Origin of the sequence: Aeromonas sp. 3P, from assembly GCF_051919745.1 — a bacterium.
Lineage (GTDB): Bacteria > Pseudomonadota > Gammaproteobacteria > Enterobacterales > Aeromonadaceae > Aeromonas > Aeromonas veronii.
Map to the genome: position 1 here is coordinate 2,712,501 of NZ_JBQBED010000001.1, position 57,671 is coordinate 2,770,171.

The 57,671-nt window shown below is 59.4% G+C and carries 47 protein-coding genes, 2 pseudogenes and 1 riboswitch (2 of these 50 cut by a window edge); of the genes and pseudogenes, 25 read left to right on the forward strand and 24 right to left on the reverse strand.

Annotated elements, in window-relative coordinates; translation table 11 throughout:
• The 4 genes in view from hemG to pepQ are tightly spaced (at most 36 nt apart) and all read right to left on the reverse strand, a layout consistent with a single transcriptional unit that may run on beyond the window.
• A protein-coding gene (gene hemG / locus ACTG19_RS12455; protein ID WP_005339483.1) for a menaquinone-dependent protoporphyrinogen IX dehydrogenase crosses the window boundary here: on the reverse strand, window positions 1-243 show its 5' end (the start). It extends 282 nt beyond the left edge of the window; 243 of the gene's 525 nt are visible here — the first part of the coding sequence; its start codon is at window positions 241-243; its stop codon lies off the left edge, out of view.
• 7 nt (window positions 244-250) lie between these two features.
• Window positions 251-1,708 (reverse strand): TrkH family potassium uptake protein, encoded by a 1,458-nt coding sequence (locus tag ACTG19_RS12460; protein ID WP_005339482.1) that lies wholly within the window; start codon window positions 1,706-1,708, stop codon window positions 251-253.
• 36 nt (window positions 1,709-1,744) lie between these two features.
• Window positions 1,745-2,362 carry a YigZ family protein gene (locus tag ACTG19_RS12465; protein ID WP_113740782.1) on the reverse strand — a complete coding sequence of 206 codons (618 nt, stop codon included), beginning with the start codon at window positions 2,360-2,362 and terminating at the stop codon, window positions 1,745-1,747.
• The gene (gene pepQ / locus ACTG19_RS12470; RefSeq protein WP_439989121.1) at window positions 2,362-3,684 is read right to left on the reverse strand and encodes a Xaa-Pro dipeptidase; all 1,323 of its coding nucleotides are present in this window, start codon (window positions 3,682-3,684) and stop codon (window positions 2,362-2,364) included. The genes ACTG19_RS12465 and pepQ overlap by 1 nt, the downstream gene beginning before the upstream one ends.
• 191 nt (window positions 3,685-3,875) lie before the next feature.
• Between pepQ and ACTG19_RS12475 the strand changes: the two genes are divergently transcribed.
• The 6 genes from ACTG19_RS12475 (at window position 3,876) to ACTG19_RS12500 (ending at window position 13,036) form a co-directional block, all read left to right on the forward strand.
• Window positions 3,876-5,813, forward strand: coding sequence for an acetoacetate--CoA ligase (locus ACTG19_RS12475; protein ID WP_439989122.1), 1,938 nt, complete (start codon window positions 3,876-3,878; stop codon window positions 5,811-5,813).
• A 204-nt stretch (window positions 5,814-6,017) separates the two neighbouring features.
• Entirely contained in the window at window positions 6,018-8,165 is a 2,148-nt protein-coding gene (gene fadB / locus ACTG19_RS12480) for a fatty acid oxidation complex subunit alpha FadB (RefSeq protein ID WP_113740785.1), read from the forward strand.
• A gap of 21 nt (window positions 8,166-8,186) precedes the next feature.
• Window positions 8,187-9,350 (forward strand): acetyl-CoA C-acyltransferase FadA, encoded by a 1,164-nt coding sequence (gene fadA / locus ACTG19_RS12485; protein WP_005342451.1) that lies wholly within the window; start codon window positions 8,187-8,189, stop codon window positions 9,348-9,350.
• 278 nt (window positions 9,351-9,628) lie between these two features.
• Window positions 9,629-10,351 carry a response regulator gene (locus ACTG19_RS12490; RefSeq protein WP_005339475.1) on the forward strand — a complete coding sequence of 241 codons (723 nt, stop codon included), beginning with the start codon at window positions 9,629-9,631 and terminating at the stop codon, window positions 10,349-10,351.
• Window positions 10,348-11,793 carry an ATP-binding protein gene (locus tag ACTG19_RS12495; protein WP_005339474.1) on the forward strand — a complete coding sequence of 482 codons (1,446 nt, stop codon included), beginning with the start codon at window positions 10,348-10,350 and terminating at the stop codon, window positions 11,791-11,793. The genes ACTG19_RS12490 and ACTG19_RS12495 overlap by 4 nt, the downstream gene beginning before the upstream one ends.
• Before the next feature lie 4 nt (window positions 11,794-11,797).
• A complete protein-coding gene (locus ACTG19_RS12500; RefSeq protein ID WP_113740786.1) occupies window positions 11,798-13,036 on the forward strand; it encodes an ABC transporter substrate-binding protein in 1,239 nt (412 codons plus the stop codon).
• 75 nt (window positions 13,037-13,111) lie between these two features.
• Here ACTG19_RS12500 and ACTG19_RS12505 read toward each other — a convergent pair whose 3' ends face one another.
• Complete coding sequence (locus tag ACTG19_RS12505) at window positions 13,112-13,303, reverse strand: hypothetical protein (protein ID WP_005339471.1); 192 nt, start codon at window positions 13,301-13,303, stop codon at window positions 13,112-13,114.
• A 169-nt stretch (window positions 13,304-13,472) separates the two neighbouring features.
• On the opposite strand from ACTG19_RS12505, the gene tusA reads away from it, so the two are divergent.
• Entirely contained in the window at window positions 13,473-13,718 is a 246-nt protein-coding gene (gene tusA / locus ACTG19_RS12510; protein ID WP_005342448.1) for a sulfurtransferase TusA, read from the forward strand.
• Window positions 13,719-13,739: 21 nt separating this feature from the next.
• Complete coding sequence (locus ACTG19_RS12515) at window positions 13,740-14,087, forward strand: RidA family protein (protein ID WP_113740787.1); 348 nt, start codon at window positions 13,740-13,742, stop codon at window positions 14,085-14,087.
• Window positions 14,088-14,231: 144 nt separating this feature from the next.
• Here ACTG19_RS12515 and ACTG19_RS12520 read toward each other — a convergent pair.
• Both ACTG19_RS12520 and ACTG19_RS12525 read right to left on the reverse strand, forming a co-directional pair.
• Window positions 14,232-14,967: pseudogene (locus ACTG19_RS12520) on the reverse strand (OmpA family lipoprotein).
• A gap of 129 nt (window positions 14,968-15,096) precedes the next feature.
• The gene (locus ACTG19_RS12525; protein ID WP_113740788.1) at window positions 15,097-15,669 is read right to left on the reverse strand and encodes a DNA-3-methyladenine glycosylase I; all 573 of its coding nucleotides are present in this window, start codon (window positions 15,667-15,669) and stop codon (window positions 15,097-15,099) included.
• A 222-nt stretch (window positions 15,670-15,891) separates the two neighbouring features.
• Here ACTG19_RS12525 and glyQ point away from each other — a divergent pair, with 222 nt between their 5' ends.
• Both glyQ and glyS read left to right on the forward strand, forming a co-directional pair.
• Window positions 15,892-16,815 (forward strand): glycine--tRNA ligase subunit alpha, encoded by a 924-nt coding sequence (glyQ, locus tag ACTG19_RS12530; RefSeq protein ID WP_005339464.1) that lies wholly within the window; start codon window positions 15,892-15,894, stop codon window positions 16,813-16,815.
• 9 nt (window positions 16,816-16,824) lie between these two features.
• A complete protein-coding gene (gene glyS / locus ACTG19_RS12535) occupies window positions 16,825-18,894 on the forward strand; it encodes a glycine--tRNA ligase subunit beta (RefSeq protein ID WP_113740789.1) in 2,070 nt (689 codons plus the stop codon).
• A 70-nt stretch (window positions 18,895-18,964) separates the two neighbouring features.
• On the opposite strand, the gene ACTG19_RS12540 is transcribed toward glyS, so the two are convergent.
• Window positions 18,965-20,005: a hypothetical protein gene (locus tag ACTG19_RS12540; protein WP_439989123.1), complete on the reverse strand. Its 1,041-nt coding sequence runs from the start codon at window positions 20,003-20,005 to the stop codon at window positions 18,965-18,967.
• A 971-nt stretch (window positions 20,006-20,976) separates the two neighbouring features.
• Here ACTG19_RS12540 and ACTG19_RS12545 point away from each other — a divergent pair.
• The 3 genes from ACTG19_RS12545 (at window position 20,977) to ACTG19_RS12555 (ending at window position 23,398) form a co-directional block, all read left to right on the forward strand.
• Entirely contained in the window at window positions 20,977-21,828 is an 852-nt protein-coding gene (locus tag ACTG19_RS12545) for an AbaSI family restriction endonuclease (protein WP_113740677.1), read from the forward strand.
• A gap of 197 nt (window positions 21,829-22,025) precedes the next feature.
• Window positions 22,026-22,790, forward strand: a complete 765-nt coding sequence (locus ACTG19_RS12550) for an EAL domain-containing protein (protein ID WP_439989124.1) — start codon at window positions 22,026-22,028, stop codon at window positions 22,788-22,790.
• 113 nt (window positions 22,791-22,903) lie between these two features.
• Window positions 22,904-23,398: a DM13 domain-containing protein gene (locus tag ACTG19_RS12555; protein WP_113740672.1), complete on the forward strand. Its 495-nt coding sequence runs from the start codon at window positions 22,904-22,906 to the stop codon at window positions 23,396-23,398.
• Between the two features lie 74 nt (window positions 23,399-23,472).
• Here the strand turns inward: ACTG19_RS12555 and ACTG19_RS12560 are convergent, their stop codons facing one another.
• The gene (locus ACTG19_RS12560) at window positions 23,473-25,737 is read right to left on the reverse strand and encodes a methyl-accepting chemotaxis protein (protein ID WP_439989126.1); all 2,265 of its coding nucleotides are present in this window, start codon (window positions 25,735-25,737) and stop codon (window positions 23,473-23,475) included.
• A 251-nt stretch (window positions 25,738-25,988) separates the two neighbouring features.
• The gene (locus ACTG19_RS12565) at window positions 25,989-26,993 is read right to left on the reverse strand and encodes a substrate-binding domain-containing protein (RefSeq protein WP_005355925.1); all 1,005 of its coding nucleotides are present in this window, start codon (window positions 26,991-26,993) and stop codon (window positions 25,989-25,991) included.
• A gap of 434 nt (window positions 26,994-27,427) precedes the next feature.
• Between ACTG19_RS12565 and ACTG19_RS12570 the strand changes: the two genes are divergently transcribed.
• The 7 genes from ACTG19_RS12570 (at window position 27,428) to glpG (ending at window position 33,568) form a co-directional block, all read left to right on the forward strand.
• Window positions 27,428-28,549, forward strand: coding sequence for a branched-chain amino acid ABC transporter substrate-binding protein (locus ACTG19_RS12570; RefSeq protein WP_005339442.1), 1,122 nt, complete (start codon window positions 27,428-27,430; stop codon window positions 28,547-28,549).
• Window positions 28,550-28,615: 66 nt separating this feature from the next.
• Complete coding sequence (gene livH, locus ACTG19_RS12575) at window positions 28,616-29,542, forward strand: high-affinity branched-chain amino acid ABC transporter permease LivH (RefSeq protein ID WP_005339439.1); 927 nt, start codon at window positions 28,616-28,618, stop codon at window positions 29,540-29,542.
• Window positions 29,542-30,810: a high-affinity branched-chain amino acid ABC transporter permease LivM gene (locus ACTG19_RS12580; RefSeq protein WP_005355922.1), complete on the forward strand. Its 1,269-nt coding sequence runs from the start codon at window positions 29,542-29,544 to the stop codon at window positions 30,808-30,810. The genes livH and ACTG19_RS12580 overlap by 1 nt, the downstream gene beginning before the upstream one ends.
• Window positions 30,807-31,580 (forward strand): high-affinity branched-chain amino acid ABC transporter ATP-binding protein LivG, encoded by a 774-nt coding sequence (livG, locus tag ACTG19_RS12585; protein WP_201991025.1) that lies wholly within the window; start codon window positions 30,807-30,809, stop codon window positions 31,578-31,580. Before ACTG19_RS12580 ends, livG begins: the two co-directional genes overlap by 4 nt.
• 10 nt (window positions 31,581-31,590) lie before the next feature.
• Window positions 31,591-32,292: an ABC transporter ATP-binding protein gene (locus ACTG19_RS12590; RefSeq protein ID WP_005342433.1), complete on the forward strand. Its 702-nt coding sequence runs from the start codon at window positions 31,591-31,593 to the stop codon at window positions 32,290-32,292.
• A gap of 122 nt (window positions 32,293-32,414) precedes the next feature.
• Window positions 32,415-32,738, forward strand: coding sequence for a thiosulfate sulfurtransferase GlpE (gene glpE / locus ACTG19_RS12595; protein ID WP_439989127.1), 324 nt, complete (start codon window positions 32,415-32,417; stop codon window positions 32,736-32,738).
• Complete coding sequence (gene glpG / locus ACTG19_RS12600) at window positions 32,735-33,568, forward strand: rhomboid family intramembrane serine protease GlpG (protein ID WP_113740670.1); 834 nt, start codon at window positions 32,735-32,737, stop codon at window positions 33,566-33,568. The genes glpE and glpG overlap by 4 nt, the downstream gene beginning before the upstream one ends.
• Before the next feature lie 66 nt (window positions 33,569-33,634).
• Here glpG and ACTG19_RS12605 read toward each other — a convergent pair.
• Window positions 33,635-36,078, reverse strand: a pseudogene (locus ACTG19_RS12605) (VolA/Pla-1 family phospholipase).
• A 300-nt stretch (window positions 36,079-36,378) separates the two neighbouring features.
• Here ACTG19_RS12605 and ubiK point away from each other — a divergent pair.
• Window positions 36,379-36,636, forward strand: coding sequence for a ubiquinone biosynthesis accessory factor UbiK (gene ubiK / locus ACTG19_RS12610; protein ID WP_005339429.1), 258 nt, complete (start codon window positions 36,379-36,381; stop codon window positions 36,634-36,636).
• Between the two features lie 54 nt (window positions 36,637-36,690).
• Here the strand turns inward: ubiK and ACTG19_RS12615 are convergent, their stop codons facing one another.
• The 6 genes from ACTG19_RS12615 to trxA form a co-directional block, all read right to left on the reverse strand.
• Window positions 36,691-37,704 carry a GGDEF domain-containing protein gene (locus ACTG19_RS12615; RefSeq protein ID WP_439989129.1) on the reverse strand — a complete coding sequence of 338 codons (1,014 nt, stop codon included), beginning with the start codon at window positions 37,702-37,704 and terminating at the stop codon, window positions 36,691-36,693.
• Between the two features lie 219 nt (window positions 37,705-37,923).
• Window positions 37,924-38,622 (reverse strand): NAD(P)H-flavin reductase, encoded by a 699-nt coding sequence (gene fre, locus ACTG19_RS12620; RefSeq protein WP_005339423.1) that lies wholly within the window; start codon window positions 38,620-38,622, stop codon window positions 37,924-37,926.
• A 146-nt stretch (window positions 38,623-38,768) separates the two neighbouring features.
• Window positions 38,769-40,238, reverse strand: coding sequence for a 4-hydroxy-3-polyprenylbenzoate decarboxylase (gene ubiD / locus ACTG19_RS12625; RefSeq protein ID WP_113740668.1), 1,470 nt, complete (start codon window positions 40,236-40,238; stop codon window positions 38,769-38,771).
• Window positions 40,239-40,271: 33 nt separating this feature from the next.
• On the reverse strand, window positions 40,272-41,264 hold the full coding sequence (locus ACTG19_RS12630; protein WP_113740667.1) for a hypothetical protein: 993 nt from the start codon (window positions 41,262-41,264) through the stop codon (window positions 40,272-40,274).
• Window positions 41,265-41,372: 108 nt separating this feature from the next.
• Window positions 41,373-42,638 (reverse strand): transcription termination factor Rho, encoded by a 1,266-nt coding sequence (gene rho / locus ACTG19_RS12635; RefSeq protein WP_005339417.1) that lies wholly within the window; start codon window positions 42,636-42,638, stop codon window positions 41,373-41,375.
• 203 nt (window positions 42,639-42,841) lie between these two features.
• Window positions 42,842-43,168, reverse strand: coding sequence for a thioredoxin TrxA (trxA, locus tag ACTG19_RS12640; protein WP_005339416.1), 327 nt, complete (start codon window positions 43,166-43,168; stop codon window positions 42,842-42,844).
• Between the two features lie 113 nt (window positions 43,169-43,281).
• Here trxA and rhlB point away from each other — a divergent pair, with 113 nt between their 5' ends.
• Genes rhlB through ACTG19_RS12655 form a run of 3 tightly spaced genes read left to right on the forward strand, consistent with a single transcriptional unit; the run spans window position 43,282 to window position 46,358 of the window.
• The gene (gene rhlB / locus ACTG19_RS12645) at window positions 43,282-44,571 is read left to right on the forward strand and encodes an ATP-dependent RNA helicase RhlB (protein ID WP_005339414.1); all 1,290 of its coding nucleotides are present in this window, start codon (window positions 43,282-43,284) and stop codon (window positions 44,569-44,571) included.
• Window positions 44,572-44,582: 11 nt separating this feature from the next.
• A complete protein-coding gene (gene gppA, locus ACTG19_RS12650; protein ID WP_113740666.1) occupies window positions 44,583-46,073 on the forward strand; it encodes a guanosine-5'-triphosphate,3'-diphosphate diphosphatase in 1,491 nt (496 codons plus the stop codon).
• Window positions 46,074-46,103: 30 nt separating this feature from the next.
• On the forward strand, window positions 46,104-46,358 hold the full coding sequence (locus tag ACTG19_RS12655; RefSeq protein WP_201991022.1) for a Rho-binding antiterminator: 255 nt from the start codon (window positions 46,104-46,106) through the stop codon (window positions 46,356-46,358).
• A gap of 70 nt (window positions 46,359-46,428) precedes the next feature.
• On the opposite strand, the gene ACTG19_RS12660 is transcribed toward ACTG19_RS12655, so the two are convergent.
• The 3 genes from ACTG19_RS12660 to prlC form a co-directional block, all read right to left on the reverse strand.
• Entirely contained in the window at window positions 46,429-47,190 is a 762-nt protein-coding gene (locus ACTG19_RS12660; protein WP_234923230.1) for a class I SAM-dependent methyltransferase, read from the reverse strand.
• A gap of 54 nt (window positions 47,191-47,244) precedes the next feature.
• Window positions 47,245-49,794, reverse strand: a complete 2,550-nt coding sequence (locus ACTG19_RS12665; RefSeq protein ID WP_113740665.1) for a putative bifunctional diguanylate cyclase/phosphodiesterase — start codon at window positions 49,792-49,794, stop codon at window positions 47,245-47,247.
• Window positions 49,795-50,001: 207 nt separating this feature from the next.
• Window positions 50,002-52,044 carry an oligopeptidase A gene (gene prlC / locus ACTG19_RS12670; protein WP_439989130.1) on the reverse strand — a complete coding sequence of 681 codons (2,043 nt, stop codon included), beginning with the start codon at window positions 52,042-52,044 and terminating at the stop codon, window positions 50,002-50,004.
• A 437-nt stretch (window positions 52,045-52,481) separates the two neighbouring features.
• Window positions 52,482-52,567, forward strand: a riboswitch (cyclic di-GMP riboswitch).
• 50 nt (window positions 52,568-52,617) lie between these two features.
• Here prlC and ACTG19_RS12675 point away from each other — a divergent pair.
• A complete protein-coding gene (locus tag ACTG19_RS12675) occupies window positions 52,618-54,807 on the forward strand; it encodes an immunoglobulin-like domain-containing protein (protein WP_439989131.1) in 2,190 nt (729 codons plus the stop codon).
• Between the two features lie 83 nt (window positions 54,808-54,890).
• Here the strand turns inward: ACTG19_RS12675 and hemB are convergent, their stop codons facing one another.
• The 4 genes from hemB to tatB all read right to left on the reverse strand — a co-directional run.
• The gene (gene hemB, locus ACTG19_RS12680; protein ID WP_005357271.1) at window positions 54,891-55,907 is read right to left on the reverse strand and encodes a porphobilinogen synthase; all 1,017 of its coding nucleotides are present in this window, start codon (window positions 55,905-55,907) and stop codon (window positions 54,891-54,893) included.
• A 3-nt stretch (window positions 55,908-55,910) separates the two neighbouring features.
• Complete coding sequence (locus ACTG19_RS12685) at window positions 55,911-56,696, reverse strand: TatD family hydrolase (protein ID WP_439989132.1); 786 nt, start codon at window positions 56,694-56,696, stop codon at window positions 55,911-55,913.
• Between the two features lie 188 nt (window positions 56,697-56,884).
• Window positions 56,885-57,640, reverse strand: coding sequence for a twin-arginine translocase subunit TatC (gene tatC / locus ACTG19_RS12690; RefSeq protein ID WP_005342401.1), 756 nt, complete (start codon window positions 57,638-57,640; stop codon window positions 56,885-56,887).
• Window positions 57,637-57,671, reverse strand: the end of a protein-coding gene (tatB, locus tag ACTG19_RS12695) for a Sec-independent protein translocase protein TatB (protein WP_113740661.1). It continues 430 nt past the right edge of the window; 35 of the gene's 465 nt are visible here — the last part of the coding sequence; the start codon falls outside the window, past its right edge; the stop codon is at window positions 57,637-57,639. Before tatB ends, tatC begins: the two co-directional genes overlap by 4 nt.

A 57,671-nucleotide genomic window follows, 5' to 3' on the forward strand; every position in this document is an offset into this window, starting at 1 on the left:
CGCATTGGCCACCTCCAGCTGCTCCTGATGAGCATGAATAAAGCTGAACAGGCTGGGGTGGAAGTTGCCATAACGAATGGAGGCGCCGATCAAGACCTTGGCATACTTGCTGAGGTTGCACATCGGCAAGGTGTGCAGGTCGTGCATCACCACTTCGCATCCCGGCATCTGCTCCAGCATGACATCGACTATTTTGCGGGTTTGGCCATCCCGAGAGGAATAAAGCACCAGAATCTTGTCCATAACAACCTCAACTACGCCAGAATGCAGGAGTAAACAGTACCAGAAGCGTGAAAATTTCCAATCGGCCAAACAACATAGCCAACACCAGTACCCACTGGGCCGCTGGCGAGATATTGCCGAAGTTGGCTGATACCTCTCCCAAACCCGGGCCTACGTTGGTGAAAGCCGCAGCCACAGCGGTGAATGCGGTCACTTCGTTCAGCCCCGTCATCAGCAACAGCAGCATGAACATAAAGAAGAGAATAATATAGGTGGCGAAGTAGCCCCACACCGCCTCGACGATGCGCTCGGGCACCGCCCTATTCCCCAGCTTCAAGGTATAGATGGCTCTGGGGTGAACCAACCGCTTCAACTCGCGCATCCCCTGCATGAACAGGATCATGAAACGCATCACCTTGATGCCGCCGCCGGTACTGCCTGCACAACAGCCAATAAAGGCGGAGAACATCAGCAGCATGGGCAGGAACGAGGGCCAGTCGGCATAGGTCGTGGTGCTGTAGCCGGTGGTGGTACCCAGAGAGACCGCCTGGAACAGCCCGTGGTTGAGCGCCTCTTGCCAGGTGGCGTAGTGTCCGTGGGTCAGCAAGGCGACAAAGCAGATCATCACCAGAGTCGCCTGGATGGCCAGAAACACCTTGAGTTCAGAATCGTAAAGGTAGCGACCGAGCCGCACCGGGCGGTGAGAGAAGACGGTAAAGTGGAGCGCAAAGTTCACGCTGGCCAGCAGCAGGAACACCACGGTAATCAGGTTGATGACCGGACTGTTGAAGAATCCGATGCTGGCATCGTGAGTGGAGAAACCACCGACCGACAGAGTAGAGAACGAATGGCAGACCGCATCGAACAGCGTCATTCCGGCGAGCCAGTAGGCCAGCGCACAGAGCGCGGTCAGCAGCAGATAGATGAACCAGAGCGCCTTGGCCGTTTCGGCGATGCGCGGCGTCACCTTGGTATCCTTTACCGGCCCCGGGATCTCGGCGCGATAGAGCTGCATGCCCCCGATCCCCAGCAGCGGCAGTATGGCCACCGCCAGTACGATGATCCCCATGCCCCCCAGCCACTGCAGCAGCTGGCGATAGAACAGAAACGCCTTGGGCAGATTATCGAGCCCGGTCAGTACCGTTGCGCCAGTGGTGGTCAGGCCGGAAAAAGATTCGAAGAAGGCCTCCGAGACCGACATATCCGGCACGTCGCTCATGATAAAGGGCACCGCCCCCACACTGCCCAGCACGGTCCAGAACAGCACCACGATGAGGAAGCCCTCTTTCGAGCGCATCTCCTTCTTGTGATAGCGGTTGGGAAACCAGAGCACCACCCCGAGCAGCAGGGCGATCAGAAAAGAGCTGACAAACTCGGCACCACCACCATCCCGATAGCCAAAGGCCACCAGTGCAGGCAACAGCATGGTCGAGCTGAACAGCGCAACCAGCAGGCCAACAATGCGAATAATGCTAAGGATGTGCATTACAGCTCCCTTTCCCCAATTAAAGAGCGATGGATTCTAGCCATCTAAGGGGCTGAGGGATACCCGCCCATGAGTCCGGTCGGTCAATTCACGGTCCACCTGAGCCCAAACCAAGGACTCCCACGCCACCTGCAAGGTGACCTGCTGACCGTAATCCGCCGCCAGCAATTCGCCGTTGTGACTGCTGATCAGCGACTCGACTGTCCCCATGTCACCGTAATCGCAGTGAATGAGGGAGGGAGTGCGCGGCACCTTGAGCAGGGTGGGCAGCTGCTTGAGGGCGGCACCGACGCCGCCCCCATAGGCTTTGACCAGTCCACCGGTGCCAAGCTGGATGCCGCCGTAGTAACGCACTACCACGGCGCAAATTTCACCGATCCCCGAGCCCATCAACTGGGCCAGGATCGGCTTGCCCGCGGTACCGGACGGTTCGCCATCATCGCTGAAGCCATAAACCTGACTATCTTGCGGCGCGCCCGCCACAAAGGCCCAGCAGTGGTGGCGAGCGGCCGGATGTTGGCGCTTGATCTCGTTGACCCACCCCTTGGCCGCCTCGACGGTCGGGGTGTGGGCGATCAGGGTAATGAAGCGACTCTTCTTTATCTCTTCGGTCAACTCCAGCGGGGCAGCCGGAATAGAGTACGCTGCCGCCATCAGAGCCCTGCTTGTCTGGTCATGTTCTCCACCCCATTGGCGTGCAGCACCACGTTGTCTTCGATGCGGATGCCGCCGAACGGACGCAGCGCCTCCACCTTGTTCCAGTTGACCCGCTTGCCCTGTTCGCCCTGACGCAGCGGCTCCAGCAAACTGTCGATGAAGTAGAGTCCCGGCTCGATGGTGAACACCTGACCCACCTCCATCACCCGGGTGCAGCGCAGATAGGGGAACAGCTCGGGCGCCGCCAGGTGGGTGCCGCGCTCATCCTGCATGAAACCACCCGCATCGTGCACCTGCAAACCGAGGAAGTGGCCGAGGCCGTGGGGGAAGAAGACATTGGTCACCCCGGTGTTGATCATCTCGTCTACCGACATGTCCACCAGCTCGGTGGTTTGCAGCAGGCGCGCCAGCTTGTGGTGCATCTGCAGGTGCAGCTCGCTGTAGCGGCGACCCGGTTTGATCTCCTTGATGATCTCCTGCTGCTGCTCGTCGAGGGCGGCAATTAGATCGGCAAACTCGCCACGACGCCACGCCCAGGTACGAGTGATGTCGGAGGCATAACCGTGAAAATCGACGCCGGCATCGATCAGGAAGGAGTGGCGCTCCGCATCCGGCACCCGCACGGCGGACAAATGGGTGTAGTGAAGGATAGCCGCATTGCGGTTGATGGCGACGATATTGCCGTAGGGCGCCTCATTGGCCCCCTGCCCGACCGCTTTCATGTAGGCCAGATTGATCTCGAACTCGCTCGCCCCCGCCATAAAGGAGTCCTTGGCGGCGATATGGCCGCGCACCCCAATCCGGTTCGCCTCACGCAGGCACTCCAGCTCGTAGGGGGTCTTGTAGGCGCGGTGATAGTGCAGGTAGTTGAGTACCGCCTCGGGATTGGGCTGGGTCAGACCAAGCAGCTCGGCTACTTCCAGATGACCGCCCAGATAGGCCCACTCCTGCTTGTTGCCCGGCAGATGATCGGCGACTTGTTCCGGTCGGGTCAGGAAGCGGATATCGAAGAACTCGACCCAGAAGGCATTGGGCAGATCCGCCACCTTGTGCCAGAAATCGACCGGACGATAGAACAGCAGGATTGGTTTGTTCACCCCGTCCACCAGCAGCCAGCAGTGGGGATTGTCCAGCACCGGCAACCAGGCCTTGAAGTGCGGGTTTACCTTGAACGGGTAATCCTGATCATCGAGGAATATACGGTGGGTCTGGCCGGAGTGGATGGCCAGCCCGCCAAGTCCCTGTTGCTGCAGGATATCGCGGGTGCGTTGCTGCAAAGTATCGAGATGCTGGGCAAAAAGTTGGCTGTAGCTGCTCATGGCGTCCTGCTCCGAGGTGAATGTGATTGCAGCATAACATCAAGCGCTTGGCGGCTCGACCCGTCAAGCAGCCGCTTCGTGAGGTAACGCATACGTTACAAACGTGTTTGTTATCAACAGAGAACCAGCCGTTAACAAATCAAAAACAATTCAATACACTGCCGGTAGATACATGAAGTCAGGGATTACTCATGGACAACCTCTGCCTGTGGCAACCGGATCCGCTCGGGATTCAGCAATCCAACCTCTACCGTTTTATGGCGGAGGTGAACCGTTTCCACGGCTTGCAGTTGCAGAACTACCCGCAGCTTTATCAATGGTCGGTGGAGAAGACCACCCGTTTCTGGCCGCTGGTATGGCAGCACTGCGGCGTCAAGGGCGAGCTCGGCAACATAGTGGCGGAGAACCGTCAGGATATGCAGCGCACTCGCTGGTTCCCCGATAGCCGCCTCAACTTCGCCGAAAACCTGCTGCGCCGTCAGGACGAGAGCCCGGCCATCATCTCCCGCATCGAAGGTAGCCCAAGCCGTACTCTGAGCTGGGGTGAACTGGGGGAACAAGTTGCCCGGCTGGCTCAGTGGCTGCGTCATCAGGGGATTGGTCGTGGCGATGTGGTCGCCGCCTATCTGCCCAATATCCCGGAAACCGTGGTAGCCATGCTGGCAACCACCAGTCTGGGGGCGATCTGGACCTCCACCAGCCCCGACTTTGGCGAGGCCAGCGTGGTAGAGCGCTTCGGCCAGACCCGGCCGCGAGTGCTGTTTGCCGTGGATGGCTATCGCTACAACGGCAAGGCCATCAATATTCAGGACAAAGTAGTAGGGGTCGTCAGCCAGATCGGCAGCATAGAGCAGACGGTGATGATCCCCCTGCTCGGCAACCCGCTGCAGCTTGGCCACAACTGGCAGCAACTGCTGGCGAGCCAGCCGGACGCCAGCCTCCAGTTCGAGCCGATGGCCTTCAATGACCCGCTCTATATCCTCTATTCATCCGGCACCACCGGCAAACCCAAGTGCATCGTGCACGGCATCGGCGGCACACTGCTGCAACACCTGAAAGAGCACCAGCTGCACTGCGACATCAAACCGGGGGAGCGGATCTTCTACTTCACCACCTGCGGCTGGATGATGTGGAACTGGCTGGTAAGCGCCCTCGCCTCCGGCGCCACCCTGGTGCTCTATGACGGCTCGCCGTTTTACCCGGATGGCAATGTGCTGTGGGATCTCGCCCGCGACGAGCAAGTCAGCTTGTTCGGTACCTCGGCCAAATATCTTGATGCGCTGCACAAGCAGGGTTATGCCCCCATCAAGAGCCACGACTTGCCGTACTTGCGGCTGATCTGCAGCACAGGATCTGTGCTGTCGCCGGAGGGGTTCGACTACGTCTACCAGCAGATAAAACAGGATGTGCAGCTCAGCTCCATCTCAGGTGGCACCGATATCTGCTCCTGCTTCGTCATCGGCAATCCACTCAGCCCGGTCTATCGCGGCGAGAGTCAGGGGCGCGGCCTCGGTCTCGCGGTGCAGGTATTCAACGAGGCGGGCCAGCCGGTGCAGGGGGAGAAGGGCGAGCTGGTCTGCACCAAGCCGTTCCCGGCCCAGCCCATCTACTTCTGGGGCGACGAGAATGGCGACAAGTACCACGCAGCCTACTTCGAGCGGTTCGACAACATCTGGTGCCACGGCGACTGGATCGAGCTGACCCCGACCGGCGGCATTCTGTTCTACGGCCGCTCCGACGCCACCCTCAACCCGGGCGGCGTGCGCATCGGCACCAGCGAGATCTATCGCTATGTTGAACAACTCGACGAGGTGGAGGAGAGCATCGTCATCGGCCAGCAGTGGCAGCAGGACGAACGGGTGGTGCTGTTCGTCAAGCTCAAGGCGGGCTGCAAGCTGGATGAGCCGCTGCGCGAGCGGATCCGCCAGCAAATAAAGCAGCACTGCACCGCTCGCCACGTGCCCGCCCGCATCCTGCAGGTGGATGCCATCCCACGCACCAAGTCCGGCAAGATCGTCGAACTGGCGGTTCGCGAAGTGGTGCACAACCGGCCGGTCAACAATACCCACGCCCTCGCCGATCCCGAGGTGCTGAACCAGTATCGCAACCGGCCGGAACTGGCCAGTTGATAGCAAACTCACAGTCATCCGAGGCGCCGCAAGGCGCCTCTGTTTTGCCCGTTTTGTGATGAAGAGCTTTTACTCGAGATCTGTTAAACAAATGTTTTAAATAGGTGTTGAAAATGTCTCCTTTTGGATCAATAGTGAGCCTCGCCCCCTGCTGGGGATTAAGGAGCACCACTCCCCACTGAGTGGGAACAAGGAGACACTCTCATGATCTACCAAGGCGAAACCCTGTCGGTCAGCTACCTCGAAAACGGCATTGCCGAGCTGAGGTTTGATGCCCCGGGTTCAGTCAACAAGCTGGATCGCGCTACCCTGCTCTCCCTGAGCGAAGCGATCGCCGCATTACAACAAGAACGTGAACTAAAAGGTCTGATCCTCACCTCCGGCAAAGACGCCTTTATCGTCGGTGCCGACATTACCGAATTCCTGGAACTGTTCGATCTGCCGCAAGAAGATCTGCTCGGCTGGCTGAAAAAGGCCAACGACATCTTCAATGCCATCGAAGATCTGCCGGTTCCGACCCTCTCTGCCATCAAGGGCCACGCTCTGGGCGGCGGCTGCGAGACCATTCTCTCCACCGACTTCCGTCTGGCCGACACCACCGCCAAAATCGGCTTACCCGAGACCAAACTCGGCATCATGCCGGGCTTTGGCGGCACCGTCCGTCTGCCACGAGTGATCGGTGCCGACAACGCGCTCGAGTGGATCACCACCGGCAAGGATTACCGTGCCGATGACGCCCTCAAGGTGGGAGCCATCGATGCCGTGGTCGCCCCTGACGCGCTGCAGAGTGCTGCACTGCAGATGATCAAGGACGCCATCGCGGGCAAACTGGACTGGCAGAGCCGTCGTGCCGCCAAGAAAGCGCCGCTGCGCCTCTCCAAACTGGAAGCCATGATGAGCTTCACCACCGCCGCCGGCATGGTTGCCGCCGTGGCGGGCAAACACTATCCGGCACCGATGACGGCGGTGAAAACCGTCGAGGCCGCCGCAGGTATGGGCCGTGACGAAGCGCTGGTTGTTGAAGCACAGGGCTTTATCAAGCTGGCCAAGACCGACGTGGCCAAGGCGCTGGTCGGCATCTTCCTGAACGATCAACACATCAAGGCGCTGGCCAAGAAGGCGGCCAAGCAGGCAAGCAAGGCCACTGGCCACGCCGCCGTACTGGGTGCCGGCATCATGGGCGGCGGCATCGCCTACCAGTCTGCCAGCAAGGGTATCCCGGCGGTGATGAAGGATATCAACGAGAAGGCGCTGGCACTTGGCATGGGCGAAGCCACCAAGCTGCTCAACGGCCAGCTCGAAAAGGGCCGCATCGATGGCATCAAGATGGGCCAGGTGCTCTCTGCCATCACTCCGACCCTCAGCTATGACAACGTCAAAGGCGTGGACGTCGTGGTCGAAGCCGTGGTCGAGAACCCGAAAGTGAAGGCCGCCGTACTGGGCGAAGTGGAAGGGATCATCAGTGATGATGCCGTGCTCGCCAGCAACACCTCCACTATTCCCATCTCCCTGCTGGCCAAGGGGCTGAAGCGCCCGCAGAACTTCTGCGGCATGCACTTCTTCAACCCGGTGCACCGCATGCCACTGGTGGAGATCATCCGCGGCGAGCAAACCTCCGATGAAACCATCAACCGCGTGGTGGCCTATGCCGCCGCCATGGGCAAGTCCCCTGTGGTGGTCAACGATTGCCCGGGCTTCTTCGTCAACCGGGTGCTGTTCCCCTACTTCTTCGGCTTCAACAAGCTGGTCGCCGATGGCGCCGACTTCGCCGCCGTCGACAAGGTGATGGAGAAAGAGTTCGGCTGGCCGATGGGCCCCGCTTACCTGCTGGACGTAGTCGGTATCGACACCGGTCACCATGCCGGCGACGTGATGGCGCAGGGTTTCCCGGCACGTATGAGCAAGGACGGTCGCACCGCCATCGACGTGATGTACGAGGTCAACCGCTTCGGTCAGAAGAACGGCAAGGGCTTCTACGCCTACGAGCAGGACAAGAAGGGCAAGCCGAAGAAGGTGGCCGACGCAGCTAGCTACGAGCTGCTGGCCCCCATCGCCAAGCCGAAACAGGATTTCGACAAGGAAGCCATCATCGCTCGCATGATGATCCCGATGATCAACGAGGTGGTGCTCTGTCTGGAAGAGGGCATTGTCGCCACGCCAGCCGAAGCCGACATCGCGCTGGTCTACGGTCTGGGCTTCCCTCCCTTCCGCGGCGGCGTGTTCCGCTATCTGGACACTATCGGTCTGGATCGCTACGTGGCCATGGCCGACCAGTATGCCGATTTGGGCCCGCTCTACCGCGTCAGCGACAAGCTGCGCGAGATGGCCGCCCAGGGCAAAACCTTCTACTGATTGCGGAAAGGAGATCCATTCATGAAAGACGTAGTCATTGTCGACTGTATCCGGACCCCGATGGGCCGGTCCAAGGGCGGCGCCTTCCGCAACGTGCGTGCAGAAGATCTGTCCGCGCACCTGATGAAATCCATCCTGCTGCGCAACCCCAACCTCGACCCGAACGAGATCGAGGATATCTACTGGGGCTGCGTGCAGCAGACCCTGGAGCAGGGCTTCAACATCGCCCGCAACGCCGCACTGCTGGCCGGTATTCCGAAGCAGGTGGGAGCGGTCACCGTCAACCGTCTGTGCGGCTCCAGTATGCAGGCGCTGCACGACGCCTCCCGCGCCATTCAGGTGGGTGACGGGGATATCTTCATCATCGGCGGCGTCGAGCACATGGGTCACGTGCCGATGAGCCACGGCGTTGACTTCCATCCCGGCATGGCCAAGTCGGTGGCGAAAGCCTCCGGCATGATGGGGCTGACCGCCGAGATGCTCGGCAAGCTGCACGGCATCAGTCGTCAGCAGCAGGACGAATTTGCCGCCCGCTCCCACCGCCGCGCTCACGCGGCCACCGTGGAAGGGCGTTTTGCCAAGGAGATCGTCGGGCTGGAAGGCCATGACGCCAGCGGCGCCCGCTTCTTCTACGACTACGACGAGGTGATCCGCCCGGAGACCACGGTCGAAACCCTGAGCCAACTGCGCCCGGTGTTTGACCCGGTCAACGGCACCGTCACCGCCGGCAGCTCCTCGGCGCTGTCTGACGGCGCCGCCGCCATGCTGGTGATGAGCGCGGATCGCGCCAAGGCCCTCGGCCTCACGCCGCGCGCCAAGGTACGTGCCATGGCCATCGCCGGCTGTGACGCCGCCATCATGGGTTACGGCCCGGTGCCGGCGACCCAGAAGGCGCTCAAACGTGCCGGTCTGACTGTCGGTGATATCGACCTGTTCGAGCTGAACGAGGCGTTTGCCGCCCAGTCTCTGCCTTGCGTGAAGGATCTGGGTCTGCAGGATCTGGTGGACGAGAAGGTCAACCTGAATGGCGGCGCCATTGCGCTGGGTCACCCGCTCGGCTGCTCCGGCGCCCGCATCTCCACCACCCTCATCAATCTGATGGAGGAGAAGGATGCCACCCTGGGGGTTGCCACCATGTGTATCGGTCTGGGTCAGGGCATCGCCACCGTATTTGAACGAGTGTGATAACCAGCCGGATCGACGGGATGCACTACTGAGAGTTGTCCCTTTTCGGGGCCAGTCTGACTGGCCCCTTTTCAAGTCTGTGACGATCGCCACACGGGGTGCTCGTCAGTGGTCAGAAGCTGTCTGTTGGCCGTCCCGTTTGGGTCGGCCTTTTTTCGTTTTAATCTTATCAATAGGCTGTTATTGCCTTAAACCTCACATTAGATAGGGGGCTTGCTTGCTTTTTACTCCCCCGACAGGTTCAATCTGCACAAAAAAATGGGTGGATGCACATACATATGTCAATGAGCAAACAACTGCTGATCGTCGATGACGACCAAGAGATCCGCGAGCTGCTCAATGAGTACCTGACCCGGGCGGGCTTTCAGGTATTGACGGCGGCGGAGGGCAACGAGATGCGTCAGCAACTCGCCCAGCACAGCCCGGACCTGATTATTCTGGACATCATGATGCCCGGCGAGGATGGTTTTACCCTCTGCCAGCAGATCCGTCGTGACTCCCAGGTGCCCATCATCATGCTGACCGCCGCCTCCGACGAAGCGGATCGGGTGATCGGCCTCGAACTCGGCGCCGACGACTATATCGCCAAGCCGTTCAGCCCCCGCGAACTGCAGGCCCGCATCAAGGCGCTGCTGCGCCGCGCCGAATTCCGCCAGCCGGAAAAAGAGAAAGAGCCGAGCCGCCGCCTGCGTTTTGCCGAGTGGACCCTCGACACCCTGAGCCACCAGCTGACCCATGACGATGGCAGCCTGCTGGATCTCTCCGGCAGCGATGCCATGCTGCTCGGCATGTTCCTGCAACAGCCCGGCGTGGTGCTGGATCGCGACACCATCTCGGATGCCACCCGCGGCCGCGAAAGCCTGCCGATGGAGCGCGGCATCGACGTGCAGATCAGCCGTCTGCGCCAGAAGCTGGGCGATAACGGCAAGAGCCCGCGCATCATCAAAACCATCCGCGGTAGCGGCTACATGCTGATCGCCGAGGTGCACGAGCTGCCATGAGCAACAAGTGGTCCTGGGGGGCGCTGGTGCCCCGCTCCCTGTTGTCACGGATGATCCTGCTGCTGTTGCTGGCCATCCTGCTCTCCCAGACCATTCTGACCGGCATCTGGATGCAGCAGATCCAGAAGCGGGAACTGGAGGGGATGCTCAGCACAACCCGCAACCTCGCCATGTCTGCCGCCTCCACCGTCAACTTCTTCAAATCCCTGCCGCTGCAATATCGCCACATCGCGCTGGACCAGCTGCGCAACATGGGGGGCAGCCGCTTCTTCGTCTCGCTCAACGAGGAAGAGATACACATCAACGCCATCCCCGACAGCGAACGCAAGACGCAGGTGCTGGAGGAGGTTCAGGGAGTGCTGACCCGCAAGCTCTCCGACGCCATGGCGATCAAGGTGGACTTCTCCCGACCCGATGACCTCCACGTCTTCAACAACGACACCCTGCTGGCGGATCTCCCCTCCTCCTGGGCCCGCTACACCCTGTCGCTGGAGCCGCTCAATCCGCCGGTGCTGGTGACCCAGATCGAGATTGAAAAGGGGGAGTGGCTCTATCTGGCGGCCCTGCTGCCCGCTCCCTACATGACGCTGGATGACACCGTCATGCCAAGCAACCAGGTGCGTTTCATCGCCCTGATGACGGTGTTCCTCTGCTTCTTCACCTTTATGCTGGTGCGCTGGCAGACCCGCCCGCTACGCCGTCTCGCCAAGGCGGCGGTGAATCTGGGCAAAGATATCGACCAACCTTCGCTCAAGGAGGAAGGAGCATCGGAAATCGTGGCGGCGACCCGCGCCTTCAACATCATGCAGCACCGCATTCGTCGTTATATCGACGATAGAGAGCGGCTGTTCAGCTCCATCTCCCACGACCTCAAGACCCCCATCACCCGGCTGCGGCTGCGGGTCGAACTGCTCGATGACGAGGTGCAAATCGCCAAGTTCAACAAGGATCTCGACGAGCTGGAGCTGATGGTGAAAGGGGCGCTGCAGACGGTCAAAGAGACCGACATTCACGAGAATATCGAGGAGATCGACATCAACGCCCTGCTTGAGCAGATGGCGGAGTCGATGAACCTGCACGACGAGCGGCTGACCATCGAAGGGCACTGCAAGTGGCCCTATCGCGGCAAGCTGCTGGCGCTCAAGCGCTGCATCGGCAATCTGGTGGACAACGGCATCAAATATGGCCAGCGGGTGCGCATCATCATCATGGATGACGAGGAGATGCTGATCCTCTTCATCATGGATGAGGGCCCCGGCCTGCCGGACGATCAGTTCGAGCGCATCTTCGAACCCTATTACCGGCTCAGCACGGATCAGGCCGGCACCGGCCTCGGCCTAGGCATCGCCCGCAACATTGCCCACGCCCACGGCGGCGATCTGGTGCTGGAAAATCGTCCGCAAGGTGGCCTGCAGGCCACGCTCTCCCTACCAAGGCAGTAACCTTATGAAGTGGTTGTCTTTTTCTGTCATCGCCCTGCTCTCTGCTCCCGTTGCCGCCTCCCAGGTGGAGGTGCTGCACTGGTGGACATCCGGCGGCGAAGCGAAAGCGGTCGAAGTGCTCAAATCCGAGTGGACCAAACAGGGCAACCAGTGGAACGACTTTGCAGTGCAGGGCGGCGGCGGCAAGAGTGCCATGACGGTATTGAAGAGCCGGGCACTGGCCGCCAACCCGCCAGAAGCGGCCCACCTCAAGGGCTACGAGCTCAAGGAGTGGGCCGGGCTCGGCTTCCTGCGCGATCTCACCCCCATGGCCGAACACCTCGGCTGGTACAGTCAGATGCCGCCCATGGTGCGTGCCACCCTCAGCCAGAATGGCGCCCTGATGGCGGTGCCCACCGGTATCCACCGGGTCAACTGGCTGTGGCTCAACCGCAAGGTGTTCGAGCTCAACAAGCTGACTCCGCCCACCGACTGGGCCCAGTTTGTCATCGTCGCCGACCAGCTTAAAAAACGGGGCATCACTCCGCTCGCCATCGGCAACGAGCCCTGGCAGCTGGCAGTGTTGTTTGAAACGGTGGCGCTCGGTGAGGGGGGTAAAGAATTCTATCGCAAGGCGTTCCTCGAGCAGGACAGCGCCACCCTGACCGGCCCCGACATGGTGCGGGTGTTGACCCGCTTCCAGCAGCTGCGCGCCTACGTGCCGCAAAAATACGCCGGTCTGAAGTGGCATCAGGCCACCAATCTGCTGGAGAGCGGTGGCGCCGCCATGCAGGTGATGGGGGACTGGGTGAAGGGGGAGCTGAGCGCGGGCAACTACCGGCCGGGTGAGGATATCGCCTGTCTGCCGAGCCCGGGCAGCGCCGGACTGTTCAGCTACAACCTCGACTCCATCGCCATGTTCAAACAGCGGGATCCGGCCCAACTGCAGGCGCAGGGCGATCTGGCCCAGCTGCTGATGACGCCGCAATTCCAGGAGGAGTTCAATCGGGTGAAGGGGTCGATTCCGGCGCTGACCAATCCCGACATGAGCAAGTTCGACCGCTGCGCCGTCCGCTCCTATCAGGATTTCCTGCTGGCGGAAAAGCAGGACAACCTGCTGCCCAGCATGGCGGAAGGGATGGCAACGCCGACCAATATGCGGCAGGCGATCCTCGATGTACTGAGCAACTTTTTCAACGACCCCAAGGCCAACCCGGAGCAGACGGCGCTGCATCTGGAGCGGGCGATGCGCTCGACCCGCTGATCCGGGCACATTGCCAAACGACAGAAATGACAAAGGCGGAATTGCTCCGCCTTTGTTGTTGAATCGTCATCCGATTCAGGATTGATCGTTCTCGTCCTCATCCTCGTCATAGTAATCGCTGAGCTCGATCCAGAGCCCCAACCCGACCATCACCATGGAGCCGAACCAGGTACCGGTGTTCCCGATCGGGCTGCCCATCACTATCATGGCGAAGGACAAGAACCCCATGCCTGCATAGGCTTGTAATCTGCCGTAGGAGACCTGCATATTCACCTCCTTGTTGAATATGGTTCAATTTTTATATTACTCGTCCGGCGCAAGCTGGATAGGGCCGAATAACATTTCGGTTACATATGCTGGTTGATGGGGCGTTTGTTTGATTATTTTTTAGCCCTGAGTATCATTGGCAGCCGAATAGGTTGAAGGTTGATAATAGATGAGTGATTTATTCTGCGATGCGACCCACGAGTTGGACGCAATCGGGCTTCGTTGCCCGGAACCCGTTATGATGGTTCGCAAGAAAGTGCGGCTGATGGCGGATGGCGAGACCCTGCTGGTCAGCGCCGACGATCCTTCAACCACCCGCGACATCCCCAGTTTCTGCCGCTTTATGGATCACACCCTGGTCGCCAGCGAGACAGAGCAGGCCCCCTACCGCTATCTGATCCGCAAGGGTCAATAAGCCCCCGTACCGGAGCACTCCATGACAACCATTACCCGAATCGGCACCACCCAGCGTTGGTCAGACGTGGTCATCCACAATGGCACCCTCTACGTGGTGGAAGTGCCCGTCAGCGAAGAGGCCGACATCCACCAGCAGACCCGCGAAGTGCTGGCAAGCCTGCAACGCCTGCTGGAAGCCAACGGCTCCGGCATCGACAAGATCCTGATGGCCAATATCTATCTGAAAGACATTCGGGACATCGCTGCCTTCAACGAGCAGTGGGATGCCTGGATCCCGGCTGGCACCGCACCTGTTAGAGCCTGTGTACAAGCCCGTCTGGCCCATGAAGGCTACAAGGTGGAAGTGCAGCTGACAGCGGCTGTCTAAGAGGCGCTTATCCCCCTCATCCCCGCCCCTTCTCCCACGAGGGGAGAAGGGAGCAAGCAACAAGGCGCCATTGCTCGCAACGGCGCCAATAGAAAGGCCCCACCATCACTGGCGGGGCCTTTTCGTTACCGAAACCTGAGCGACTTAGGCGGTCGGGGTCAGGGTAATGGTCACGCGGCGGTTCTGGGCTTTGCCAGCGGCGGTGCTGTTGGTAGCAACCGGCTGATCCGGGCCCACGCCGGTGGTGGAGATGCGGCTACCTGCTACGCCCTGACCAATCAGCTGGGCGGCAACGGCATCGGCACGATCGCGGGAGAGCTTCATGTTCAGATCGCGGGAACCTGTACTGTCGGTGTGACCGACCACGTTCAGGCGGGTCTTGTCGAACTCGGCAACGACCATGGCCACGCCGGAGAGGGTGTTGGCACCGGCCGCTTTCAGCTGGGAGCTGGAGCTGTCGAAGGTGACGTTGTTCGGCATGTTGAGGATCAGCTCATTGCCATTGCGGGTCACGCTGACGCCGGTGCCCTGCAGCTTCTCGCGCAGCTTGGCTTCCTGCACGTCCATGTAGTAGCCGATACCGCCACCCAGGGCCGCGCCAGCAGCAACGCCGGTCAGGATGCCCTTCTTGCGGTCACCCTTGCATGTAGTAGCCGATACCGCCACCCAGGGCCGCGCCAGCAGCAACGCCGGTCAGGATGCCCTTCTTGCGGTCACCCTTGCTGGAGGAGAGCGCACCTACGGCCGCACCGGCAGCGGCGCCAGCCAGCGCGCCCCAGGCACCTTTGGAGGTCTGGGATTCACCTGTGTAGGGGTTGGTGGTACAGCCGCTCAGGGCAACGGTCAGTGCCAGAGCAGGCACCAGGATCTTGGCTCGCATGAAAAAACCTCTGTGAAAACAATCCGGCACCATGCCGGGGGCCGGATTGTAACGCGCTGGCACGCCATTGTCTGACGCAAGCCTGAACAGATGGCGAGAGTGGTGTTTTTTTGGCCAATCGGCGGGCGGTCAGCGCGGTAACTGACACTCGGCGTGGCAAGGACAGCTGACCAGATGATCGTTCACCATCCCCACCGCCTGCATAAAGGCGTAACAGATGGTGCTGCCGACGAAGTTGAAGCCGAGCTTCTTGAGCGCTTTCGACATGGCATCCGACTCCGGCGAGGTCGCCGGAATATCGCCGTTGCCCTGCCGCTGATTGACGATGGGGGCGCCGCCCACAAAGCCCCACAGGTAGTCGGCGAAGTCGATCCCCTGCTCCTGCAACGCCAGATAAGCGCGGGCATTTCTGATGATCGACTGCACCTTGAGCCGGTTGCGGATGATGCCGGTGTTCTGCATCAGCCGCTCTACATCCTGCTCGTCGAACCGGGCAATCTGCACCGGATCAAAGTCGGCATAGGCGCGGTAGTAGCTCTCGGTGCGCTTGAGGATGGTGATCCACGACAGCCCCGCCTGCTGGCCGTCGAGGCAGAGCTTGGCAAACAGCTCACGCGAGTCATAGACCGGCCTGCCCCACTGTTTATCATGGTATTCAATGTATTCCGGGTCTTTGGTCACCCAGGCGCAGCGCAGTTCCATTTCCTCTCCCTCGTCATTTCAGCGGTTTGCCCGACCCTGCCCACTCTGCAGGCGGCACTGCTCACATCATATACCGGACATCCCGCCCGACCAGCCACAGCGCAGCACCATCCCGCGAATCCGCTGCAATTTCGCCTATTATCCGACCATGCCAGACGGTATACTCCCTCGGTTCACATTCAGCAAATCTTGCTCTGATTTTCACTTCGCGCGAAAAAAATTATGCAAAAATTCGATGTCAAAACCTTTCAGGGCCTGATCCTGCAGCTGCAGGACTATTGGTCCCGCCAGGGCTGTACCATCATTCAGCCGCTGGATATGGAAGTGGGTGCCGGTACCTCCCACCCCATGACCTGTCTGCGTGCCCTGGGCCCGGAGCCCATCGCCTGCGCCTACGTGCAACCGTCCCGCCGTCCGACTGACGGCCGCTACGGTGAAAACCCGAACCGCCTGCAGCACTACTACCAGTTCCAGGTGATCATCAAGCCTTCCCCCGACAACATTCAGGAACTCTATCTGGGCTCCCTGAAAGAGCTGGGCATGGATCCCGAGATCCACGACATCCGCTTCGTGGAAGACAACTGGGAAAACCCGACTCTGGGTGCCTGGGGTCTGGGTTGGGAAGTGTGGCTGAACGGCATGGAAGTAACCCAGTTCACCTACTTCCAGCAAGTTGGCGGCCTCGAGTGCAAGCCGGTCACCGGCGAGATCACCTACGGTCTCGAGCGTCTGGCCATGTACATTCAGGGCGTGGACAGCGTCTACGATCTGGTCTGGTCTGACGGCCCGCTGGGCAAGACCACCTACGGCGACGTGTTCCACCAGAACGAAGTGGAGCAATCCACCTACAACTTCGAACACGCCGATGTGGAGTTCCTGTTCCACTGCTTCGAGCAGTACGAGAAGGAAGCCCAGAACCTGCTGGCACTGGAAAAACCGCTGCCGCTACCTGCCTACGAGCGCATCCTCAAAGCCGCTCACTCCTTCAACCTGCTGGATGCCCGCAAGGCCATCTCGGTCACCGAGCGTCAGCGCTACATCCTGCGCATTCGCACCCTGACCAAGGCCGTGGCAGAGGCATACTACGCCTCCCGCGAAGCGCTGGGCTTCCCTATGTGTCAGCGCAGTGAGAACAAGCAAGGTTAAGGAACGGACATGGCACAACATACATTTCTGGTAGAGATCGGTACTGCTGAGCTGCCGCCCAAAGCCCTGCGCTCCCTGGCCGAAGCCTTTGCCGACAACTTCAAAGCCGAACTGACCAAGGCCGACCTGGCCTTCGGCGACGTCGAGTGGTTTGCTTCACCGCGCCGTCTGGCGCTGAAGGTAAGCGAACTGGCTGGCGAACAGCCGAGCAAGAGCGTCGAGAAACGCGGCCCGGCCGTGGCTCAGGCGTTCGATGCTGAAGGCAAGCCGACCAAGGCTGCCGAAGGCTGGGCCCGTGGCAACGGCATCACCGTTGAACAGGCCGAGCGTCTGGTCACCGACAAGGGCGAGTGGCTGGTTCACACCGCCAAGGTCGAAGGCCGTCCGGCCAAAGAATTGCTGGGCGAACTGGTTGCCTCTGCACTGGCCAAGCTGCCGATCCCGAAAATGATGCGCTGGGGCGACAAGACCATCCAGTTCGTGCGTCCGGTCTTCACCGTGACCCTGCTGCTGGATGGCGAGCTGGTTCCCGCTCACATTCTGGGTATCGACTCTGCCCGCACCATCCGCGGTCACCGCTTTATGGGCGAGAGCGAGTTCACCATCGACAACGCCAGCCAGTACCCGCAGATCCTGCAGGAGCGCGGCATGGTGATTGCCGACTTTATGGCCCGCAAGGCCAAGATCAAGGCTGACGTCGAAGCGGCCGCTGCCGCCTTCGGTGGCGTAGCCGATCTGGACGACGCCCTGCTGGAGGAAGTGACCGCACTGGTCGAGTGGCCTGTGGTGCTGACCGCCAACTTCGAAGAGAAGTTCCTGGCCGTTCCCGCTGAAGCACTGGTTCACACCATGAAGGGTGACCAGAAGTACTTCCCGGTCTACGACAAGAACGGCAAGCTGCTGCCGAAGTTCATCTTCGTCACCAACATCGAGTCCAAAGACCCGAGCCAGATCATCAGCGGCAACGAGAAGGTGGTTCGCCCCCGTCTCTCTGACGCCGAGTTCTTCTTCAAGACCGACCTCAAGCAGACTCTGGCCTCCCGCCTGCCGCGCCTTGAAACCGTGCTGTTCCAACAACAGCTGGGTACCGTCAAGGCCAAGGTCGAGCGCATCGAGACCGTTGCCGGCTTTATCGCCGAGCGTATCGGTGCCGACGTGGCTCAGGCCAAGCGTGCCGGTCTGCTCTCCAAGTGTGACCTGATGACCAACATGGTCGGCGAGTTCACCGACACCCAGGGTGTCATGGGGATGCACTACGCCCGTCACGATGGCGAAGACGAAGCAGTGGCCGTGGCCCTCAACGAGCAGTACATGCCGCGCTTTGCCGGTGATGCCCTGCCGTCCGGTCTGGTTGCTTGCGCCGTCGCGCTGGCCGACAAGTTCGACACTCTGGCCGGTATCTTCGGCATCGGCATGCTGCCGAAGGGTGACAAAGACCCGTTCGCCCTGCGTCGCGCCGCCATCGGTGCCCTGCGCATCATGACCGAGAAGCAGCTGGATCTGGATCTGGTTGAACTGGTGGAAGAAGCGGTACGCGTCTACGGCGACAAGCTGACCAACAAAACCGTCGTCACCGACGTGGTCGACTTTATGCTGGGCCGCTTCCGTGCCGCCTATCAGGACGAAGGCATCGGTGCCGACGTGGTGCTGGCCGTACTGGCCCGCCGCCCGACCCGTCCGCTCGACTTCGATCGTCGCGTCAAGGCCGTCAGCCACTTCCGCTCTCTGGATGCCGCACTGGCTCTGGCTGCCGCCAACAAGCGCGTGAGCAACATTCTGGCCAAGGTCGAAGGCGAACTGCCGACTGCCGTCAAACCGGAACTGCTGATCGATGCCGCCGAGAAGGCGCTGGCCACCCAGGTTGCCGAACTGCAAGCCGAACTGGCCCCGCTGTTCGCTGCCGGTGACTATCAGGCTGCCCTCACCCGTCTGGCCGCCCTGCGCGAGCCGGTCGATACCTTCTTCAACGAGGTGATGGTGATGGCCGACGACGAAGCCCTCAAGGCCAACCGTCTGGCACTGCTGAACAACCTGCGCAACCTGTTCCTGCAAGTCGCGGATATCTCCCTGCTGCAGTGATTCTGGTTGAGTAAGTGATATAAAAAACGGCGCCGTTAAGGCGCCGTTTTTATATCCTTATATATTTTTCCTATAGCCGAGCTGGTTGCAAAATTTTATCCAACTGCTTTTGTACATTTTCAAATTGCTTTGAAAATAGTTCTGCATCAAGAAAGTAACTTGGGTATGCCTTTTTCAAAGTTTTAATCGACTCGGAAGTTACTAACACCACTTGGATATTTCTCCCAGCATGCGCCTCCGCTTCTTTCAAGGAATAATCAATATTTGCTTGTTCAATATCCTTGAGTTCATAGCTTTTTATATTCGCCATCCTCTTATCTAAATCAAGAGTGATCAAGTGATAGTGACCACTGGCATTGTCGTCTTTTATCTGACGAGCAACAACACGAAAGCCAGAAAGTTTTTTGATAACATCAAGAGATTTTTCTTGTTTTAATAACTCTTCAAACGTTTCCTGATCGGACAGATCCGCAAACTGAGGAATCCTTGGCGTGCTCTCAAGAATGGCGAATGCAGAACTGGCCAACGCAAAAAAATCAAGCCACTTATCTGGGCCTTCGCTAGATTTTAAAGAATGATTTAAAAAAGTCCCCATCGTTTCCACTGCTGTAGCCCAAGCATGCTGTAACTGAGTTCTAACTTGCAGCTCTATTGAAAAACCATCAGGACAAACAAATATTTGATGGACACTTCTGTAACCTGATTTTTTGGGATAGTTAATATAATCCTTACCACCTTTAGCCACAGAAAAGTCTTCCACTCCTTTTTTATATAATTTCTCTACCTCTCTGACCTTCTGCATGTTTTTAACGACAACTCTAATACCCCCAATATCCTGCATCCTAGAAAGCATCATCTTGGGATTTCTAGTTAACTTGGATAGTATTGATGGTGTTCTTTTTAAACGTTGTGACACAAGAGCAGATGCATCAATTTCATCTACCCAGTTAATTAGAGATGTATGGAATTTATCTAGTGGTTGCACATGGCATGCACGCCAGCTATCTAACACTGTTTTTGCATGATCATGTATCTCAGCCCCTTGATTTAAAAGAGATGCGCCAGCCTTATTGACAGCCTTTTTAGAAAATTCACAAACATTTTTAGACATTATCTCGCACTCTTTATTAAGGATGCCATATATATACCTAAACAGTAATAACAAAACAATCATTTGAGGCTAATTTTTACTTTAAATACTTATAACCAATATATTCTGTCCGTAGGTTCGATTAGCCGTCAGGCGTAATCGGACGCTCGCGTAAATAGATTCTCCCGCCATAACAGCCAACCGATTTCCCCCTACGGCTGGCCGCCCCTGAATCACGGCAACAACCGTAATCAAAGCCTCTCGTTCGTCCGATTACGCTGCGCTAATCGAACCTACAGGGCATTGGCTGGCGCTATATGCCGGTTGATCAAGATCGGCCATTGCCCTTTGCAGGCCGTGGATGGGCCAAGCTGCGGCATCGGGGCACACTGCAAACATGCATAAGTAAAAATTTGGTCATTCTTCGAAAACCCATAAATTTTGTTTATACAAACTACCTCGGCTGAGTTGGCAGCCACCAGTGGCGTTTACGGGTGCCAGCAGGCCATCGCCCGATCTCTGGCAAACGAGCGGAGTCATCCTCACCTGCCATTGCCACCAATCTTGCAAGAAGCCGGGTAAATGCCGGTACGTAAACCCCCAGGTTTGATTCGCCGTCAGGCGTAATCGACATTCGTGTAAATCGACTCTTCCATGATAACGGCAAGCCCTATCCCACCTCTGACTGGCCGCTGGAACAACTGTGTCTCGTGTGTCCGATTGGGCTTCGCTCATCAAACCAGCATCAGACGGTGAGATGCGGTGTATGCAAATGGGCACCGAGCGTCACGAAACGCAACATTTATCGAACATCACTCTCAACCTGCTGGTATGCAGGTTGAGTTTTTGTTGATAGATATATTTACAACTGTTGCAAATCGCTTTCTTTTTAAGCTAAAACATCCCATATTACTTGGCTCACCCTATTATCTAGTTGAACCACAAGCTATAGATATATATATTAATTACATTAAATGCAATTAGGCTACAGCATGGAAAAACTGGATTTTATCTCCTGGCAACTGGAACGAACGAGAGGAAAACGATTCGAGAATTATGTCATAACTCGAATTTGGCATTTGCTGAATGATTTGGAAATCAAAATCATCACTCAACAATATGTAGCAAGGCCATATGGTAGAGCGTTGACAGACCTATACTTCCCTCAATTATCACTACATATTGAAGTCGATGAGCCTCACCATTTGACGCAAGTTGAACAGGATCGGCTAAGAGAAAATGACATTATCAATGCCACTGGACATCAGATTATAAGAATTGACACCTCAAGAGGAATTGACAAACTCCACGAGGACATAGATCAAGCTATTCTTCTTATCAGGAAAATGAAACAGCAGAAATCCAACTTTATTAAATGGGATATGGAAATGGAACAATCATCCAAGACATATATAGAACGCGGTTATATTGACTTAAGTGATGATGTGGCCTTCGATAAAATAGTGAGTGCAGTAAACTGCTTCGGTCATAACTATGCGGGGTGGCAACGAGGGGGTGCCTCGCACGGGATAGAAGAAAATACTATCATTTGGTTTCCCAAGTTATTTCCAAACGGGGAGTGGGAAAATAATATATCTGATGATGAAACCACTATTTACGAGAGGAATATCGATAATGAAAAAGCTAAAGCCCACATATTAAAAACAATAGACGATGGGATCCACACCAGAATTGTATTTGCGAAAGTAAAAGATAATTTTGGCAAGACAAAATATAGATTCAAAGGAAAATACGTTCTTAATATTGAACAAACCAACTTCACAACGGGCTTGGTTTGGGAACGTATCGCAAGCAGGGTCAAGACATATAAACCCAAAGACTGAGGTCAATTCAGGTCATACGCTTGCAGGTTGAGTGAAGCCATCCTTTCCCCTGAGCCCCACGTTGGGTCGGGCACCGCCCGATCCAGCGAAAGATACCCCCCCCCCTCTCCCAGATAGCAGGAATTACCCTGCCGGAATCGATGAGCTGTTATCATTTGAGTCAGTCCCCAGCGCCGCCACGCCCCGAGAGGAGAGTCATGGATATACCTGCCGCCCCGTCCCCCGCCATCTGCCAGCTGTGTCAGGAGAAAGCAGATCTCGACTTCGACTTCACCATGGCCTTTCAGCCCATCATCGATTGCAGCCAGCGCACCATCTTCGGCTACGAGGCGCTGGTGCGGGGGCTCAACAACGAGCCGGCGCAGAGCGTGATTGCCCGGGTCAACGATGGCAATCGCTACCGCTTCGACCAGCTGTGCCGGATCAAGGCCATCGCACTGGCCGCCCGGCTCGATATGCGGGGCATGCTCAGCATCAACTTTCTGCCCAATGCGGTCTACCGCCCGGAGCGCTGCATCCGCACCACCCTGCAGGCAGCCCGCGAGCATCTCTTTCCCATCGAGCAGATCATGTTCGAGCTGACCGAGGTGGAGCAGGTGCAGGATAGCCAGCATCTCCGCAGTATCGTCGATCACTATCAGGCGCTCGGCTTCAAAACGGCGATCGATGACTTTGGCGCCGGTTACTCGGGCCTCAACCTGCTGGCCGATTTTCGCCCCGACATCGTCATGCTCGATATGCACCTGCTGCGCGGCATCGACCAGGACCCGACCCGGCAAGCCATACTGCGCCACTGTCTGGCCCTGTTTGCCGAGCTGCAGATCACCCCGCTGGCGGAGGGGATAGAGACCCGCGAAGAGATGGCCTGCCTGCGGGAGATGGGCGTCAGCCTGATGCAGGGCTATCTGTTTGCCCGCCCCGGCTTTGAAAACCTGCCGGAAGTAGATTTCGCCAGCTTGTAAGCCATATCAACCGCGGCTGCGCAAACATCCGGCTCCATAGCGCTGGATGACAAGCGGTTTAGCCAGCACCACTGCTATGATGCTGGCACCTGTTCATCAACGACCGAGATATCATGAAACGCAAAACCATGGCCCTACTGGTGGGCACCCATCTGCTGGTCGCGGCGGCAGGCTTTGCCGCTGGTGTCTACACCCTGCCGATCCTGATCGCGCCACCCGCACCTGATACCGAGCAGGTAGCGGCCAGCCAGCAGCAAGCGAGATTCCACGGCACCTTTCGCCGGGATCTGAAAGACAGCGATCGGCTGCACTGGGGGGAGGGCAAGGTGAGCATAGGGCCGGATGCCGTCAGCCTGATGGGCAAGCTGGCACCCGGGCCGGACTACCAGCTCTACCTCTCCCCCGAGTTTGTCGAGACCGAAGCCGATTTTGCCCGCCTCAAGGATCAGATGGTGCGAGTCGGACCGGTGAAGACCTTCGACAACTTTATCGTGCCGCTGCCCGCCACGATCGATCCGGCCCGCTACAGCAGCGTGATCGTCTGGTGTGAAACCTTCGGCCAGTTCATCACCGCCGCCCGTTATCAGGATGAGAGTCCGGAGCAGTAACCTCGCCCCAGACCCGCACCATGAAAAAGGGCTGACATCGCTGTCAGCCCTTTGGCTATCCGATCCGCTCGTCATTAACGCTCCGGCTTGGTCATCTCCCGCAGCAGCTGATCGATGCAGCCCACTACCTGCTCTGAGTTCTGCTCGATCTCGCGATAGAGCGCCTCTGCCTCTTCATGCTTGTGCTGATTTTTCAGCTCGATAATCTGCTGGATCACCTGATGCAGTCTGGCGTGCGGGGCGGCGATCGCCCTGAAGGCGGGTTGATCGCCACAGCATGCCTGCCCTTCGCTGAAGTACCAGTGGCCAAGGCGGCACTCCTTGTCGCTGACCGCCTCGCTGCGCGACAGCACCTCCTGCCCATCCAGATAGGCCCGCACCCGAGTCTTCCAGCCCATATGAGCGGCGCGGGCGCGACTCAGCACCATCCGCACGTTGGAGCCATCCTGGAACTGCCCAGCCAGATCCCCCAGCTTGTCTACCAGGGTCGCCACATGGCTGGCGATATGAGCGGTATCCCGCGCCACCAGCGTGGTGGCCTGGGAGATCTCGTGGACGCTGACGATATTGCGGGTGATCTCGTCGCTCACCGACGACTGCTCCTCTGAAGCGGCAGCGATCTGGGTGTTCATGTCGCGAATGCTGTTGACCGCCCCCTTGATCCGGCCGAGGGCTTCTCCCGCCTGATTGGCCCGCTCTACCGACTCCCCCGCCCGCGAGACGCTGTGTTCGATCATGGTCACCGTGGTGCCCACCGCCCGTTGCAGTTGCTCGATGGTGCCGCGGATCTCGGCGGTGGAGTGCTGGGTGCGCCCGGCCAGCGAGCGCACCTCGTCGGCCACCACCGCAAAACCGCGCCCCTGTTCACCGGCCCGGGCCGCCTCGATGGCGGCGTTGAGGGCCAGCAGGTTGGTCTGCTCGGCGATGGACTGGATCACCGCCAGCACCGAGCCAATCTGCTCGCTGGCCTTGGCGACCTCTTTCACTGTGTTGCCCGCGCTGGCGATCTCCTCGGCCAGCTGTTCGATCATGTTGACGCTCTGCTGCACCACCTCATCGCCGGTGACCGCCTGATTGTCCGCTTCGTTGGCCGCTTCGGCCGCCTGTGCCGTGTTGTTGGCCACCTCGTGTACCGTACTGGTCATCTCGGTCATGGCGGTAGCGAGCTGGGTGGTCTGCTCCTGCTGGCGCGTCATGCTACCAAGGTTGCCTGCCGCACTGCGCGACAGCCGCTCGCTCTCGCCAGCCAGTTCGCCCAGAGTGGCAGTGAGCTGGCTGATGGTGTCGCGGATCTTGGCTACAAAAGCATTGAACGCCGACCCGAGCCGACGGATCTCCTCCGGCCCCGCCACCGGCAGCTTGCTGCCGAGATCGCCGGAGCCATTGGCCAGCGCCTCCAGCGCCTTGACGCTGTCGAGCAGCGGACGGCTAAGACGCGCCAGCAGCAGCACCAGCGCCACCGCAATCAGAGCGGTGCCAAGTAGCACGATCATTACCATCTGCCAGCTCTGGCGTACCAGTGCGGCTGCAACCTCACTGTGATCACGCGCCAACTCGATCACCCCGACCGCCTTGCCGGAGAAGTCGCGCAACGGTGCCGCCATAACCAGAAAATCGCTCCCCTGCTGCTTGATGGTGGTGAAGCGGCTCTCTCCCGCCAATACCTCCTGATACCAGTCCACCGACTCACCAAGCATGGAGGTACCAGTCAGCATAACGAGCTTACCCTGTTCAAACAGATAGATGGCAAGGCGACTGTCCTTGCCCAGCAGATCGGCAAACAGCGAGGTGTCGAGGACGCGGCCAAACTCCACCGAGCCGACCGACTGGCCATTGAAAGTGACCGGCACTACGCCGCGGATCCCGGTGCCACCCTGACCGGTCTCCAACCCGCCGACCGGTTGATGATTGCGGTTCACCTCGACCACAGCCAACCGTGTAGTAGAGAGGTCGTCGCCATGATTTGCGGGCTTGTGTACCCGATAAAGGGAAATAGCCGGGGGAATGTGAAAGTGAAACTGCTGGATCCCCTGCGCCTTGAGGGCGGGCCAGAGCGGCTCAAACAGATTGGCGAGGGTCTGCCAATCCTTGTCGGCCACAGCCCTGGCTGCATCCGGCCGCTGGGCGATCAGGGTTGCTGCCAGCACGGTTTCATGGCTGGTGTTTTTGATCACCGCTTCCACATTCTGGAGCTGGCTCCGCAGTGCAGCCTGCTCGGCCGCGAGCGCCCGCTGGCGATTTTCAAACAGATTAAAGGTAAGCAGCACCACGGCGAGCAATACGATGCCGCCGATTGCCAGCAGCGTGATCTGGTGACCCAGCTTGCGAGGGGGGAACATAAGACACCATCCTTGACAGTCATACCCAACCTACAGGATGGAACGGTTAAGTCGGGAGTCCATCAGAACTTAACCCTTTGTTGATATTGATCAAACGATTAACAAGCAAAATGCGAGGCAGCTCAAACGGGGGGAATATTCACTCACAAGGCCGAGATCGGCACTGCGAGCCACAGGTTGAAAGTAACCCGCCCATAAACAAAAACCCCCTCGTGACAGAGGGGGTTTTTCGTTTTGGCAACGGGTGCGGATTAACGCAGCGGTTTGACCGAGCGGCGGACAATCAGCTCGGGCTGTACCGTCATCGACTCCACTTCCAGCTCCTTGTTGCGGATCCGGCTGACCAGATGCTTCACCGCCAGCTGGCCCAGTTCGGCCTTCGGGTGACGAATGGTGGTCAGCGGCGGGCTGGAGAAGCGCGCCATCTCCACATCGTCGTAGCCGATGATGGAGATATCGTCCGGCACCTTGACTCCGGCTTCCCAGGCAGCGCAAATCGCGCCGATCGCCATGGGATCGTCGAAGGCAAAGACCGCGGTCGGACGAGGCTGCAGGGCCAAGATGCGCTGCATGGCATCGAAGCCGCTCTGGCTCTCGTAGTCCCCTTCAAAGACCTGTTCATCTTTAAGGGTCAGACCGTGCTCGCCCAGCGCATCACGTACCCCGTCCAGTCGCTGCTGGGTGGTCGGCTTGGAGAGCTGGCCAGTGATGCAGACGATGTCGCGGTGCCCCAGCTCCAGCAGATGGCGAACGGCCATGCGGGCGCCGATGCGGGCGTTGTCGTTGATGACGTTGGCGAAATCGCACTCCGTGCCCCAATCCAGTACCACCTGCGGCACGTTCTTGTGGATGCGCAGCATGTCACGCAACGGGGTGTCGATATCGGTACCCAATACCAGCAGGCCATCCACCCGTTTTTCCATCAGCATTCTCAGGTAATGCTGTTGGCGAGGCGGCTGGTTTTCGGTGTTGCAGAGGATCAGGCTGTAGCCCTGTTCGAAGCAGTACGCTTCAACCCCTTGCACCACTTCTGCGAAGAAGGGGTTTACGCTGGTGGTCACCAGCATACCAATGGTCTTGGTCGAATTTATTTTAAGACTGCGCGCTACCGAGTTGGGCGCGTAGTTGAGTTCTGCCACCGCCTCAATCACTTTCTGGGTCGCGTCTTCGCTGACCCGCCGAGTGTGGTTGAGCACATGTGAGACGGTGGAGATGGATACGCCTGCGCGCGAGGCGACATCCTTGATAGTGGCCATCTCTGTCTCCTGACTGTCAAAGGCGGAACATTAGCAGATTTCCCGAATAAAGGCTTGGTTTTAACGAGCTCTGCCACGGAATTGTCAATGCCGGCTAATTTAGGCGCTCATTTCTGTTTGCGCAAATGGATTGTGGTCAAAATGGGAGCGCTGTCAGAGTAAAATATCGCCAGATTAATCCTCTGGCGTTTGTCAGAATCGCCTCTCGTTACCAAGATGTTAAGTCAATAAATCAAAATTAAACTCTGATTATCCTAAAATAACAGGTCATTTATTTCAAAATCCGCCTATCCGACCCCCTCTGGTTAGTATCTTTAACAGCTTGTTATTGCCCCGTGAGGAATGATAGAACCATACCTATAGCCGGATGCACGGGATGTAGATCCGGAATGGCACACGGAAATGAAACAATCCACTGATTAAGGGACGAATCAATGCATAAGTTGAGCAAAATCACAGTTGGCGCAGCGGTTTCTTTGGCTCTGTTTGGATCGATCTCCATCGCCCACGCGGCAGACACCATCAAGATCGGTATCGCAGGCCCGGTCACTGGCCCGGTCGCCCAGTACGGGGACATGCAGTTCACCGGCGGCAAGATGGCGGTCGAGCAGATCAACAAGGCTGGCGGCATTAATGGCAAGCAGATCGAAGCGGTCGTCTATGACGATGCCTGCGATCCCAAACAGGCGGTGGCCGTTGCCAACAAGGTGGTGAACGACGGCGTCAAGTTCGTGGTCGGTCACCTCTGCTCCGACAACACCCTGCCCGCCTCCGACATCTATGAAGACGAGGGGATCCTGATGGTCACCCCCGCCTCCACCAACCCCAAGATCACCGAGCGCGGTTACCAGCTGACCCTGCGCACCATCGGCCTGGATAGCGATCAGGGCCCGACTGCCGCCAAGTACATCATCGAGCAGGTCAAACCCCAACGCGTGGCCGTTATCCACGACAAGAAGCAGTACGGTGAAGGGATCGCTTCCAGCGTCAAAGCCGCGCTCGACAAGGCTGGCGTGAAAGTGGTGGCCTTTGAAGGGATCACCGCCGGTGACAAGGACTTCTCCGCCCTGATCGCCAAACTGCAGAAAGAGAACGTCGATTTCGTCTACTACGGCGGCTATCACCCTGAGCTGGGTCTGATCCTGCGTCAGGCTGGCGAGAAGGGGCTGAAAGCCAAGTTCATGGGCCCGGAAGGAGTCGGTAACAAGGATATCTCCGCCATCGGTGGCCCGGCTTCCGAAGGCCTGCTGGTGACCCTGCCGAACAAGTATGATCTGGTGCCTGCCAACGCCCCGCTGGTGGCGGCGTTCAAGGCCAAGGGTCAGGACTCCTCCGGCCCGTTCGTCTGGACTACCTATGCCGCGGTGCAAACCCTGGCCGCCGGTATCGCCAAGGCGGGTGAAGATGACCCGGCTGCCGTTGCCGCCGCCATCAAGGCCGCACCGATCGATACCGTGATGGGCCCCCTGACCTGGGCACCGAACGGTGACCTGAAAGGCTTCGAATTCGGTGTGTTCCAGTGGCACGCTGACGGTACTTCCAGCCAAGTCAAATAATCTGCCGATCGGGGGTGAGTACGCTCACCCCCTCCTCTCTTTGCGGGCAAGTACAGGGAACGCAGTATGTCCGAACACCTCCTCTATCTGGTTCAGCAGCTGCTGAACGGATTAACCATAGGCAGCACCTATGCGTTGATCGCCATTGGCTACACCATGGTCTATGGCATCATCGGCATGATCAACTTCGCCCACGGCGAGGTGTATATGATCGGCTCCTATGTCGCTTTTATGGTGATGGCGGGGCTCATGATGATGGGCATCGACAGCACCTTTCTACTGCTGGGGGGCGCCTTCCTGGTCAGTATTATCATCACCGGCACCTATGGCTGGAGCATCGAGCGGGTCGCCTACCGGCCACTGCGCGGTGGCAACCGGCTGATCCCCCTCATCTCCGCCATCGGCATGTCGATCTTCCTGCAGAACATGATGCGAATGGCGCAGGGCTCGCGCGATATCGCCATGCCCAGCCTGATCTCAGGCGGTTGGACCCTGGGGGGTGAAGATGGTTTTCAGGCCAGCCTCTCCTATATGCAGCTGATCATCTTCGTGGTGACTTTCATCACCATGCTGGCGCTGACCCAGTTCATCGGCCGCTCCCGCATGGGCCGCGCCTGCCGCGCCTGTTCGGAAGATATCAAGATGGCCAACCTGTTAGGGATAGACACCCACGTAGTCATCTCCATCACCTTCGTGCTGGGGGCCGCGCTGGCTGCCGTCGCCGGGGTGCTGCTCGGCATGTATTACGGCGTCATCAACCCCTACCTCGGCTTTATGGCCGGTCTGAAGGCCTTCACTGCCGCTGTATTGGGCGGTATCGGCAGCATTCCGGGCGCCGTACTGGGCGGCCTGCTGCTCGGCGTGGTTGAAGCGCTCACCGCCGGTTATCTCAGCACCGAGTACAAGGATGTGATGGCGTTTGCCCTGCTCATTTTTGTGCTGCTCTTTATGCCGACCGGCATTCTGGGTCGTCCGGAAGTGGAGAAAGTGTGATGAAACATCAATTTATCCACGCCTGTATCGCCAGCCTGGTGCTGCTGGTGCTCTCTTTCTGGCTGCTCGGCTTCAAGCTGGAGACCGATGGCTCCAGCCTGCAGGTAGTGAGCCGCCTCGATGTGTCGCTGGCCTGGCTACTGGGGGGCGCCACCCTCGTTTTCTGGTTCCAGATGCTGCGCGGCCAGATCGCCAAGCTGTTTCAGGCCTCCATCAGCGGCTTCTCGGTCGGCTTCACCAAGCTGGTGCTGCCGAGCCCGGAAGAGGCGCCCAAGCTCTATAACCTCACCGCCGTGCTGGTACTGCTGTTCGCAGTGAGCTGGCCCTTTATGGCCTCTCGCGGTGCCATCGATCTCGCCACCCTCACCCTGATTTACATCATGCTGGGGCTGGGGCTGAACGTGGTGGTCGGCCTCGCCGGTCTGCTCGATCTCGGCTATGTCGGCTTCTACGCGGTCGGCGCCTACAGCTATGCCCTGCTCAACACCTACTTCGGGCTGAGCTTCTGGGAGTGCCTGCCCATCGCCGGGCTGATGGCCGCTACCTTCGGCTTTCTGCTCGGTTTCCCGGTGCTGCGGCTGCGGGGGGACTATCTGGCCATCGTCACTCTGGGTTTTGGCGAGATCATCCGCATCCTGCTCAACAACATGACCACCCTGACCGGCGGCCCGAACGGCATATCCGGCATCCCCAAGCCGACGCTGGGGGGTCTGGAGTTCAACCGCACCGTCAAGGATGGCGGCTTTGATACCTTCCACAACTTCTTCGGCATTACCTACAACGCCAACCACAAGGTGATCTTCCTCTACCTGATGGCCCTGGTGTTGGTGGTGGTGACCCTGTTCGTCATCAACCGCCTGCTGCGGATGCCCCTTGGCCGCGCCTGGGAAGCGCTGCGGGAAGACGAAATCGCCTGCAAATCGCTGGGGCTCAACCCCACCATCATCAAGCTAACCGCCTTCACCATAGGCGCTACCTTCGCCGGCTTTGCGGGTAGTTTCTTTGCCTCGCGGCAGGGCTTTATCAGCCCGGAATCCTTCGTCTTTATCGAATCGGCCATTGTGCTGGCGATTGTGGTGCTGGGTGGCATGGGCTCCCAGATCGGGGTGGTGCTGGCGGCCATCGTGATGACGGTGCTGCCGGAGCTGGCCCGCGAATTCAACGAGTATCGCATGCTGATGTTCGGCCTCTTGATGGTGTTCATGATGATCTGGCGGCCACAGGGATTGCTGCCAATGACCCGTCCGCATCTGGAGTTGAAGAAATGAGTACACATCAGAAGTTAATGGAAGTCTCTGATTTGTCGATGCGCTTCGGGGGCCTGCTGGCCGTCAACGGGGTAAAACTGGATATCGACAAGGGCGAGGTGATCTCCATCATCGGCCCCAACGGCGCGGGCAAGACCACCATCTTCAACTGCCTGACCGGCTTCTACAGCCCGAGCGGCGGCACCATCCGCTACAAGGGTGAGGAGATCCAGGGGCTGCCCGGCCACCTCATCGCCCGCAAGGGGATTGTGCGTACCTTCCAGCACGTGCGGCTGTTCAAGGAGATGACAGCGGTGGAGAACCTGCTGGTTGCCCAGCACCAGCACCTCAACACCAGCTTTATCGCCGGTCTGTTCAAGACCCCAGCCTTCCGCCGGGCGGAGCAGGAGGGGCTGGAGCGGGCCGCCTTCTGGCTGGATAAAGTGGGCCTCAAGGATCTTGCCAACCGCGCCGCCGGTAACCTGGCTTACGGTCAACAGCGCCGCCTCGAGATCGCCCGCTGCATGGCGACCCGGCCCGAGCTGCTGATGCTGGACGAACCGGCTGCCGGCCTCAACCCGAAGGAGACCGACGAGCTGGACGAGCTGATCATCAGCCTGCGGGACGAATTCGGGGTCTCGGTGCTGCTGATCGAACACGATATGAAGCTGGTGATGGGCATCTCCAACCGTATCTTCGTGGTCAGCCAGGGCACCCCGCTGGCCCATGGCAAGCCGGATGAGATCCGTAACAACCCGGCAGTGATCAAGGCCTATCTGGGCGAGTCGTAAGGAAAACAAGATGTTAGAACTTCGCAACGTATCGACCCACTACGGCAAAATTCAGGCACTGCACGATGTCAGCGTCGAGGTGAAAGAGGGGGAAATCGTCACCCTGATCGGTGCCAACGGCGCTGGCAAAACCACCCTGCTGATGACCCTCTGCGGCGAACCCAAGCCCAGCAGCGGCTCCATCTGGTTTGAGGGGGAACAGATCAGCTCCCTCACCACCGCCCGCATCATGCGCAAGGATATCGCAGTGGTGCCGGAGGGGCGTCGTATCTTCGCCCGCCTGACGGTGGAGGAGAACCTGCTGATGGGCGCCTTCTTCGTCGACAAGGCAGAGCAGCATGGCCTGCTGGATCAGGTATTCACCCTGTTCCCGCGCCTGCACGAACGCCTGCAACAACGGGCAGGCACCATGTCCGGCGGCGAGCAGCAGATGCTGGCCATCGGCCGTGCCCTGATGAGCAAACCACGCCTGCTGCTGCTGGATGAACCCTCGCTGGGGCTGGCCCCCATCGTCATCCAGCAGATCTTCGACACCATTGAGCAGTTGCGCCAGAAGGGGATGACCATCTTTCTGGTGGAGCAGAACGCCAACCAGGCGCTCAAGCTGGCCGACCGCGGCTATGTGCTGGAGAACGGCCACGTGGTGCTGCAAGACACGGGCGCCGCCCTGCTGGCCAACCCGGCAGTGCGACAAGCTTATCTCGGCGGTTAACCCACTGCCCCGCATGCCATATCGACAAGGGAGCCGCTGGCTCCCTTATCTTTTGTGGGGTTAGTTTGCGCCCAAGCTTGCGGTACACTGGCCCGTAATCAACCTATTCGCAGGACATCCCGATGGACCAGTTTGCCCATATCAATGCCCATAATGCCCACCAGAAACTGAGCGCGGGTGAAGCCCGTCTGGTGGATATTCGCGACCCGCAATCCTTTGAAGCGGCCCACGCGGTCGGCGCCTTCCACCTCACCAACGGCACGCTGGTGCGCTTTATGAATGAAGTGGATTTCGATACCCCGGTCATCGTGATGTGCTATCACGGCAACAGCAGTCAGGGGGCCGCCCAGTACCTGCTGCAACAGGGTTATGACGAGGTCTACAGCATGGATGGCGGCTTCGAGGCGTGGCGCCGGGAGTTTCCCATCGAGGCAGGCGAGGCATGATCCAGCTGCTGGTGCTCGACAATGCCCGCATGGCGCAGGCGCTGGTGGACTATCTGGCGACGCTGGGCATCTCCTGCGAGCTGACCCAGTCCGAGCTGGGGGTCACCATCTGGCTGGCGGACGAGCAACGCCTCGCTCAGGCCCAGCTGGAGGTGAAGCGCTTTCTGGCCGAGCCGGGCCACCCGCGCTACATGGAGGCCTCCTGGCAATCCGGCCGCGCCGATGCCCGCATCGACTACAGCAAGGGAATGACGGATCCCATCACCGACTTCCTCCATCAGGCAGGGCCGCTGACGCTGGTGGTGATCATCGCCTGTCTCGCCATCTACGGGATCGAGGCCATCGGCCTGCCCATTTTTGATCAACTGGCATTCCACCCGACGCTGGCCCAGTTCACCGACTGGCAGGCGTGGCGCTATTTTACCCCCGCCCTGATCCACTTCTCGGTGCTCCATCTGGTGTTCAACTTGCTGTGGTGGTGGTATCTCGGCGGCCAGATCGAGCAGCGCCTCGGCAGCGGCAAGCTGCTAATCCTGCTGCTGGTGGGTGCCGCCCTACCCAATATCGCCGAGTTCTTTGCCAGTGGCCCGCTGTTTGGCGGCCTCTCCGGCGTGGTCTATGCCCTGCTCGGCTACTGCTGGCTGCGCAGCAAGCTGCAACCGGCCTGTGGCCTGACTCTGCCACCGGCGCTGATGGGCTTTATGCTGTTCTGGATGGTGCTCGGCTTCTTCGACATGCTCGGCACCAGCACCGCCAATATCGCCCACCTGACCGGCCTGCTGGTCGGCCTGCTGCAAGGCTGGCTGGATCGCAACCACCAGCCGGGCTGATTTTTCAGCAGCCGCAGAAACGAGAACGCCGCCCCGAAGGGCGGCGTTTTTTTACGCGATGGGCAGTTACTGCTTGATCAGGGTGTCGTCAGTCACCTTGACCGCCGCACCGCCACTCATAAAGAAGCTGGCGAACTGGGTCTGGATCTCGGTGGTGACCGCGCCAGCCTGATCGAAGTTCTCGTCAGGAGCCAGCAGCGAGCTATGGCCCCCTTTCAGGAAGCGCGCAGCATGGTGACCCGCCGGGAGCACGCCGGACCCCTTCAGCTCTTGCAAACCCAGCACCCGGAACAGCGGCTCGGTGCCACCCAACGGTGCAGAGGCGATGCTGTTGGGGATCACCTGATCCGGCAGATTTAGGGCGCCATCACCCACAATTTCGGTGGCGAACAGCGGGAAGCTCTTGGCGACGCCACTGCCCAGATTGATCGGATCCGCAGAGTCCAGCACTGACTGGGCGGCAAAGGTATAGCTCTGCAAGGTGCTCGCCGCACCCGCCTGCGTGGCCGCATCCAGACTGGGCAGGAACTCGTTGACGAAGCAAGTGGCGGCAGCCGTTTTGCAATTCGGTGCATAGGCGGTAAAGCCCGCTTTCAGCGCCGGACTGCCCGAGGTAAGCACGCTCATCTTGATGGTCGGCCCGAAGCTCGGCGAGTTGAGCAACAGCGGCGCGATGCCGCCACCCGGCATCGCCAGACCACCGGTATCGAACTTGAACAAGGCATCAGCCTGAGCACTGCCGGTGGTCTGGTTGGCGACAGCCAGCAGATTGGCCCCGGTAATGGCACCAAGTGAGTGACCGAGGAAGTGAACTTTCAGACCGGCACCACCCAATTGGCCACCCAATCCCTGGGTGTTGGCCAGACCGACAGCCAGTCGCAGTCCCAGCAGATCGGCCACGCTCTGTTTCAGATTGTCCCGCGCCACCGTCAGATAGTTGAGGTTCAGATAGGGGAGCGGGTTCTCCGATGTGGTCACCGTCGCCATGCTGTTGCTCAGGGCGTAGCCACGTTCGCCGTGCAGCGGGTGATCGATCACCACCACAGCAACCACCTTGTTCACTGATGGGTCTAACCCGGCACCTATCTGGCCCAGCGCCAGCGCATAGGCGTTCTCCTTGATGGAGGTGACGCCGTGCTGATAGATGATCACATCAGTGACAGTGCTCAAGTTGGTCGTCGGTGCGAAGATCCGCAGCGGTACCGATTGTACTTCGCTCAGGGTCGGCAACGGGTTGAAACGGCCGATATTGCGCTCGGCATCCAGCGGCTTGCCACCGGAGGTGAGAGTCACCCCGATCAGCTTGCTTGCCTCGGTCAGCAGTTCACTCTGACGGCTCGGGTCGGCGATCAGCTCACCCAGCAATGCCGGGTCCACGCCCGCCCCGACCAGTCCACCGATCACCTCGCTATCGCCCGCTTTCAGCGCGTTGGCGATGGCATAGAGGCTTGGAATGGCGCCGTGCCAGGATTGGGTCTTGGCCTTGTCCCAGGAGCCGGCTATCGCCGGGGTTGAGAGGAAGTAAGGGAGTTTGACGGTACCGGTATACACCTTGGTTAGCTGGGCAACCCCGTTAAGCGGCGTACCAACACCAAAGGCGGCTGTCAGTGCATCTTTCTGATCCTGCGGCAAGAATGGCTCATTCGCCAGCTGGGTCAGAAAATCCACCCCGCCATTAAGACCATTGATGGTATAGGTTGCTGGCAGGCTGGTGTTGCCCTTGGCATCCTGTTTCCACAGCGCCGCGGCGTCCAGGCTCGGGCTCTTCAGCACGGAAGCGGCGGCACTCTTCACCGCCAGCAGCACATCGGCACCAGATTGGGTGGCAAACCAGTCGGAGAAGATCACCCGATCGCTGGTGATCCCGGTGGCCGCTTTGAACAGACCTTCCTGCAGCGAGATCAGGCCGTTGATGGTCTGCTCCTGAGTAGTTGCGCCAGCTGTCGATTTGAAGCTGCTGTAATCGCCGCCCGCCTTGAGCGGTGTGCCGCGACTGTCCTTGAGGGCATCGGTCGCCACGATCATGTAGTAAGAAGAGGGATTGAGCGGCTTGAGCGGAACCAGATTGAGCTTGCCGTCCCCACCGGTGACCACAAAGTCGGTCCCATAAACCAGTGGCTTGCCGCCCTTGACTCCGTTGGGTTGCAGAGTGACCGGATCCAGCGTGAGCTCGAGCAGGTAGAGGGGCGCAACGGCAGAGGCATACTCGCTGGCCGCCGGTGCCGGCACAGAGACACCGGTCACGGTCGCCGGTACCAGCTGGACGGGTTGGGTGGTTGACCAGCCATCCAGGGTGGAGAGGGCAGATACCGGGTTCGACAGATCAGCAGTTTCTGTCGAAAACTTCAGGGTACCGTCGCTGGCACGGGGGGCCAGCACGCTCGGGCGCACCCGTTGGCGCCACTCAGGACGTAGTCGAGGGAGCTGGTGGTGTCTCCCTTGTTGTCATCTCCACCGCATCCGGCCAGCAGGGCGCTGACAACAGCTGCATAAATTAGCTTCTTCTTCATTTTTTATTCTCTTTTTATAAGGTTGTTATCCATCACAAGCCAACGGGGTCATCACGACCTCGACTGCAAAACGTTAACATAAAACCAACACCAAATAAGACTCATGCCGGACAGTTCTGGCTCAGCTTTGTGGTGCATGTCATGGTTTCAGGTTAACAAAGGGGCGCAAGGGTAGCAGTTGTGGCCCCATCACTAGACCCGACCAGCCAGCGGGCACCATCACGACTAAAAAGCCGCCGTGATCTCGGCAAAGTGAGGGAATTGTCGGTAGAATGTCCGCCAACGCTTAAGGAGGACATCATGATCGACCCGAAGAAACTGGAAGAGATCGCCAAGCAGGTGCACAACTCCCTGCCGCCCGGCATTCGCAGCATGGGTGAAGAGGCCGAGAAGAAGATGCGTCAGGTACTGCAAGCCCAGCTGGGCAAGCTGGATCTGGTCAGCCGCGAAGAGTTCGATGTGCAGACCAAGGTGCTGCTGCGTACCCGTGAAAAACTGGCCGCCCTCGAAAGCAAGCTGGCTCAGCTCGAGCAGCAGCTCGGCGCCAAAGGCGAATAACGAAAACCCCAGCTCGGCTGGGGTTTTTGCTTTGAATTGAACCTGTAAAAAGCATCACACCTGAAGCAGATACCAGGCCCGCTTGCCGCGTGCCTTGGCCTCATACATGGCCCTGTCGGCCACCTCCAGCGCCTGCCGAAAGCTCAATGGCTCCTCCTCCCACAGGGCGATGCCGATACTCAGCCCCACCCGTTGCGGGCAACCGGGTTTGGGCACATAGCCGTGCATCCGGCTGATCAGGGCGTCAGCCAGTTGCGCCAGGCCATGGCTCGACACATCCCGGTGCAGATGCACCACAAACTCGTCGCCGCCGTAACGGCCACATAGCGCCGAGCCAGGCATAATAAGGCGCAGCCAGTCCGCCATCTGCTGCAACACCAGATCGCCGCAGGCGTGGCCCAGCTGGTCATTGATCCCCTTGAAATCATCCAGATCGATAAAGAGCAGCGCCCCCGCGCCTTGCGGCTGCAGCTGGGCAAACGCCTTGCCAAACCCCTGCCGGTTTAGCAAGCCGGTCAGTGCGTCGCTGTTGGCTCGCTCAGCCAGTCGCTGCTCATAGGCCTTGCGCTGGGTAATATCGATATGGGAGCCCATGATCCGCAGCGGCTTGCCATCGCCATCCCGATCGACGACCCGACCCCTATCCCACAGCCAGGTGACCTCGCCTTGCGGATTGATGGTGCGGTATTCGGCTTCATAGAAGGGGGTTTTCCCCTCAAGGTGGGCAAAGTAGCTGCCCATGGCATGGGCGCGATCGTCGGGATGGAGCTTGGCGCTCCACTGATCGAAATGAGGGGCCATGTCACCGGCCTGAAAGTTCTGCAGATTGAAGACCCGCAGCTCGCCGGTGGGAATGGTGCCCTGCCAGAGACAGATGCCGGTGCCATCGAGGGCGGCATTGAGCTTCTCCTGCAACAGGCCATTTTCATGCTTCAAAGCGGCGATCTCTGCCTGCAAACGGGCCATTTCACCGCCATGAGGGGACGGGATCAGCGTTGCGACCCGCTCGACAGAGCCGGGCTCTCCCCTGTCATCCTCCGCAGATGCCCTGCCCTCTTCACTCAACACTGCGCCTCCTTGTGCTTGCTCTATGGATGCTCTTGTCAATCCCCCACAAAGATGCCATCAGCTAGGCTCGATTAGTAGCCATTCATAGCCAAAATATTGAAAAATAATGGGATAACGCCGCAATAATCCAACCATTCGGTACGATCAGGTACTGCGGCAGCCACAAAAACAAAAGCCCCCGGCAAAACCGGGGGCTGCGTCATCCAGACGGGGATCCCGTCAGATAAATTCGTAGGCGTCACCAAAGATGCGCTCCGGCTCGGCGCCAAGGATCTTGAACTCCTCCCGCGCGGCACCCGCCATCTCGAAACGGCCAGCGACATAGATGTCGTAGTCGTGGAGACTGACGAAATCATCCATGATCGCCTTGTGCACCAGTCCGCTCTTGCCGGTCCAGTCAGCCTCCGGCTCCTGCACCACCGGGATAAAGGTGAGCGGCGCATAGTCACGCTCCCACTGCTGCATCTGCTCCAGCTCATAGAGCCAGTGAGCCTGACGCACACCCCAGTAGAAGAACACCGGACGCTTGCTGCCCGTGTCGATCAGGTACTCCAGAATGGAGCGGGCGTAAGAGAAACCGGTGCCGCCCGCCATCAGGATCAGCGGACGGGGGGATTCATCGCGCAGGAACGCCTTGCCAGCCGGTAATTCAACCTCGATCTCCCCCTGCTCGCGCATGCGGGCCAGCACCTGACCAGCGTAGGCGTTCTCGGGAGTGGCACCGATTTGCAGCTCCAGCACGCCCGGGCGGGTCGGCGAGTTGGCGATGGAGAAGGGGCGCTTGTCCGAATCGCTCATCACCACCAGCAGATACTGGCCCGGCTTGAAGCTGATCGCTTGCTGCGGCGTCAGGGCCACATGCCAGATGGTGTCGACATATTCGCGCAGTTCCTCTACGCGGCATTTGATACGTTGCATTCTTGTCCTTGTGGCGGGCTCGCTCGGCCCGCTTCGCTCATTGTTTCACTATGGAGTGACGACCAGCAGCCCTGGCCCCGTCAGTCGAGAATACTCAAATCAGTGCGGATCGCATCACTTTTTGCAGCAAAGCTGTCATGTTTGCCTCATCCGAGGATATTGAGCTCATCCCAGATGGCATCAACCTTCTGCTTCACCGCCTCATCCTGAACTATGGGCTGACCCCACTCCCGATTGGTCTCGCCCGGCCACTTGTTGGTGGCATCCAGCCCCATCTTGGAGCCGAGGCCGGAGACCGGCGAGGCGAAGTCCAGATAGTCGATCGGCGTATGCTCGATCAAGGTGGTGTCCCGTGCCGGATCCATCCGGGTGGTGATGGCCCAGATCACATCCTTCCAGTCGCGGGCGTTGACATCATCGTCACACACCACCACGAACTTGGTGTACATGAACTGGCGCAGGAAGGACCAGACCCCCAGCATCACCCGCTTGGCGTGGCCCGGGTAACGCTTCTTGATGGTCACCACCGCCATCCGGTAGGAGCACCCCTCCGGCGGTAGATAGAAGTCCACAATCTCGGGGAACTGCTTCTGCAGCAGCGGCACGAACACCTCGTTCAGCGCCAGACCCAGCACCGCCGGTTCATCGGGCGGACGGCCGGTGTAGGTGCTGTGATAGATGGCATCGCGCCGCTTGGTGATGTGGGTGATGGTGAAGACCGGGAACTCGTCCACCTCGTTGTAGTAGCCGGTGTGGTCGCCATAAGGGCCTTCAGGCGCCATCTCACCCGGCTCAAGATAGCCTTCCAGCACGATCTCGGCGCTGGCGGGCACCTCCAAATCGCAGCTGATGGCCTTGATCACCTCGGTACGGCTGCCGCGCAGCAGACCGGCAAAGGCATATTCGGAGAGAGTATCCGGCACAGGCGTCACCGCGCCGAGAATGGTCGCCGGATCGGCACCGAGTGCTACCACTACCGGGAATCGCTCACCGGGATGGGCCTCCTGCCACTCACGAAAATCGATGGCACCGCCACGATGATCCAGCCAGCGCATGATCAGCTTGTTCTTGCCGATCTTCTGCTGGCGATAGATACCGAGGTTCTGGCGCTTCTTGTAGGGGCCACGGGTGATGGTGAGGCCCCAGGTGACCAGCGGCGCCACATCGCCGGGCCAGCAGTGCTGGATCGGGATCTGGTCGAGATCGACCGCATCTCCCTCCTGTACCACCTGCTGGCAGGGGGCAGAAGAGAGGCGTTTAGTCGGCATGTTGAGCACCTGCTTGAAGATCGGCAGCTTCTCCATCAGCTCCTTGAATCCCTTGGGCGGCTCGGGCTCCTTGAGATAGGAGAGCCAGACCCCGACCTGACGCAGGGCGCCCACATCGGGCTGGCCCATGCCCATGGCAACCCGATCAGGGGTACCGAACAGGTTGGTCAGCACCGGCATGGTGTAGCCTTTGGGATTTTCGAACAGCAGAGCCGGGCCACACGCACGCAGAGTGCGATCGCTGATCTCGGTCATCTCCAGATAGGGATCTATCTCGCGGGTGATGCGCTTGAGTTGTCCGTTTTGTTCCAGCTGCGCGATGAAATCACGCAAATCCTTGTATTTCATGCAAGTTCCCAACCGGGTTCAGGAGGTCACGCATTATAACCCTGGCTGCCCATCGGGTGTACCCGAATCGGGCAGCAGACTCGGTGCAATGGGTGGCATGTCACGCTGGCCGAGGCGTCTGGCCAGCGCAGAGAGCAGTTGTGGCTCGTCCACCTCCATCAACAGACCGGCCACCAGCGCCCCGTATTGGCGGTTGGAGAGCTCCGCCAGCAGGTATTTCTGGGCTTGCGGTGGCAAGGGGGAGAGTGCGCTCAGCTGCCGCAGGGCGGCTCCCTTCAATCCCTCATTGCCACTGGCGGCAATCAGCAGATCGCTGGCAGCACTGCCGTGATGGAAGCGGTTGATGGTAGAGAGTGCACGCAGCGCATCCTGATCTGCCGGCCGCCGCCACAGCATGCCATAGAGCGCCGGTTCGCCGGTGCGCTGCAACAGATGGAACAACAGATGATTGTCGGGCAGATAGATATTCTGGCTGGCCAGCACTTGCGCCTCCCGCATCCAGATCGGTTGCGGCAAGGTATCGAGGGCCAACAACAGGGCTTGCTGCTGCATGGCGAGATCGGGGTTACTGCTGTAGTAGATGGACTTTAGCTGGAAGCTGCCCTGGGCAAGCTGCTGCCGATAGCGCTGCATCAGTGATTGCAGCTGCCACTCCCCCAGCAACTGACGGGCCTGCGCGGCAAAATCATAGACAGGTTGCTGCACCAGAAAACCGTCGACCTGCTGCTCCATGAGCCACTCGGGTGCCTTGTCGGCCTGAGCCTCGACCCACTGTTGCAACGCAGGGGATGCAGGGGAGGTAGCGGGAATATCCCGCAGCAGCTGCAACAGCAGGAACTCCCGCCGCTCGCGACTCAGGGTCGCCAGCAGAGAGTCGATGGCTGCAAATTGACCCTCCTGCAGACGGCCCGCCAGATAGCGCTGGTGAGTCTGCAACGTCTCGGCTGTCACCGCGATCGGTGCACTTTGCGCGCAGGCTGGCATTGCACTCAGCAACCCCAGCAATAACCAGAAAACAGGCTTCATGACGTCTCCATCCATGTGACATCGGGATCTCATACTACTAGGGCGACCGGAAAACAGATAAACAAAAACCGCGACCAGGGCCGCGGTTTCGTCATTTTCTGACCGGACTTACTTCTGCTGGCGCCGCATGGCGTCGAAGAACTCGTCGTTGGTCTTGGTCATCGCCAGCTTGTCGATGAGGAACTCGATACCGTCGATCTCGCCCATCGGGTGGACAATCTTGCGCAGGATCCACATCTTCTGCAGCTCGTCACCTGAGGTGAGCAGCTCTTCTTTACGGGTGCCTGAGCGGGTGATGTCGATGGCCGGGTAGACGCGCTTCTCGGCAATCTTGCGCGAGAGGTGCAGTTCCATGTTGCCGGTACCCTTGAACTCTTCGTAGATAACCTCGTCCATCTTGGAGCCGGTATCGATCAGCGCGGTGGCGATGATGGTCAGGCTGCCGCCCTCCTCAACATTACGCGCGGCGCCGAAGAAGCGCTTGGGACGGTGCAGGGCGTTGGCGTCCACACCACCGGTCAGGACCTTGCCCGATGACGGGATGACGGTGTTGTAGGCACGGGCCAGACGGGTGATGGAGTCCAGCAGGATCACCACGTCTTTCTTGTGCTCGACCAAGCGCTTGGCCTTCTCGATCACCATTTCGGCAACCTGAACGTGACGGGAGGCAGGCTCGTCGAAGGTGGAAGCGATCACTTCACCCTTCACCATGCGCTGCATCTCGGTCACCTCTTCCGGACGCTCGTCGATCAGCAGAACGATCAGTTCACAGTCCGGGTGGTTGTAGGCGATGCTCTGGGCGATGTTCTGCAGCAGCATGGTCTTACCGGCCTTGGGCGGCGCCACGATCAGGCCACGCTGGCCTTTACCGATGGGGGAAGCCAGGTCCAGTACACGAGCGGTGATATCTTCGGTAGAGCCGTTACCCCGTTCCATACGCAGACGTTCGTTGGCATGCAGGGGGGTAAGGTTTTCAAACAGGATCTTGTTGCGGGAGTTTTCCGGACGGTCGTAGTTGACCTCGTTGACCTTGAGCAGCGCGAAGTAACGTTCGCCCTCTTTCGGTGGCCGGATCTTGCCGGAGATGGTATCGCCGGTACGCAGGTTGAAGCGGCGAATCTGGCTCGGGGAGACGTAGATATCGTCTGGGCCTGCCAGATAGGAGCCGTCTGCACTACGCAGGAAGCCGAAACCATCGGTCAGGATTTCCAGCACACCGTCGCCAAAGATATCTTCGCCACCCTTGGCGTGTGCCTTGAGGATTGCAAAAATAATATCTTTCTTGTGCGCCCGAGCCAGATTTTCCAACCCCATGGATTCGCCAAGCTTGACCAGCTCGGACACAGGAGTGTTCTTTAATTCAGTCAGATTCATAGTGGTGAAAGTCTGTAAGCAAGGATTGAATGAGGAGACAGTCTGCTGGATTGATGCTGATCGGATTTGATTGCCAGGCTGTAGTTAGCAAAGAGTCAGGCAAAAAGGTTAGCAAACGAGCGATAAATTAGCACCAATCGGGGTGAGCGTCTAGGTGATAAAACACAAGGAGCGCATTATTGCAATGCGCTCCTCTTTGATTATTACAGGTTGCCGTCCAGGAACTCTTTCAGCTGAGTCTTGGACAGTGCACCGACCTTGGTCGCTGCCACTTCGCCATTCTTGAACAGCAAGAGGGTCGGGATACCACGAATGCCGTACTTGGGCGGAGTATCAGAGTTATGGTCGATGTTCAGTTTGGCTACGGTCACGCGACCTTCGTACTCTTGGGCAACTTCTTCCAGGATCGGGGCAATCATCTTGCACGGACCACACCACTCGGCCCAGAAGTCGACCAGAACGGCGCCATCGGCTTTGATTACATCTGCCTCGAAGCTGGCATCGCTCAGCTGAACAATCTTGTCACTCATCTCCAACTCCAGTCAGTAATTAAGGCTTTATTGACATATCAACAAAGGCAATAGTTGCCCTATTTGAAATGATCCTGTTTATTATTGCAAGCCTAACCTGATAACCTACCGCCATGAGCAAAACACACTTAACGACCGACAAATTCGCCCAAATGGGCCTCGAACCCGAAGTTCTGGCTGGTCTGGAATCAAAGGGATTTCACTATTGCACGCCCATCCAGGCACTGTCTCTGCCACTGCTGGTAGAAGGTCATGACCTCGCCGGTCAGGCCCAGACAGGAACCGGCAAGACCATTGCCTTCCTGGCCGCGACATTCAACTATTTGCTGACTCACCCGCTGACCAAGCCCCGTCTGGTTAACCAACCCAGAGCCATCATCATGGCACCCACCCGGGAACTGGCAGTACAGATCTATAACGATGCCGACAGCATCGCCGCTTCTACCGGCCTGAAACTCGGCCTCGCCTACGGTGGCGAAGGTTACGACAAGCAGCTGGCCGTGCTGGAGCAGGGCGTCGACATCCTGATCGGCACCACTGGCCGCATCATCGACTACTTCAAGTCCAAGGTGATCGATCTGAGCAACATTCAGGTCGTGGTACTGGACGAAGCGGATCGCATGTTCGATCTGGGCTTCATCAAGGACATCCGCTTCCTGTTCCGCCGCATGCCGCCCGCGACCGAGCGTCTGAGCATGCTGTTCTCCGCCACCCTCTCCCTGCGTGTGCAGGAGCTGGCCTACGAACACATGAACCACCCGGAACATGTGCAGGTAGAGCCGGAGCAGATGACCGGCGTGCGGATCAAGGAGGAGCTGTTCTACCCCTCCAACGAAGACAAGATGTTGCTGCTGCTCTCCCTGATGGAAGAGGAGTGGCCGGAAAAAGCGATCGTCTTCGCCAACACCAAGCACGTCTGTGAAGACGTCCATGCCTGGCTGGAAAACGACGGCCACCGCGTAGGTCTGCTGACCGGTGACGTGCCGCAGAAAAAGCGGATGAAGATCCTCGAGGATTTCACCAAGGGTGCGCTCGATATTCTGGTCGCCACCGACGTGGCCGCCCGTGGTCTGCACATCCCTGACGTGACCCACGTCTTCAACTATGACCTGCCCGACGACGCCGAAGACTATGTACACCGTATCGGTCGTACCGGTCGTGCCGGCAAGAGCGGTCACTCCATCAGCCTGGCCTGTGAAGACTATGCCTTCAACCTGCCGGCCATCGAGGAGTACATCCACCACGCCATTCCGGTCAGCAAGTACGACCGTGAAGCGCTGCTGGATGACGTGACCCCGCCGAAACGGGTGTTCCGCAACCGTCAGCCGGTGAACCGCAACATGCGGGATCGTCAGGGCGGTGGCAACAGCAACAACCGTCGTCGTCCGCCGCGCAAGAGCTAAGGACAGGCCCGTTGCACAACTCGCCTCTCTATGCCGCTATCGACCTCGGCTCCAACAGCTTTCATATGCTGGTGGTGCGCGAGGTCGCCGGTGCCCTGCGCACCGTCGCCAAGGTCAAGCGCAAGGTTCGCCTCGCAGCCGGGCTCGATCCGGAATTTCGTCTCAGCCGTGCCGCCATGGAGCGAGGCTGGGACTGTTTGCGTCTCTTCTCCGAACAGTTGCAGGACATTCCGGCCGACAACATCCGGGTGGTGGGCACCGCAACCTTGCGGCTTGCCACCAACGTCGACGAGTTCCTCAGCGAAGCGGAACGGGTACTCAACCACAGCATCGAGATCATCTCGGGCGAGGAAGAGGCCAAGACCATCTATGAAGGGGTCTCCTGGACCTCCGCCGGGGAAGGCAACCGGCTGGTGATCGACATCGGCGGTGCCAGCACCGAACTGGTGATCGGCGAACATAGCGAAGCAAAACTGCTCAACAGCCTGCACATGGGCTGCGTCACCTGGCTCAACAATCACTTTGGTGATGGTGAGCTCTCCGAAGCTCGTTTCGAGCAGGCGATTGCCGCCGCCAAGGCGGTGCTGGAGAAGGTGGCGGAAGATTACCGCGCCCTCGGCTGGCGCACCTGCGTCGGCGCCTCCGGCACGGTACAGGCGCTGCAAGAGATCATGCTGGCGCAAGGGAAGAGCGAGCGGGTCACCCTGCCGAAGTTGCAGGAGTTGATGGGTCAGGCCATCGCCTGCGGCAAGCTCGACCGGCTGCAACTGGAAGGGCTGGCGGCCGAGCGGCTGACCGTGTTCCCCTCCGGCCTCGCCATCCTGATCGCCATCTTCGAAACACTCGATATCGAGAGCATGACCCTCGCGGGGGGCGCCCTGCGTGAAGGACTGATCTACGGTCTGCTGGGCAACAATCACGACTGTGATGCCCGGGATCGTACCGCCGACAGCCTGATCAGCCGCTATCAGCTGGATAAAGAGCACGCCGAACGGGTGCGCGATACCGCCGTCGAGGCGTTCAACCAGCTGCAACCGGCCTGGCGACTCTCCAAACGCTACGGTCGCCCGATCTTGCGTTATGCCGCCCTGCTGCACGAGATCGGCCTCTGTATCGAGTACAAGAAGGCGCCGCAACACGCCGCCTACATCATCGACAACATCGATATGCCGGGCTTTACCCCTGCGCAAAAGAAGCTGTTGTCGGCCCTGCTGTTCAACCAGCGGGACGAATTCAAGCTGGAACCGCTGGAAAAGCAGGGTGCTGTCACCGGTCGTCAGGCGATCCGGCTGGCCCGTATCCTGCGCATCGCCCTGATCCTCTGCATGCGCCGCACCCAGGGCACTGTGCCCAGCTTCACCCTGCAGGCAGAAGAGGAGTCACTGACCCTGACCCTGCCCAAGGGCTGGATGGATGAACACTACCTGCGCGCCAGCGAGCTGCGGCTCGAGGTGGAACGCCAGCAGAAGATGGGCTGGCCGACCCGCGTACAGGAAGCCTGACTCAGCAACCCGCCTGTTTTGGAGCCGATCATGCCGGATTATCAACCCATCAGCTGCGATCTCTACGACTGGCTCGAAATTGCTGCCAGCTGGCAACTACCGGTGACCCTCACCAGCCGCGATGGTCGCCAGCGGGATGACAAGATCCGCACCATCGAAGCCAGCGAAGGGGTCGAGTATCTGCTGCTGCACAGTGGCGAGCGGCTCAGTCTGGCAGAACTGGCGACCCTGCGCCTGAACTGGCAAAGGGAAGAAAAGCTGATCCGCTTCGCGCCAACCAACTGAATCCAATACGAAAAAGGAGGGCCAACATGACGTTGGCCCTCCTTTTTGCATCTGCGGCTCACACCGGCCGTTAACCCGCTGCCAGCGCCGCCATCACATAGACATCGAAGCGGTTGCTCTTGGTTTCGATGGCCATGCTGGGCTTCTGTTCATTGAGCCAGCCGGCGTAGTCGGGGCGTTTCACCACCACCCGCTTGTTCGCCATCTTGAGCGCGGCAGGCAGCAGGGCATCCGCATCAAGATCCGGCCCCACCAGCGACTGGAACACCCGCATCTCCTTTTTCACCAGCGCCGACTTCTGCTTGTGGGGGAACATGGGGTCGAGGTAGATCACCTCGGGCCGCTCCGGCAGCGCCAGCAAGTTGTCCACCGCCGGACCTTGCAGCAGGTGCATCCGCTCGCTGACCCAGGGGCCAATCTCGGGATCCTGTGCCGCCCGCGCCAGCCCGTCCTGCAACAGAGCAGCCACCACAGGGCTGCGTTCGATCAGGGTCACCTTGCAACCGAGAGAGGCGAGTACGAAGGCATCGCGCCCCAGCCCGGCAGTGGCATCCACCACGGTCGGTGTGGCACCGGCCTTGAGCCCCACCGCCTTGGCGATAGATTGACCGCGACCGCCACCAAACTTGCGACGATGTGCCACCGCCCCTTCCACGAAGTCCACATAGACGGCACCCAGCTTGGGCTCGTCCAGCTTGCGCAGTTCCAGTCTCTCTTCAGTCAGTACCAGCGCAAACGGAGCCGGAAACTCCACGTCGGCAAGGCGTAAACGCAGGGCGTCGAGCTCGCCATCACGGGCGGGGACTTCACTGAAAACCTGAATATGGGGCATAGGAGACAGACTCATGGCACGTACAGAAGCGGCCATGATAACAGAAGCGGTGGATCAGCTCACGACAGTGAGGTTCATCCCCTGACGGTTGAGAGCGAGGTAATCAATGAGATCGTCATAGGCCAGCGGGCGGCTGAGCAGATAACCCTGGGTGAAGGCGCACCCCTTCTGGCAGAGGAAGTTGAGCTGCTCGCGGGTCTCTACCCCCTCGATCACCACCTGCATGCCGAGGTTGTGCACTATGTTGATGATGCCATCGAGCAGCATCCGATCCTGCTCGTTGAAGGGGATATGGCGCACGAAGGAGCGGTCGATCTTGACCAGATCTACCGGGAAGGTGCGCAGATAGTTGAGGGCCGAGTAGCCGGTACCGAAATCGTCGATGGCCAGCTTGCAGCCCGCCTCGCGCAGGGCATCGATCCGCACTCTGTGCTGATCGCTGCTCTCCATCAGCAGAGATTCGGTGATTTCGATGACGATGTCGGCAGGATCGAGCCCGAAGTGCTGGATCACCTTGAGCCACTCGCTCGCCTCGGGGTCGATTGTCTGGAACTCCATGGTGGAGCGGTTGATCGACATCTGCAGATCCGGGAAACCGGACTGCTGTAATCGCGCCAGATCCCGGCACGATTGCCACAATACCAGCGCCCCCAGCCCCTGAATCAATCCCGCCTCTTCCGCCAGCGGAATAAACTCGGCAGGGGATACCTGCCCCCAGTGGGGGTGATACCAGCGCACCAGCGCCTCCAGCTTGGCGACCCGTCCGCTGCGATTGTCCCAGATGGGCTGGTAGGCCATGGTCAGCTGCTCCAGCTTGATCGCTTCGGCCAGATCCTGCTGCATCTGGTGGCGCTGGCGCACCTCTTCCCGCATGGATGAGCAGTAGGCACCGAGCAACCGTCCCTGTCGCTTGGCCGCAAACAGCGCCTGTTCGGCATTGCGCAGCAGCTCGTCGCTCTCGCTGCCATCGACCGGACAGAGAGTCATGCCGATGGTCGCGGTCACATAGAGATGCTGGTTGGCCAGCATAAAGGGGCGGGCGAAGCTGCCGATCACCTGCTTGGCAAACACCTCGGCCTGACGGCGGGTGACGATGCCGGGCACCAGGAACGCGAACTCGTCACCGCCGATGCGGGCCACCAAATCTTCGGTGCGCACCCGGCTCACCAGTCGATCCGACACCTCCCGCAACAGGGCATCGCCAGCATGGTGATCCATGCTGTTGTTGACCGCCTTGAAGTTGTTGAGGTCGAGCACCATGAGCGCGAAGCGCTCGCCCCGCTCGCAGAAGCGGGTGAGGCAGCGGCCAAACAGCCAGCGGTTGGGCAGGCTGGTGAGGTTGTCGTAGTTGGCCTGGGTCGCGATCTTCTGCTCGGCCACCTTGGTCTGGGAAAGATCGCTGAAAATGGCGATATATTGCTGAATTTTGCCGGCTTCGCGCAGGGTGCTGATCATCAGCTGCTGCGGATAGAGCTTGCCGTTCTTGCGCTTGTTCCACACCTCGCCACGCCACACCCCCACCCGCTCCAGCGCATGGTACATGTCGGCATAGAAGGTCTGATCGTGCAGCCCGGACTTGAGCATGCTGGGACGTTGGCCCCGCACCTCGTCGCTGCTGTAGCCGGTGATCTGCTCGAAGGCCGGGTTGACCGAGATGATGCGGCTGTCGGCATCGCACACCAGAATCGCTTCGGAGAGGTTGTCGTAGACCCGGTGGGAGAGCTTGAGCTGCTCCGCATGGCGCTTGAGGGGATCGATATTCTCCAGCAGCACCATCAGGTAGTCCGGCTGCTGCTGCTCGTCGCGGATCAGGGTGACAGTCACCCGCCCCCACAGGATCTCGCCCCCCTTGCAGAAGTAGCGCTTCTCCTGGGTGAAACTGCTGCGCTCGCCGCGCCGGATCTCTTCGTAGCACTCAAGGCTGCGCTGCCAATCCTCCGGGTGATTGATGTCGGAGATGGAGCGATGAAGCAGCTCGTCGAGGGGATAGCCCAGCATCTTCTCGATGGCCGGGTTGGCCCAGAGAATGCGGCCGGTGAGATCGAGCTTGCCGATCCCCACCGGGGCCTGAAACAGCATGCTCTGCAGCACATGGGGGGTATCAGGCAAGAGTTGCGGCAGCTGGCGTTGCAGCATCAGCGCCAGTTCGCGACCGGCCAGCGGCCCCAGCAACCGGAGCAGCCCCATCACCTTGGTCATATTGGCCTGAGGCTGACGATAGAGCAGGCAGCAGATACCTATGGTTTCGCCATCCGCATCCTTGAGGGCGATCCCGGCGTAGGCCTGGGCTTGCCACGCATCGGCAAGCGGCATCGCGGGGAACAGCTGCAACAGACGATCGCTGAACCAGGCTTCCCCCTCCTGCCAGGTAATGGCATCGGGAGAGTCAGTCAGTGGCAGCGTCAGGGTATCGGGGTCAAGAGAGGAGGGATGGGCAGCCTGAACCGTCAGATGGGTAGCATTTGATTCCCTGCTGGCGATCAGGACGACATCAGCCATCACAGCAGCGGCGATTTCACTCACAAAGGTATCGAAATATCCCTGGCCGCTCGAATGAGCCAGACTGGAGATGATTTGATAGACGGAATCGAGTGCTCGCCTCATGGCAAGTGGCTTTCTCTCCTTGAAGGTTAGAACACGACTCTACTGAAGAGCCGTGGGCAGTGCAAATATGCAATCAGCAAGATATTAAAAAGCCTTGAAAAAAGGGACCAAAAGGTTCCTTTTTGTCGCAGAAATCACGACTCGATCCCACTATGCCGCAAAACAGTGTACCTGCTTGAAGCTCACACAGGCTGCGGGTCAGGAATCTCAGGCAGCGATCCCGCTGTGTCGCAGCAGTGCATCCACCTTGGGCTCACGACCACGGAAGGCTCGGAACAGCTCCATCGGCTCCTTCGAGCCCCCCTTCTCCAGAATATTCTTCAGGAAGGATTGGCCGGTCGCCGGGTTGAAGATCCCCTCCTCCTCGAAGCGGGAGAAGGCATCGGCAGAGAGCACCTCGGCCCACTTGTAGCTGTAGTAGCCCGCCGCATAGCCGCCCGCAAAGATGTGGGAGAAGCTGTGCTGGAAGCGGTTGAACGCCGGTGGCGTCATCACGGCCACCTGACTGCGTACCTCGTCCAGCAGCGCTGGGAGCTGTGCCGGATTGGCCGGGTCAAACACCTGATGGAGACGGAAGTCGAACAGGGCGAACTCCAGCTGACGCAGCATCTGCATGGCCGCCTGGAAGTTGCGGGCGGTCAGCATCTTCTCCAGCAGATCGGCAGGCAGCGGCTCGCCGGTCTCGTAGTGGCCGGAGATAAAGGCCAGCGCCTCGGACTCCCAGCACCAGTTCTCGAGGAACTGGCTCGGCAGCTCCACCGCATCCCACGCCACGCCGTTGATACCGGCGACACCGGCCACATCGATGCGGGTCAGCATGTGGTGAATGCCGTGGCCAAACTCATGGAACAGGGTGACCACTTCGTTGTGGGTGAACAGCGCAGGCTTGCCATCCACCGGGCCGTTGAAGTTGCAGGTCAGGTAGGCCACCGGTTTTTGCAGCGAGCCATCCTGACGGTAGCGACGACCCAGACAGACATCCATCCAGGCCCCGCCCTGCTTGTGCTCGCGGGCATAGAGGTCTAGATAGAAGCTGCCGCGCAGCTCGTCGTCGGCATCGAAGATATCGTAGAAGCGCACGTCCGGGTGCCAGGTGTCGATGCCGAGGCGCTCGCGCACCTTCATGCCGAACACCCGCTTCACCACTTCGAACAACCCCTTCACCACCTTGCTGGCGGGGAAGTAGGGGCGCAGCTGCTCATCGGAGATGGAGAACTTGTGCTGCTTGAGCTTCTCGGCGTAGTAGGCGAGATCCCAGGCTGCCAGCTCGGTCTGACCATGCTGATCGGCGGCGAAGGCGCGGATCTCCTCCAGCTCGGCCTTGCCTTGTGGCAGGGATTTGGCCGCCAGATCGGTGAGGAAGCTCACCACCTGTTCGGTCTTGTCCGCCATCTTGGTGGCCAGGGAGAGCTCGGCATAGTTGGCGAACCCCAGCAACTGAGCCAGTTCGCGACGCAGGGTGAGCAGCTCGCTCATGATGGCGGAGTTGTCCCACTTGCCCGCATTGGGGCCCTGATCGGAGGCGCGAGTGGTGAAGGCTTCGTACATCTCGGCGCGCAGCTCGCGGTTGTCGGCATACATCATCACCGGCAGGTAGGAAGGGATATCCAGCGTGAACAGCCACCCCTCTTTGCCTTTAAGTTCAGCCATCTGACGGGCAGCGGCACGCACGCTGTCGGGCAGACCGGCCAGCTCGGCTTCATCGGCCACCAGCTTGTGCCAGCCCTGGGTTGCGTCCAGCACGTTGTTGCTGAAACGGGAGGCCAGCTCGGAGAGGCGGGCCTGAATTTCGCCGTAACGCTGCTGCGCCTCGGTAGGCAGACCGATACCGGAGAGGCGGAAGTCACGCAGGGTATTCTGGATCTCCTTGCGCTGGGCGCCGCTCAGCAGCGGGAAATCATCGCTCTGGGAGAGGGCCAGATAGGCCTGATAGAGCCCTTCATGCTGACCGACATAGGTCTGGAATTCGGAGAGCAGCGGCAGGCAGGCATCATGGGCCTCGCGCAGTGCTTCGCTGTTGAGTACGGAGTTGAGGTGGCTGACCGGTGACCAGATCCGTGACAGACGGTCATTTACCTCTTCCAGCGGGGCAATCAGGCTATCCCAGGTATGGGGATCACGCTGGGCCAGCACATCGCTGATCTTCTGCTTGCAGTCAGCAATCGCCTGAATCACGGCAGGCTGAACCTGCTCCGGCTTGATCTGGCTGAAAGGGGGCAGCGAATCCATTGTCAGCAAAGGGTTATTCATCCCGGTTACCTCTTGTTTGGTCTTGAACAGACCGCTTTAGCAGCTCTGTATGGCTTTCTAACATGTGGCCAAGCCACGCAATAATCAAGCGGGAATCCGCCGCAACCCTGTACTTTTCCAGCCATTGCGACCCGGATCTCTGCCGTTGCTGCAGTTTTGCCATCAACAGCCAGTAACAGGATGAATATGTGGGCCTTTTTTGGCTCTTATCGCTACTTTCAAGGGGCAAAAAGCCACCATTTACCGGCGCCACAGCTGCCAGCCAAGTACCGTCATGCTCAATCATGGAAACGAACAAAATGTGGTGGCTGTAATAAATTATCAATATTTTTCAGTTAATTAGAATCAAAACCAACTATTGATTAATTTATTTTCAAGCATCTATCATAGGCAACCTGCCATGCAGGTCACTTGATTCTCTGTGCTGCACAGAAATCGGGTGAAAAAGGCAAAGTGACCCGAAAGGGCGCGACGCAAAGCCACCGGTCTAAGGGAAAACACCTATGACAGCGGGGCTGCCCCCGGGGACGTCCGGTCACAACCGACGCCCCATTTGCACCGTACGGAGAGACGATGAACAAACTCAAATTATCCCTGCTTGGCTGCCTGCTCGGCATGGGCGCCCCCATGGCATATGCCACCAGTGCCGGTCAGGCGATGGTCAACCCCCAGTCCGGCGTAGTGGTCGGCTATTGGCACAACTGGTGTGACGGCTCGGGCTACAAGGGCGGTATCGCCCCCTGCGTCAAGCTCGATCAGGTCAACCCGCAATACAACGTGGTCGATGTTTCCTTCATGAAGGTCTATGGCAGCGATCCCATCCCCACCTTCAAACTCGACCCGGCCATCGGCATGAGCGAAAGCCAGTTTATCGAGCAGATCGCCGAGCTGAACCGTCAGGGCCGTGCCGTGCTGCTGGCGCTGGGCGGTGCCGATGCGCACATCGAGCTGCGCAAGGGTCAGGAGCAGGCCTTTGCCGACGAGATAATCCGTCTGGTGGAGACCTATGGCTTCGACGGGCTGGATATCGATCTGGAACAGGCCGCCATCACTGCCGCCGACAACCAGACCGTGATCCCGGCGGCCCTGCGTCTGGTCAAGGATCACTACCGCGCCCAGGGGAAAAACTTCCTCATCACCATGGCACCGGAGTTCCCCTATCTGACCCAGACTGGCGCCTACATCCCCTATATCCGCAATCTGGAAGGCTACTACGACTGGATCACCCCCCAGTTCTACAACCAGGGTGGCGACGGTATCTACATCGATGGCATCGGCTGGATTGCCCAGAACAACGATGCCCTGAAAGAAGAGTTCATCTACTACATGGCGGATTCGCTGAGCAACGGAACCCGCGGCTTCTACAAGATCCCCCATGACAAGCTGGTGTTCGGTATTCCGACCAACATTGACGCCGCCGCCACCGGCTATGTGCAGGATCCGCAGAAGCTCTACAACGCCTTCAACCGCCTGAAGAGCGAGGGGCAACCACTGCGCGGCGTGATGACCTGGTCCATCAACTGGGACATGGGCCGCAACGCAGCCGGTCAGTCCTACAACGAATCCTTCATCAAGAGCTACGGCCCCTTCATCCACGATCAGGAGATCACGCCGCCGGTCGACAACGGCAAGCCGGTGTTCAGCGGCCTGAGCGATACCCGCATCAAGCAGGGCACCACCTTTGATCCGCTGGCCGGTGTCAGCGCCAACGACAAGGAAGATGGCGACCTGACTGGCCAGATCCAGGTGGAAGGTTCGGTAGACAGCCAGCGCATCGGCCTCTACCCCCTCACCTACAAGGTGAGCGATCGCGACAACAACGTCACCGAGCAGGTACGCACCATCGAGGTCTACAGCATGAAGCCGGTGTTCAGCGGTGTCACCGACACCACGCTGGAGCTGGGTACCCCCTTCGATCCGATGACCGGCGTCAGCGCCCATGATGAAGAAGATGGCGACCTGACCGCCCAAATCAAGGTCAGCGGCAACGTCGACAGCAGCAAGGTCGGCCGCTACACCCTCACCTATCAGGTGAGCGACAGCGCCGGTCAGCAGGTAACCCAGCAGCGCAACGTGACCGTCAGGGAGCAGGGCGCCGTCTGTGAAAACAGCTGGGATGCCAAGAAGGTCTATGTGGGCGGCGACATCGTCAGCCACAACGGCAAGAACTGGCTGGCAGGCTGGTGGACCCAGAACGAAGAGCCGGGCACCACGGGTGACTGGGGCGTCTGGCGCGTACAGGGCGACAGCGACTGCGGCGGCACAACGCCACCCGCAGAAGGCAGCAGCGACTTCACCGTCAGCGCCATGGCGAGCGAGTACACCATAGTCAACGGTCAGGTCAGCATCCGCTTCAACGTGACCACCGCCAACCTGGTACAGGTCACCGCGACTCTGGAGCAGAGCGGCCACAGCCACGGTACCACCAGCAGCCAAGTGAACGGCACCAGCCCCCTGATACTGCAGGGCAGCAATGTCACCGATGGCAGCTACGACGTCGTGATCACCGGTCTGGCAGATGGCCAGCAGCCGGTGGTGCAGCGCTTCCCGGTTGCGCTGACCGAAGAGAGCAGCGGGGGGAGCGAAGGTGACTACCCGGCCTACGCCCCCAACACCAGCTATCAGGCCGGTGATCGGGTCAGCAATGCCGGTGGCAACTATGAGTGCAAACCCTGGCCCTACAGCGGCTGGTGTGGCGGCTCGACCAGCCACTATGCGCCGGGTACCGGCAGCCACTGGAGCGATGCCTGGACCAAGCTGTAATCATCCGCTCGTGACCAAAAGAGAGCCATAACGATAGAGGGGGAGCCATCGGCTCCCCCTCTCGTTTATCTCTTCAACCCGGCTTAACGGGCATCTTCCTTCAGCCACTGCGCTACGCGCTTGGCGAAGTAGGTGAGGATGCCATCGGCCCCGGCCCGCTTGAAGCAGAGTAGAGACTCCATGATGGTCTCCTTCTCTTTCAGCCAGCCGTTCTGGATCGCCGCCATGTGCATGGCGTACTCGCCGCTGACCTGATAGGCGAAAGTCGGCACGCCGAACTGATCCTTCACCTGACGAACCACGTCCAGATAGGGCATGCCCGGCTTGACCATCACGCTGTCGGCCCCTTCCTGAATATCCAGCGCCACTTCGTGCAGGGCTTCGTTGCTGTTGGCCGGATCCATCTGATAGGTGGCCTTGTTGCTCTTGCCGAGGTTGCCGGCAGAGCCAACCGCATCACGGAATGGGCCGTAGTAGCAGGAAGCGTACTTGGCGGAGTAGGCCATGATCTGGGTGTTGATGAAGCCATTCTCTTCCAGCGCAGCGCGGATGGCGCCGATGCGGCCATCCATCATGTCGGACGGCGCGACGATATCGACCCCGGCCTCGGCGTGGGAGAGCGCCTGCTTGATCAGGATCTCGGTGGTGATGTCGTTCAGCACATAGCCTTCGTCATCGATAATGCCGTCCTGACCGTGGGTGGTGAACGGGTCGAGTGCCACGTCGGTGATCACCCCGAGCTCCGGGAAGCGAGCCTTGAGGGCGCGCACGGTGCGCTGGGCCAGCCCGTTCGGGTTGTAGGCCTCTTCCGCCATCAGGCTCTTGCTCTCCAGCGGAGTGACCGGGAACAGGGCAATAGCAGGTACGCCCAGCTCCACCAGCTCGGCTGCTTCCTCCAGCAACAGATCGATGGAGAGACGCTCCACCCCCGGCATGGAGGGAACGGCTTCACGGCGATTCTCCCCCTCCAGCACGAACACCGGATAGATGAGATCGTTGACGGTCAGTACGTTCTCGCGCACCAGACGACGGCTGAAATCATGTTTGCGCAGACGGCGCAGGCGGCGGCCCGGAAAGGCGCCCGGAAGAGTTGTAGCCATGAATCACTCCTGGAGAGGAAGTTGGAAGAACGCGGCGGAGGTGGCCCGGGTATTGGCCAGCAAGGCCTCGGGCGCTTCACCACGACAGGCCGCCACCACCTGAGCGATGTGCGGCAAAAAAGCGGGTTCGTTGCGTTTCGGGCGCGGTTTCAGATCTCGCGGCACCAGATAGGGGGCATCGGTCTCGATCATCAGCCGACCGGCTGGAATGCGGGCCACCTGCTCGCGCAGCAGCTGGCCGCGGCGTTCGTCGCAGAGCCAGCCCGTCACCCCGATATGCAGCCCCAGCGCCAGACACTCGTCCAGCTCCTCATCGGAGCCGGTGAAGCAGTGCAGCACGGCTCCCAGTAGTTTCGGCAACCAGGGACGGAGGATCTCGATAAAACGGGCGTGGGCATCGCGGCAGTGGAGAAACACCGGCATCCCGAGCTCGGCGGCCAGTGCCAGCTGGGCGTCGAATACCGCATCCTGCACCGGACGGGGGGAGAAGTCGCGGTTGTAGTCGAGGCCGCACTCGCCAATAGCCACCACCTGCGGCAAGGCTGCCAGCTCGCGCAAGGCGGGCAGGGTCGCCTCATCGACACTCTTGGCATCGTGAGGGTGTACCCCGGCGGTGGAGAAGCAGTAGCCCGGCCAGCGGGCGGCCAACCCGGCGCTCTCGCGGCTACCAGCCAGATCGGTACCGGTGAGGATCAGCGCTTCCACTCCGGCGGCGCGGGCACGGGCAACCAGCTCAGGCTGTTCACCGGCGAACTGGCTGCTGGTCAGGTTTAAACCGATATCGATCATGGAATGAGACGTTCCGAACAAAAGGAATACATATCAGGTATTTGAAAACCATCTACCGAATGGGGTCTTACCATACGCCTCGAATGGGAGCATGAAAAGAGGAAGGGAGCCTAAGCTCCCCTCGTTCTGCTATTCCTGCGGACTTAGTCATCCTCTCGCCGTCCGGCAAACAGGTGACGAACAGAGCCTCAGCTCTCCACATCCGGTTGTTCCTGTTGCTCTTCATCCTCTTTCTTCACGTAGAAGCGGGCGAAGAACAGACCTATCTCCCACAGCGCCCACATCGGAATGGCGAGCAGGGTCTGGGAGAAGACATCAGGCGGCGTCAGCAGCATGCCGACCACAAACACCCCGACGACAACGTAGGGACGTTTCTCCTTCAGGTTTTGCGGTGTGGTCACGCCGGTCCAGCAGAGCAGTATGGTGGCCACCGGAATTTCGAACGCCACCCCGAACGCGAAGAACAGGGTCAGTACGAAGTCCAGATAGCTGGCGATGTCGGTCGCCACCGTCACCCCTGCGGGTGCTGTGCTGGTGAAGAAACCGAACACCAGCGGGAACACCACGTAGTAGGCGAACGCCATCCCCGCATAGAACAGCAGGGCACTGGAGACCACCAACGGCATGATCAGGCGCCGCTCATGCTGGTACAGACCGGGGGCGATAAAGGCCCAGGCCTGATAGAGCAGATAGGGGATCGCCACGAAGAAGGAGACCACCAGGGTCAGCTTGATCGGCGTCAGGAAGGGGGTCGCCACATCCGTCGCGATCATGCTGGTCCCTTCCGGCAGCTGGCTGAGCAGCGGCTGGGCCACAAAGTCGTAGATGTTGTTGGAGAAGTAGATCAGCGCCAGAAACACCACGAGGATGGCGGTAATGGAGCGCAGCAAACGGGTTCTCAGCTCAACCAGATGGCTGATCAGGGGTTGTTCGGCCTGACTCATGGCTTCACCTCCCCTTTTACTGCGGAGTCGC

Bases quoted from the DNA above. Each gene is read 5' to 3' on its own strand.
- ACTG19_RS12460 (WP_005339482.1), bottom strand. From the start codon at position 1,708: ATGCACATCCTTAGCATTATTCGCATTGTTGGCCTGCTGGTTGCGCTG.
- ACTG19_RS12465 (WP_113740782.1), bottom strand. From the start codon at position 2,362: ATGGCGGCAGCGTACTCTATTCCGGCTGCCCCGCTGGAGTTGACCGAA.
- pepQ (WP_439989121.1), bottom strand. From the start codon at position 3,684: ATGAGCAGCTACAGCCAACTTTTTGCCCAGCATCTCGATACTTTGCAG.
- ACTG19_RS12475 (WP_439989122.1), top strand. From the start codon at position 3,876: ATGGACAACCTCTGCCTGTGGCAACCGGATCCGCTCGGGATTCAGCAA.
- fadB (WP_113740785.1), top strand. From the start codon at position 6,018: ATGATCTACCAAGGCGAAACCCTGTCGGTCAGCTACCTCGAAAACGGC.
- fadA (WP_005342451.1), top strand. From the start codon at position 8,187: ATGAAAGACGTAGTCATTGTCGACTGTATCCGGACCCCGATGGGCCGG.
- ACTG19_RS12490 (WP_005339475.1), top strand. From the start codon at position 9,629: ATGTCAATGAGCAAACAACTGCTGATCGTCGATGACGACCAAGAGATC.
- ACTG19_RS12495 (WP_005339474.1), top strand. From the start codon at position 10,348: ATGAGCAACAAGTGGTCCTGGGGGGCGCTGGTGCCCCGCTCCCTGTTG.
- ACTG19_RS12500 (WP_113740786.1), top strand. From the start codon at position 11,798: ATGAAGTGGTTGTCTTTTTCTGTCATCGCCCTGCTCTCTGCTCCCGTT.
- ACTG19_RS12505 (WP_005339471.1), bottom strand. From the start codon at position 13,303: ATGCAGGTCTCCTACGGCAGATTACAAGCCTATGCAGGCATGGGGTTC.
- tusA (WP_005342448.1), top strand. From the start codon at position 13,473: ATGAGTGATTTATTCTGCGATGCGACCCACGAGTTGGACGCAATCGGG.
- ACTG19_RS12515 (WP_113740787.1), top strand. From the start codon at position 13,740: ATGACAACCATTACCCGAATCGGCACCACCCAGCGTTGGTCAGACGTG.
- ACTG19_RS12525 (WP_113740788.1), bottom strand. From the start codon at position 15,669: ATGGAACTGCGCTGCGCCTGGGTGACCAAAGACCCGGAATACATTGAA.
- glyQ (WP_005339464.1), top strand. From the start codon at position 15,892: ATGCAAAAATTCGATGTCAAAACCTTTCAGGGCCTGATCCTGCAGCTG.
- glyS (WP_113740789.1), top strand. From the start codon at position 16,825: ATGGCACAACATACATTTCTGGTAGAGATCGGTACTGCTGAGCTGCCG.
- ACTG19_RS12540 (WP_439989123.1), bottom strand. From the start codon at position 20,005: ATGTCTAAAAATGTTTGTGAATTTTCTAAAAAGGCTGTCAATAAGGCT.
- ACTG19_RS12545 (WP_113740677.1), top strand. From the start codon at position 20,977: ATGGAAAAACTGGATTTTATCTCCTGGCAACTGGAACGAACGAGAGGA.
- ACTG19_RS12550 (WP_439989124.1), top strand. From the start codon at position 22,026: ATGGATATACCTGCCGCCCCGTCCCCCGCCATCTGCCAGCTGTGTCAG.
- ACTG19_RS12555 (WP_113740672.1), top strand. From the start codon at position 22,904: ATGAAACGCAAAACCATGGCCCTACTGGTGGGCACCCATCTGCTGGTC.
- ACTG19_RS12560 (WP_439989126.1), bottom strand. From the start codon at position 25,737: ATGTTCCCCCCTCGCAAGCTGGGTCACCAGATCACGCTGCTGGCAATC.
- ACTG19_RS12565 (WP_005355925.1), bottom strand. From the start codon at position 26,993: ATGGCCACTATCAAGGATGTCGCCTCGCGCGCAGGCGTATCCATCTCC.
- ACTG19_RS12570 (WP_005339442.1), top strand. From the start codon at position 27,428: ATGCATAAGTTGAGCAAAATCACAGTTGGCGCAGCGGTTTCTTTGGCT.
- livH (WP_005339439.1), top strand. From the start codon at position 28,616: ATGTCCGAACACCTCCTCTATCTGGTTCAGCAGCTGCTGAACGGATTA.
- ACTG19_RS12580 (WP_005355922.1), top strand. From the start codon at position 29,542: ATGAAACATCAATTTATCCACGCCTGTATCGCCAGCCTGGTGCTGCTG.
- livG (WP_201991025.1), top strand. From the start codon at position 30,807: ATGAGTACACATCAGAAGTTAATGGAAGTCTCTGATTTGTCGATGCGC.
- ACTG19_RS12590 (WP_005342433.1), top strand. From the start codon at position 31,591: ATGTTAGAACTTCGCAACGTATCGACCCACTACGGCAAAATTCAGGCA.
- glpE (WP_439989127.1), top strand. From the start codon at position 32,415: ATGGACCAGTTTGCCCATATCAATGCCCATAATGCCCACCAGAAACTG.
- glpG (WP_113740670.1), top strand. From the start codon at position 32,735: ATGATCCAGCTGCTGGTGCTCGACAATGCCCGCATGGCGCAGGCGCTG.
- ubiK (WP_005339429.1), top strand. From the start codon at position 36,379: ATGATCGACCCGAAGAAACTGGAAGAGATCGCCAAGCAGGTGCACAAC.
- fre (WP_005339423.1), bottom strand. From the start codon at position 38,622: ATGCAACGTATCAAATGCCGCGTAGAGGAACTGCGCGAATATGTCGAC.
- ubiD (WP_113740668.1), bottom strand. From the start codon at position 40,238: ATGAAATACAAGGATTTGCGTGATTTCATCGCGCAGCTGGAACAAAAC.
- ACTG19_RS12630 (WP_113740667.1), bottom strand. From the start codon at position 41,264: ATGAAGCCTGTTTTCTGGTTATTGCTGGGGTTGCTGAGTGCAATGCCA.
- rho (WP_005339417.1), bottom strand. From the start codon at position 42,638: ATGAATCTGACTGAATTAAAGAACACTCCTGTGTCCGAGCTGGTCAAG.
- trxA (WP_005339416.1), bottom strand. From the start codon at position 43,168: ATGAGTGACAAGATTGTTCAGCTGAGCGATGCCAGCTTCGAGGCAGAT.
- rhlB (WP_005339414.1), top strand. From the start codon at position 43,282: ATGAGCAAAACACACTTAACGACCGACAAATTCGCCCAAATGGGCCTC.
- ACTG19_RS12655 (WP_201991022.1), top strand. From the start codon at position 46,104: ATGCCGGATTATCAACCCATCAGCTGCGATCTCTACGACTGGCTCGAA.
- ACTG19_RS12660 (WP_234923230.1), bottom strand. From the start codon at position 47,190: ATGCCCCATATTCAGGTTTTCAGTGAAGTCCCCGCCCGTGATGGCGAG.
- ACTG19_RS12665 (WP_113740665.1), bottom strand. From the start codon at position 49,794: ATGAGGCGAGCACTCGATTCCGTCTATCAAATCATCTCCAGTCTGGCT.
- prlC (WP_439989130.1), bottom strand. From the start codon at position 52,044: ATGAATAACCCTTTGCTGACAATGGATTCGCTGCCCCCTTTCAGCCAG.
- ACTG19_RS12675 (WP_439989131.1), top strand. From the start codon at position 52,618: ATGAACAAACTCAAATTATCCCTGCTTGGCTGCCTGCTCGGCATGGGC.
- hemB (WP_005357271.1), bottom strand. From the start codon at position 55,907: ATGGCTACAACTCTTCCGGGCGCCTTTCCGGGCCGCCGCCTGCGCCGT.
- ACTG19_RS12685 (WP_439989132.1), bottom strand. From the start codon at position 56,696: ATGATCGATATCGGTTTAAACCTGACCAGCAGCCAGTTCGCCGGTGAA.
- tatC (WP_005342401.1), bottom strand. From the start codon at position 57,640: ATGAGTCAGGCCGAACAACCCCTGATCAGCCATCTGGTTGAGCTGAGA.